This window comes from Ferrovibrio terrae, assembly GCF_943372915.1.
In the GTDB taxonomy this organism is placed as follows: domain Bacteria; phylum Pseudomonadota; class Alphaproteobacteria; order Ferrovibrionales; family Ferrovibrionaceae; genus Ferrovibrio; species Ferrovibrio terrae_A.
Genome location: NZ_CALSAN010000009.1, coordinates 54,692 through 112,362 on the forward strand (window position 1 = coordinate 54,692; position 57,671 = coordinate 112,362).

At 62.6% G+C, this 57,671-nt stretch carries 49 protein-coding genes (2 of these 49 running past the window's edge); 30 read left to right on the forward strand and 19 right to left on the reverse strand.

The genetic code is table 11. From position 1 onward, the window contains the following. A protein-coding gene (gene ubiA / locus AAG821_RS08390) for a 4-hydroxybenzoate octaprenyltransferase (RefSeq protein ID WP_341910891.1) crosses the window boundary here: on the reverse strand, positions 1-471 show its 5' portion. It extends 456 nt beyond the left edge of the window; only the first 471 of its 927 coding nucleotides appear in the window; its start codon is at positions 469-471; its stop codon lies beyond the left edge, outside the window. A gap of 40 nt (positions 472-511) precedes the next feature. On the opposite strand from ubiA, the gene AAG821_RS08395 reads away from it, so the two are divergent. Further along, complete coding sequence (locus tag AAG821_RS08395; RefSeq protein ID WP_341910893.1) at positions 512-1,237, forward strand: 16S rRNA (uracil(1498)-N(3))-methyltransferase; 726 nt, start codon at positions 512-514, stop codon at positions 1,235-1,237. Positions 1,238-1,393: 156 nt separating this feature from the next. Next, on the forward strand, positions 1,394-2,758 hold the full coding sequence (locus tag AAG821_RS08400; RefSeq protein WP_341910895.1) for a glutamate--cysteine ligase: 1,365 nt from the start codon (positions 1,394-1,396) through the stop codon (positions 2,756-2,758). Here the strand turns inward: AAG821_RS08400 and AAG821_RS08405 are convergent. The 4 genes from AAG821_RS08405 to AAG821_RS08420 form a co-directional block, all read right to left on the reverse strand. Then, a complete protein-coding gene (locus AAG821_RS08405; protein WP_341910897.1) occupies positions 2,739-3,677 on the reverse strand; it encodes a hypothetical protein in 939 nt (312 codons plus the stop codon). The genes AAG821_RS08400 and AAG821_RS08405 overlap by 20 nt on opposite strands. Positions 3,678-3,690: 13 nt before the next feature. Next, positions 3,691-4,518, reverse strand: coding sequence for a serine O-acetyltransferase (gene cysE / locus AAG821_RS08410; RefSeq protein WP_341910898.1), 828 nt, complete (start codon positions 4,516-4,518; stop codon positions 3,691-3,693). 35 nt (positions 4,519-4,553) lie between these two features. Beyond that, positions 4,554-5,993, reverse strand: coding sequence for a metalloprotease TldD (gene tldD, locus AAG821_RS08415; protein ID WP_341910900.1), 1,440 nt, complete (start codon positions 5,991-5,993; stop codon positions 4,554-4,556). Between the two features lie 136 nt (positions 5,994-6,129). Beyond that, positions 6,130-9,453 carry an EAL domain-containing protein gene (locus AAG821_RS08420; RefSeq protein WP_341910902.1) on the reverse strand — a complete coding sequence of 1,108 codons (3,324 nt, stop codon included), beginning with the start codon at positions 9,451-9,453 and terminating at the stop codon, positions 6,130-6,132. A gap of 230 nt (positions 9,454-9,683) precedes the next feature. Between AAG821_RS08420 and coxB the strand changes: the two genes are divergently transcribed. The 12 genes from coxB to AAG821_RS08480 all read left to right on the forward strand — a co-directional run bounded on the left by coxB (position 9,684) and on the right by AAG821_RS08480 (position 20,710). Continuing rightward, a complete protein-coding gene (gene coxB, locus AAG821_RS08425) occupies positions 9,684-10,589 on the forward strand; it encodes a cytochrome c oxidase subunit II (RefSeq protein ID WP_341910904.1) in 906 nt (301 codons plus the stop codon). A gap of 30 nt (positions 10,590-10,619) precedes the next feature. Next, the gene (gene ctaD / locus AAG821_RS08430; RefSeq protein ID WP_341910905.1) at positions 10,620-12,260 is read left to right on the forward strand and encodes a cytochrome c oxidase subunit I; all 1,641 of its coding nucleotides are present in this window, start codon (positions 10,620-10,622) and stop codon (positions 12,258-12,260) included. Positions 12,261-12,368: 108 nt separating this feature from the next. After that, positions 12,369-13,250 (forward strand): heme o synthase, encoded by an 882-nt coding sequence (locus AAG821_RS08435; RefSeq protein WP_341911131.1) that lies wholly within the window; start codon positions 12,369-12,371, stop codon positions 13,248-13,250. Further along, entirely contained in the window at positions 13,247-13,381 is a 135-nt protein-coding gene (locus tag AAG821_RS08440; RefSeq protein ID WP_341910907.1) for a hypothetical protein, read from the forward strand. Before AAG821_RS08435 ends, AAG821_RS08440 begins: the two co-directional genes overlap by 4 nt. Beyond that, a complete protein-coding gene (locus AAG821_RS08445; protein ID WP_341910908.1) occupies positions 13,378-13,974 on the forward strand; it encodes a cytochrome c oxidase assembly protein in 597 nt (198 codons plus the stop codon). The genes AAG821_RS08440 and AAG821_RS08445 overlap by 4 nt, the downstream gene beginning before the upstream one ends. A 23-nt stretch (positions 13,975-13,997) precedes the next feature. Continuing rightward, entirely contained in the window at positions 13,998-14,801 is an 804-nt protein-coding gene (locus AAG821_RS08450; protein WP_341910909.1) for a cytochrome c oxidase subunit 3, read from the forward strand. Positions 14,802-14,812: 11 nt separating this feature from the next. After that, positions 14,813-15,193: a DUF983 domain-containing protein gene (locus tag AAG821_RS08455; RefSeq protein WP_341910911.1), complete on the forward strand. Its 381-nt coding sequence runs from the start codon at positions 14,813-14,815 to the stop codon at positions 15,191-15,193. Between the two features lie 4 nt (positions 15,194-15,197). Further along, positions 15,198-15,923, forward strand: coding sequence for an SURF1 family protein (locus tag AAG821_RS08460; protein ID WP_341910912.1), 726 nt, complete (start codon positions 15,198-15,200; stop codon positions 15,921-15,923). Continuing rightward, the gene (locus tag AAG821_RS08465; RefSeq protein ID WP_341910914.1) at positions 15,920-17,413 is read left to right on the forward strand and encodes a carboxypeptidase M32; all 1,494 of its coding nucleotides are present in this window, start codon (positions 15,920-15,922) and stop codon (positions 17,411-17,413) included. The genes AAG821_RS08460 and AAG821_RS08465 overlap by 4 nt, the downstream gene beginning before the upstream one ends. 8 nt (positions 17,414-17,421) lie before the next feature. After that, a complete protein-coding gene (gene thrC / locus AAG821_RS08470; RefSeq protein ID WP_341910915.1) occupies positions 17,422-18,834 on the forward strand; it encodes a threonine synthase in 1,413 nt (470 codons plus the stop codon). Continuing rightward, positions 18,831-20,093 carry a pitrilysin family protein gene (locus AAG821_RS08475; protein ID WP_341910916.1) on the forward strand — a complete coding sequence of 421 codons (1,263 nt, stop codon included), beginning with the start codon at positions 18,831-18,833 and terminating at the stop codon, positions 20,091-20,093. The genes thrC and AAG821_RS08475 overlap by 4 nt, the downstream gene beginning before the upstream one ends. Before the next feature lie 26 nt (positions 20,094-20,119). Further along, complete coding sequence (locus tag AAG821_RS08480; RefSeq protein ID WP_341910918.1) at positions 20,120-20,710, forward strand: GNAT family protein; 591 nt, start codon at positions 20,120-20,122, stop codon at positions 20,708-20,710. Here AAG821_RS08480 and AAG821_RS08485 read toward each other — a convergent pair. After that, complete coding sequence (locus AAG821_RS08485; RefSeq protein WP_341910920.1) at positions 20,707-21,291, reverse strand: YqgE/AlgH family protein; 585 nt, start codon at positions 21,289-21,291, stop codon at positions 20,707-20,709. The two genes, AAG821_RS08480 and AAG821_RS08485, sit on opposite strands and share 4 nt — an antisense overlap. A 185-nt stretch (positions 21,292-21,476) precedes the next feature. Here AAG821_RS08485 and AAG821_RS08490 point away from each other — a divergent pair, with 185 nt between their 5' ends. Further along, complete coding sequence (locus AAG821_RS08490; protein ID WP_341910923.1) at positions 21,477-22,202, forward strand: protein-disulfide reductase DsbD domain-containing protein; 726 nt, start codon at positions 21,477-21,479, stop codon at positions 22,200-22,202. A gap of 91 nt (positions 22,203-22,293) precedes the next feature. After that, positions 22,294-22,776: a peroxiredoxin gene (locus AAG821_RS08495; RefSeq protein ID WP_341910924.1), complete on the forward strand. Its 483-nt coding sequence runs from the start codon at positions 22,294-22,296 to the stop codon at positions 22,774-22,776. A 33-nt stretch (positions 22,777-22,809) separates the two neighbouring features. Here the strand turns inward: AAG821_RS08495 and rnhA are convergent, their stop codons facing one another. The 3 genes from rnhA to ispH are packed head-to-tail and all read right to left on the reverse strand — an operon-like array spanning position 22,810 to position 25,267. Continuing rightward, positions 22,810-23,292 carry a ribonuclease HI gene (gene rnhA, locus AAG821_RS08500; RefSeq protein ID WP_341910926.1) on the reverse strand — a complete coding sequence of 161 codons (483 nt, stop codon included), beginning with the start codon at positions 23,290-23,292 and terminating at the stop codon, positions 22,810-22,812. A gap of 1 nt (position 23,293) precedes the next feature. After that, the gene (locus tag AAG821_RS08505; protein WP_341910928.1) at positions 23,294-24,283 is read right to left on the reverse strand and encodes a homoserine kinase; all 990 of its coding nucleotides are present in this window, start codon (positions 24,281-24,283) and stop codon (positions 23,294-23,296) included. 18 nt (positions 24,284-24,301) lie between these two features. Further along, positions 24,302-25,267, reverse strand: a complete 966-nt coding sequence (gene ispH, locus AAG821_RS08510) for a 4-hydroxy-3-methylbut-2-enyl diphosphate reductase (protein ID WP_341910930.1) — start codon at positions 25,265-25,267, stop codon at positions 24,302-24,304. 245 nt (positions 25,268-25,512) lie between these two features. Here ispH and AAG821_RS08515 point away from each other — a divergent pair, with 245 nt between their 5' ends. The 3 genes from AAG821_RS08515 to AAG821_RS08525 are packed head-to-tail and all read left to right on the forward strand — an operon-like array spanning position 25,513 to position 27,634. Continuing rightward, positions 25,513-26,061 carry a hypothetical protein gene (locus AAG821_RS08515; RefSeq protein ID WP_341910932.1) on the forward strand — a complete coding sequence of 183 codons (549 nt, stop codon included), beginning with the start codon at positions 25,513-25,515 and terminating at the stop codon, positions 26,059-26,061. Further along, entirely contained in the window at positions 26,061-26,621 is a 561-nt protein-coding gene (locus tag AAG821_RS08520) for a 2OG-Fe(II) oxygenase (RefSeq protein WP_341910933.1), read from the forward strand. The genes AAG821_RS08515 and AAG821_RS08520 overlap by 1 nt, the downstream gene beginning before the upstream one ends. 8 nt (positions 26,622-26,629) lie before the next feature. Next, positions 26,630-27,634, forward strand: a complete 1,005-nt coding sequence (locus tag AAG821_RS08525) for a putative sulfate exporter family transporter (protein ID WP_341910935.1) — start codon at positions 26,630-26,632, stop codon at positions 27,632-27,634. Here the strand turns inward: AAG821_RS08525 and AAG821_RS08530 are convergent. Continuing rightward, positions 27,617-27,958 (reverse strand): helix-turn-helix domain-containing protein, encoded by a 342-nt coding sequence (locus AAG821_RS08530; RefSeq protein WP_341910937.1) that lies wholly within the window; start codon positions 27,956-27,958, stop codon positions 27,617-27,619. The genes AAG821_RS08525 and AAG821_RS08530 overlap by 18 nt on opposite strands. Positions 27,959-28,035: 77 nt before the next feature. Here AAG821_RS08530 and AAG821_RS08535 point away from each other — a divergent pair, with 77 nt between their 5' ends. Continuing rightward, positions 28,036-28,563 carry a hypothetical protein gene (locus AAG821_RS08535; RefSeq protein ID WP_341910939.1) on the forward strand — a complete coding sequence of 176 codons (528 nt, stop codon included), beginning with the start codon at positions 28,036-28,038 and terminating at the stop codon, positions 28,561-28,563. Here the strand turns inward: AAG821_RS08535 and ggt are convergent. The 3 genes from ggt to AAG821_RS08550 all read right to left on the reverse strand — a co-directional run bounded on the left by ggt (position 28,560) and on the right by AAG821_RS08550 (position 33,275). Beyond that, positions 28,560-30,164: a gamma-glutamyltransferase gene (ggt, locus tag AAG821_RS08540; RefSeq protein WP_341910941.1), complete on the reverse strand. Its 1,605-nt coding sequence runs from the start codon at positions 30,162-30,164 to the stop codon at positions 28,560-28,562. The genes AAG821_RS08535 and ggt overlap by 4 nt on opposite strands. A gap of 73 nt (positions 30,165-30,237) precedes the next feature. Then, the gene (locus AAG821_RS08545) at positions 30,238-32,580 is read right to left on the reverse strand and encodes a bifunctional salicylyl-CoA 5-hydroxylase/oxidoreductase (protein WP_341910943.1); all 2,343 of its coding nucleotides are present in this window, start codon (positions 32,578-32,580) and stop codon (positions 30,238-30,240) included. Positions 32,581-32,690: 110 nt separating this feature from the next. Continuing rightward, positions 32,691-33,275 carry a hypothetical protein gene (locus AAG821_RS08550; RefSeq protein WP_341910945.1) on the reverse strand — a complete coding sequence of 195 codons (585 nt, stop codon included), beginning with the start codon at positions 33,273-33,275 and terminating at the stop codon, positions 32,691-32,693. Between the two features lie 188 nt (positions 33,276-33,463). Between AAG821_RS08550 and rpsT the strand changes: the two genes are divergently transcribed. The 7 genes from rpsT (at position 33,464) to AAG821_RS08585 (ending at position 41,731) form a co-directional block, all read left to right on the forward strand. Continuing rightward, the gene (rpsT, locus tag AAG821_RS08555) at positions 33,464-33,727 is read left to right on the forward strand and encodes a 30S ribosomal protein S20 (RefSeq protein WP_341895596.1); all 264 of its coding nucleotides are present in this window, start codon (positions 33,464-33,466) and stop codon (positions 33,725-33,727) included. Positions 33,728-34,166: 439 nt separating this feature from the next. Next, positions 34,167-34,628, forward strand: coding sequence for a rhodanese-like domain-containing protein (locus AAG821_RS08560; protein WP_341910946.1), 462 nt, complete (start codon positions 34,167-34,169; stop codon positions 34,626-34,628). 47 nt (positions 34,629-34,675) lie between these two features. Next, positions 34,676-36,160, forward strand: a complete 1,485-nt coding sequence (dnaA, locus tag AAG821_RS08565) for a chromosomal replication initiator protein DnaA (RefSeq protein ID WP_341910948.1) — start codon at positions 34,676-34,678, stop codon at positions 36,158-36,160. Between the two features lie 191 nt (positions 36,161-36,351). Further along, positions 36,352-37,470, forward strand: a complete 1,119-nt coding sequence (dnaN, locus tag AAG821_RS08570) for a DNA polymerase III subunit beta (protein WP_341910950.1) — start codon at positions 36,352-36,354, stop codon at positions 37,468-37,470. A 1-nt stretch (position 37,471) separates the two neighbouring features. Further along, positions 37,472-38,671 carry a DNA replication/repair protein RecF gene (gene recF, locus AAG821_RS08575; protein WP_341910951.1) on the forward strand — a complete coding sequence of 400 codons (1,200 nt, stop codon included), beginning with the start codon at positions 37,472-37,474 and terminating at the stop codon, positions 38,669-38,671. A gap of 23 nt (positions 38,672-38,694) precedes the next feature. Continuing rightward, a complete protein-coding gene (gyrB, locus tag AAG821_RS08580; RefSeq protein ID WP_341910953.1) occupies positions 38,695-41,124 on the forward strand; it encodes a DNA topoisomerase (ATP-hydrolyzing) subunit B in 2,430 nt (809 codons plus the stop codon). Between the two features lie 295 nt (positions 41,125-41,419). Continuing rightward, positions 41,420-41,731, forward strand: coding sequence for a hypothetical protein (locus tag AAG821_RS08585; RefSeq protein ID WP_341910954.1), 312 nt, complete (start codon positions 41,420-41,422; stop codon positions 41,729-41,731). A gap of 89 nt (positions 41,732-41,820) precedes the next feature. Here AAG821_RS08585 and AAG821_RS08590 read toward each other — a convergent pair whose 3' ends face one another. Together AAG821_RS08590 and AAG821_RS08595 are read right to left on the reverse strand one after the other, a co-directional pair. After that, entirely contained in the window at positions 41,821-42,852 is a 1,032-nt protein-coding gene (locus tag AAG821_RS08590; RefSeq protein ID WP_341910956.1) for a hypothetical protein, read from the reverse strand. A 13-nt stretch (positions 42,853-42,865) separates the two neighbouring features. Beyond that, entirely contained in the window at positions 42,866-46,582 is a 3,717-nt protein-coding gene (locus tag AAG821_RS08595) for a hypothetical protein (protein ID WP_341910957.1), read from the reverse strand. 235 nt (positions 46,583-46,817) lie between these two features. On the opposite strand from AAG821_RS08595, the gene AAG821_RS08600 reads away from it, so the two are divergent. Both AAG821_RS08600 and AAG821_RS08605 read left to right on the forward strand, forming a co-directional pair. After that, positions 46,818-49,097, forward strand: a complete 2,280-nt coding sequence (locus AAG821_RS08600; protein WP_341910959.1) for an AAA family ATPase — start codon at positions 46,818-46,820, stop codon at positions 49,095-49,097. After that, complete coding sequence (locus AAG821_RS08605) at positions 49,094-51,079, forward strand: UvrD-helicase domain-containing protein (protein WP_341910960.1); 1,986 nt, start codon at positions 49,094-49,096, stop codon at positions 51,077-51,079. The genes AAG821_RS08600 and AAG821_RS08605 overlap by 4 nt, the downstream gene beginning before the upstream one ends. Positions 51,080-51,315: 236 nt before the next feature. Here AAG821_RS08605 and AAG821_RS08610 read toward each other — a convergent pair whose 3' ends face one another. Further along, positions 51,316-52,080 (reverse strand): endonuclease, encoded by a 765-nt coding sequence (locus tag AAG821_RS08610; RefSeq protein WP_341910961.1) that lies wholly within the window; start codon positions 52,078-52,080, stop codon positions 51,316-51,318. Between the two features lie 237 nt (positions 52,081-52,317). Here AAG821_RS08610 and AAG821_RS08615 point away from each other — a divergent pair, with 237 nt between their 5' ends. Beyond that, on the forward strand, positions 52,318-53,235 hold the full coding sequence (locus tag AAG821_RS08615) for a hypothetical protein (RefSeq protein ID WP_341910963.1): 918 nt from the start codon (positions 52,318-52,320) through the stop codon (positions 53,233-53,235). Positions 53,236-53,252: 17 nt separating this feature from the next. Here AAG821_RS08615 and AAG821_RS08620 read toward each other — a convergent pair whose 3' ends face one another. The 3 genes in view from AAG821_RS08620 to AAG821_RS08630 are tightly spaced (each overlapping or abutting the next) and all read right to left on the reverse strand, a layout consistent with a single transcriptional unit that may run on beyond the window. Next, a complete protein-coding gene (locus AAG821_RS08620; RefSeq protein WP_341910964.1) occupies positions 53,253-53,555 on the reverse strand; it encodes a hypothetical protein in 303 nt (100 codons plus the stop codon). Continuing rightward, positions 53,555-56,803: an error-prone DNA polymerase gene (locus AAG821_RS08625; protein ID WP_341910965.1), complete on the reverse strand. Its 3,249-nt coding sequence runs from the start codon at positions 56,801-56,803 to the stop codon at positions 53,555-53,557. The genes AAG821_RS08620 and AAG821_RS08625 overlap by 1 nt, the downstream gene beginning before the upstream one ends. Beyond that, positions 56,803-57,671: the 3' portion of a DNA polymerase Y family protein gene (locus tag AAG821_RS08630; protein ID WP_341910967.1), read on the reverse strand. It continues 541 nt past the right edge of the window; only the last 869 of its 1,410 coding nucleotides appear in the window; the start codon falls outside the window, past its right edge — the gene reads right to left on this strand; the stop codon is at positions 56,803-56,805. The genes AAG821_RS08625 and AAG821_RS08630 overlap by 1 nt, the downstream gene beginning before the upstream one ends.

A 57,671-nucleotide genomic window follows, 5' to 3' on the forward strand; every position in this document is an offset into this window, starting at 1 on the left:
CATGAAGGGGTAGAGCGCGACCAGGCCGAGTGAGGCGACGCCAAGCCAGATCGCCAGCGTATTCATCTGGATCAGGATCAAAAACCCGACCAGGGCCTGCGCCAGCAGCCAGAGCCAGGCGCGGCTGACGCTGACCTGGCCGGACGGGATCGGGCGCAGCCGGGTGCGTTCGACCTGGCCGTCGAAATCGCGGTCGACGATATCGTTGAAGGTGCAACCGGCGCCGCGCATCACCAGTGCGCCGATGCCGAACAGCAGGATCAGCCCGTGGTCGAGCGGGGCGTTTTCCGGCCGCGCCAGCGCGATGGCCCACCAGCCGGGCAGCAGCAGCAGCCAGGTGCCGATCGGCCGGTCCAGCCGGGACAGCCGGGCATAGGGCCGCCAGCCGGCCGGCAGCCAGCGCTCGACCCAGTGGCCAGCCACGGCATCGGCAGGTGCCTGATCGGTGACTTCATCGCCCGGCTTTGTCATAACGCTGCTGTAGTCCAGCCAAAAGCGCCGCACAAGCGATATGACCGACGCGATCAAAGCCCGCCTTTATGTGACCGATGCGCTCAGCACCGGCGGCACGGTCGCGCTTGATGACGATCAGGCGCATTACCTGCGCCATGTGCTGCGGCTGGGACCGGGCGATGCCGTCGCGCTGTTCAACGGCCGCGACGGCGAATTCCGCGCCGTGATCGCCGAGGCAGGCAAGAAGGCCTGCCGGCTGACGGTTGAGGCTTTGCTGCGGCCCCAGGTGCCGGCGACCGATCTGTGGCTCTGCTTCGCGCCGATCAAGCAGGGCCGCATCGAGATGATCGTCGAGAAGGCCACCGAGCTGGGGGCCGGCCGCCTGCTGCCGGTCATCACCCGGCGGGTGCAGATGCAGAAGGTGAATGCGGAGCGGCTGTTTGCCCATGCGCGCGAGGCCGCCGAACAATGCGAGCGCCTAGATGTGCCCGCGGTGGCGGCAGCGGTTACGCTGGAGACACTACTGGCCGACTGGCCGGCCGATCGCCGGCTGTTTGTCTGCGTGGAACGTGCCGAGGCATTGTCTTTACTGGCGGCCGCCCAGGCCGTGACGGGGCCCTGCGCCCTGCTGATCGGCCCCGAAGGCGGCTTTGCACCGGAGGAACTGGCGCGGATCGCTGCCCTGCCGCAGGTGGTGCCGGTGTCGCTGGGGCCGCGTATCCTGCGGGCCGAGACAGCAGCGATTGCGGCCTTGGCTATTTTACAATCCGTGCGGCAGAATTAGACGAGCCATTCAAGACGTAGTTCAATTTCCCAGCGTCACTGAACCGCAGTATACCGGGGCTGGACAACGGCTTACATCTGCCCCATATGCCGAAAGCAGCCGTTCGGCCGCCTACCAGCGCACCACAAAACGATAATAAGAAGCACCGAGGTTTTCATGTCCGGACCGGCCCAGGCGCCTGAGACGCCGATTACATCCAAGGCGCAGCTCGTCGAGTATCTGGCGGAAGGGTCCAAGCCGGAAGCCGACTGGCGCATCGGTACCGAGCACGAGAAGTTTGCCTATAACACATCCGATTTCCGCCCGTTGCCCTATGACGGTCGCGCCAGCATCAAGGGCCTGCTGGTCGGGCTGCAGCGCTTTGGCTGGGAGGCGGTGAACGAAGGCGACAATGTCATCGCGCTGGTCAAGGACAAGCAGTCGATCACGCTGGAACCGGGCGGACAGTTCGAGCTGTCGGGCGCGCCGCTGGAAACCATCCACCAGACCTGCATCGAAGTCTCGACGCATCTGAAACAGGTGCGCGAGGTCGGCGACGAGACCGGCATCGCCATGATGGGGCTGGGCTTCAATCCGAAATGGCGGCGCGAAGACATCCCGGTGATGCCCAAGGGCCGCTACAACATCATGCGCGCCTATATGCCGAAGAAGGGCAATCTCGGCCTCGACATGATGCTGCGCACCTGTACCGTGCAGGTGAACCTGGATTATTCCTCCGAAGCCGACATGGTGAAAAAATTCCGCACCAGCCTGGCGCTGCAGCCGCTGGCGGTGGCGATGTTTGCCAATTCGCCGTTCACCGAGGGCAAGCCGAACGGATACTTGAGCTATCGCAGCCAGATCTGGACCGATACCGATCCGGATCGCACCGGCATGCTGGGCTTTGTGTTTGAGGATGGCATGAGCTTCGAGCGCTATGTCGATCACGCGCTCGATGTGCCGATGTATTTCTCGTATCGCGACGGCAAGTATATCGATGCCTCGGGCCAGAGCTTCCGCGACTTCATGGCCGGCAAGCTGCCGGCCCTGCCGGGCGCGATGCCGACCATGCGCGACTGGGCCGATCACATCACCACCCTGTTCCCCGAAGTGCGGCTGAAACGTTTCCTGGAAATGCGCGGTGCCGATGGCGGCCCGTGGTCGCGGCTCTGTGCCCTGCCGGCTTTGTGGGTCGGTCTGCTCTACGACAAGGGCGCGCTGGATGCGGCCTGGGACCTGTGTCGTGACTGGACCCTGGCCGAGCGCGAGCAGCTGCGGCTGGATGCGCCGAAATACGGCCTGCACACGCCGCTGCGTGGCCGGCCGCTGAAATATTACGCCGAGCAGATGGTGCAGATCGCCATGGGCGGCCTGAAGGCGCGCGCGCGCCTGTCACCGGCCGGCGAGGACGAGACGCATTTCCTCGAACCGCTGGTGCGCATCGTGGAAAGCGGTGAAACCCCGGCGGAAGGGCTGCTGAAGCTCTATAACGGCCGCTGGAACAAGTCGGTCGATCCGGCCTTCACCGAACTGGCTTACTGATCCAGGCCCTGAGTTTTTCGGGATTGTAGAGCGCGCGCGGCAGATCGGCCGCCAGCGCCGGCGGCGGCGCGGCAACGGCCTGGCGCAAGGCTTTCAGGGCCTCGCGCGCCTGCGGCCAGTGTCCGGCCTCGGCCTGATCGGCAATCGCCGCCAGCCGTCGCGACCATTCCTCCAGCGCGCCGCGGCTGCCGCGCATGTCTGCTTCGGCGAAACGTTCGTGGATGAAGCCGATCTGGCCGCGGATCATCACCGTGATGCGCGCGGCCAGCGCCGGCTCTTCCTCGGCCAGCGGCACGCGTAGCGCATCGAGATAGCGCAGCAGGTCGGCCAGATCCTGCTGCAGGGTCACCGGCACGGTGGTTTCGGCGGCCGGCTGCAGCTTTTCCTGATAGGCCACCAGCGCATCCAGCAATAACGCATCGGGCTTGCTGCCGGCAAATTCGGTGACGATCACCCGGCGGGTGAATTCGCGCAGCGAGGCCATGCGCCTGTCCTGGCCGAAGCGTTCCTTGGTCTTCACGCCGCGCAGGCTGGGAATCTCCACCGGATTGGCAATGCCGTCCTCGCCACGCAGATTCCAGAAGGCGTGGCTGACATCGATGGTTCCCGGCTTGTCTGATAATCCGGGGATGAAGAAGGCTTTGGTGGCGAAGCCGTTGGCATGGCAGGCCTGGCAGGACAGCCCAGCCTTGCGTGCGGTGCCGCCCAGGATATCCGGGCTGCGAAAGGCCAGCCGGCCGAATTCGACATAGAAGCTCTGCTGCTCATCGCCTTCGAGCTGTTCCTGCGGATGCCGGGTCAGGCTTTCGACCGACAGGCTGCCGGGCGGCAGCCATTCCAGCGCGCCGGTCAACGACTGCGCCTGTATCGAGACAAGCGGCAGCGCGGCCAGAAGCAGACCGAAGACAAGCCGGTGCATCACCGTGCGCCGGTCAGTCGCGATGATAGGGCAGGCCGTGATTCATCTCGCGCGACGGCTGCTCGCATTCGCAGTCGCCGACGATCTTGGCCGGCACGCCGGCCGCCGTGCAATGTGGTGGCACCGGGATCAGCACCACGCTGCCGGCACCGATCTTGGCGCCTTCGCCGATCTCGACATTGCCGAGAATCTTGGCGCCGGCGCCGATCAGCACGCCGCGGCGGATCTTGGGGTGGCGGTCGCCGGTTTCCTTGCCGGTGCCGCCAAGCGTGACATGCTGCAGCATCGACACGTCATCGTCGACCACGGCGGTTTCGCCGATCACCACGCCGGTGCCGTGGTCGATCAGGATGCCGCGGCCGAACCTGGCAGCCGGGTTGATGTCGACCGCAAAGGTCTCCGAACTGCGGCTCTGCAGCAGGAAGGCCATGGTCTCGCGCTTCTGGTGCCACAGCCAGTGAGCCACGCGATGGGTCTGCAGCGCCTGGAAGCCCTTGAAGAACAGCAAAGGCTTCAGGAAGCTGCGGCAGGCCGGATCGCGCTCGTTGACCGCGACCAGATCGGCGCGCACCGCATGGCCGATATCGGGATCGGCATCGAAGGCTTCCTCGATCACCTCGCGCAGGCCGAGCGCCGGCAGTTCGGCGCTGCCCAGCTTCTGCGCCAGGATGTAGCTCAGCGCATCTTCCAGCCGCTCATGATGCAGCACGGCGGAATGGGCCATGCTGCCGAGGACCGGCTCCTGGGTGGCGACGACAGCGGCTTCCTCGCGGATGCGCTGCCAGACCGGATCGTGCTTGAGCAGATCCGGGCTGCTGATCTTGTTTAGGCTGGCTGGCATGGGACTTCCCCTCGCATACCCTTCAATCTTGATGTTCAGGCGGCTTTGGCTGTGCCGCCCACGGTCAATCCTTCGATCAGCAGGGTCGGCTGGCCGACGCCGACCGGTACGCCCTGGCCGGCCTTGCCGCAGGTGCCGATGCCGGTGTCGAGCTGCAGGTCGTTACCCACCGCCTTCACCTGCTTCAACACTTCGGCGCCGGCGCCGATCAGCGTGGCGCCCTTGATCGGCGCGGCAACCTTGCCGTTCTCGATCATGTAGGCCTCGGTGCAGGAGAACACGAACTTGCCCGAGGTGATGTCGACCTGGCCGCCGCCGAAATTGACCGCGTAGATGCCCTTTTTCACACTGCTGAGAATCTCGCCCGGGTCACGGTCGCCAGCCAGCATGAAGGTGTTGGTCATGCGCGGCATCGGGTTGTGGGCAAAGGACTGGCGCCGGCCGTTACCGGTCGACTTCACGCCCATCAGGCGGGCATTCATGCGGTCATACATCAGACCCTTGAGGATGCCATCCTCGATCAGCATGGTGTTTTCGGTCGGCGTGCCTTCGTCGTCGATGGTGAGCGAGCCGCGGCGCTTGTCCATGGTGCCGTCATCGACAATGGTGACGCCCGGCGCGGCGACGCGCTGGCCCATCAGGCCGGCGAAGACGGAGGTCTTCTTGCGGTTGAAGTCGCCTTCCAGGCCATGGCCGACCGCTTCATGCAGCAGCACGCCGGGCCAGCCGGGGCCGAGCACGACGGGCATCTCGCCGGCCGGGGCCGGCACCGAGTCCAGATTGACCAGCGCCTGGCGCAGCGCATCATCCACTTCGGCCTGCCAGTGGGACGGATCGAAGAACTGCTTGTAGCCGACGCGGCCGCCGGCGCCGCGGCTGCCGCTTTCCATGCGGTCGCCCTGGCCGGCCACAACCGAAACATTCAAACGGACCAATGGGCGGATGTCTTCCACCAGCTTGCCGTCGGCGCGCAGGATGGCGACTGCCTGCCAGCTGCCGGCCAGCGAGACCGATACCTGTTTCACGCGCGGGTCTTTCGCGCGGGCATAGGCATCGATCGCCTGCAGCAGCGCCACCTTCTGCTCGAAGGGAATTTCGTTCAGCGGATTGTCGTCGCCATAGAGATGACGGTTGGTGGCGGCCGGGCCGACGCTCATCTCGCCGCCATGGCCGGCGCGCACGGCACGCACCGTGGTGGCGGCGCGCTTGATGGCGGCCTCGGACAGCTCGGAGGCATGGGCATAACCGGTCTGCTCGCCCGACACGGCGCGCAGGCCGAAGCCCTGGGTGGTGTCATAGGCCGCGGCCTTAAGGCGGCCGTCATCGAAGGTCAGGCCTTCCGACTGGCTGTATTCCAGGAACAACTCGCCGTCATCGGCGCCATGCAGCGAGTCGCCGACAATCGACTGCAGCCGCGACCGGTCGAGCCCGGCGCGGGTGAAAAACAGATCCTGGGCAGTCGAAGCACCGGTCATGACGAACCTCGTAACAAGCCTGAAAAGACTGGGAAAATCGGGAAACGACCCGCGACTGCAGATTATATGGCGCCGCGGTTAAGAAAAATACAGCCCCCTGCAGAGAGGCGACGGCTCAAATCGGCGTGGGCGGCCGTCAATTCCGACGACGGCGGTCACTCTGGCGCAGCAGTTCGGCCATGTCCTCGGGCGGTACCGGCCGGCTGATCAGGTAGCCCTGCAGCTCGCTGCAGCCCACGCCACGCAGGAAGTCGCGCTGGGCGGCGGTTTCCACGCCCTCGGCCACCACCGGCAGGTCGAGACCGTTGGCCATACCGATCATGGCGCGGACCAGGGCGATGTCGCGGTCGTTGCCGGGCAGGTCGGCGATGAAGGCACGGTCGAGCTTGATCTTGCGGATCGGCAGCCGCTGGATGTAGCTCAAGGACGAATAGCCGGTGCCGAAATCGTCCAGCGCGGCGTCGACGCCGATCTCGGCCAGGTCGCGAATCGCCTGCACGGTGGCTTCCATATTCTGGATCGCCGCCTGTTCGGTGATCTCGATGCCGATGAAGGACACCATGTCGGGCTCCTCCTTCGCCATCTTGCGGAAATAGGAGGGCAGGTCGTCGCGGATGAACTGCTGGCCCGAGACATTGACGAAGACGCGGCGCGGCTCGATGCCCTGGCGGCGCCAGTCGCGGATCTGTTCGGTGACGGTGGCAAACACCCAGCGTGTGATCGCGATGATGGCGCCGGTTTCCTCGGCCAGCGGGATGAACTCCGCCGGCGAGATGGCGCCGAGATCGGGATGCTTCCAGCGCAGCAGCGCCTCGATGGCGCAGATCGCGCCGGTCGCGGTTTCCACCACCGGCTGGTAGACGACATGGAATTCGCCATTGTCGATGGCGGCATCCAGATTCATGGTCAGCCGCAGGCGGCGCTCGGCGGCGCGCGTCATTTCCGGGCTGTAGAAGCGCGTCGAATCGCCGCCGGCGGCACGCACCAGCTTCATCGCCAGCTCGGCCTTGGCCAAGGCATCGCCGATCTTTTCCGACGGATCGTCGACGATGGCGGCGCCCATGCTGACCTTCAGTGGCACCAGCCGGCCTTCCGCGGTGATCGGCTTGGTCAGATGCGCGTGCACCGCCTGGGCCAGGTTGAGCGCGTTGTTGAGGTCGTGGACGCCGGCAAGGGCGGCGAACTGGTCGGCAGCGATACGGCCGACCAGCGCCTCGCGCGGCAGCACCTCACCCATGCGCTCGGCGGTGCCTTTCAGCACGCTGTCGCCGATATGGTAGCCGAAGCCCTCGTTGATATCGCGGAAGCCGTCCATGTCGAGGTTGAACAGCACCCACAGGCCGCCATCCAGGCGATGCTGGGCGCCCAGCATGCGCTCGGTCTCGGCGATGAAGCTGGAGCGGTTGAGAATGCCGGTCAGCGGGTCGTTGCGGCTGGCGAATTCGGCGCGCAGCTCGACATCGCGGCGGTCGGAAATATCGCGTACCAGGCCGATGAAGGCCGGGCCGTCCTCGCCGGCATATTCGCCGACGCTGATATGGATGGGGAAAATCTCACCCGACTTCTTGCGGCCGAGCGTGTCGCGGCCCAGGCCGAGAATCTTCGCCCGCTTGGTGGTCATGTAGTTGCGGATGTAGGAATCGTGGCCCGAGCGGAACGGCTCCGGCATCAGGATTTTGACATTCTGGCCGTCCAACTCGCCCGGCGGGTAGCCAAAGATCGTGGCGCAGGTGTCGCTGACGCTGGCGATGTTGCCCTGGGCATCGATGGTGAGGACGCCCTCGTTCATGGTGGCGACCAGTTCGCGCAGGGTTTCGGCCAGATCGCCCTGGCCGGCCGGCGATGGCGGCGGCTCGGGCTTGCGCAGGCTGGCGGCCGGCGGGCTGGGCGGGGGTGCCGGCGCTTCGGCCAGCGGCATCGGCGGCGTCCATTCCTGGTCGGCATCCGACAGCAGGCGCCAGCTCGGGAAGGTCATCTGCGCCTGCGTGCCGCTGCCCACGGTGCTGCTGAGGCCGAGCGAACCGCCATGCAGTTCCATCAGCCGCTTGCTGATCGACAGGCCGAGGCCGGTGCCGCCGTGCTGGCGTGCCACTTCGGCCTTGGCGAGCTGGAACGGCTCGAAGATATGTTCCAGCCGTTCGGTGGTGATGCCGATGCCGGTGTCGATCACGGTCAGCGACGGCGTACCGTCGGGCAGCTGGCGGAACACCACGTCGATGGTGCCGCCGGCCGGGGTGAACTTCACCGCATTGCCGAGCAGGTTGATCAGCACCTGCTTGACCACGCGCTCATCGGCGCGCAGCTGCGGCAGCGTATCGGGCGACAGGTTGCGCAGCGTGATGCCGCCGCGCTCGGCCTGCGGCCGCACCATGGTCAGCGCCGACTGGATCACGGCAGAAAGGTCGACGGCCTTTTCATCCAGCGCGTAATAGCCGGCCTCGATGCGCGACATGTCGAGAATGTCGCCGATCAGCGCGAGCAGATGGGTGCCCGAGCCGTTGATGTCGCGCGCGTAATCGACATAGCGCGGCACGCCGACCGAGCCGAACATCTGGTCGCGGATGATTTCCGAGAAGCCGATGATGGCGTTGAGCGGCGTGCGCAGCTCATGGCTCATATTGGCGAGGAACTGGCTCTTGGCGCGGCTGGCCTCCTCGGCTTGGCGCAAGGCGGCCTCGATGCGGCGCTGCTGGCGATATTGCTCGGTGATGTCGCGGCCCGAGCCGCGATAGCCCATGAAGCGGCCATTGGCATCGAAGACCGGCTTGCCGTTGATCTCGATCCACAGCTCGCTGTCGCCCGACAGCGAGCAGTAGCGGAAGCCGCGGAATGCCTCATGGCGGTCGAGCTGGCGCTTGTGCTCGTCCCAGAACAGCGTGTCGGCCTCGGAATCGCCCTGCACGGCGACCTCCCAGCGGCAGCGGCCGAGGAACAGCGTGCGCAGTGCCATGGTGTGGCTGGAGGAAGAGTCGGAAATCCAGGTAAAGCGATGATCCGCATCGGTTTCCCAGAACCAGTCGGATGCCAGTTCGGCGAAGTCGCGCAGCTTGTACTCGGCGACCTGCAGCGCCACCTGGTGCATCTTTTCCGGCGTGCTGGCCTCGGCGATCACCATCAGGCCGGTGATGCGGCCGTTATTGTCGTTGAGCGGGGCGACCGTGAGGCCCTGGCAGAGCCAGCCGTTGGCCCAGCGAATCAGGGTGTTGCCGATCTGCCGGCGATTTTCGCGGCGGGTCATGTCGAGCAGGTCGCGCACCTTGGCGACCTCGCCCAGCGCAAAGCCGGCCGACAGGCCCTGGCCGGCCAGGGCCTCGGCATTCATCTCGGTCAGCGCGGCATAGGCGGTGTTGCACGACACGTAGCGGTAATCATCGCCAGGGCCATATTCAACCGTAAATGCCGGCCGGTCGAGCCAGTCCAGTATGTCCTGCGTCAGTTTCCGCTGGTTCGGATCGAGCATGCCTTGAGCCCCCGGGAACGGGCAGCTTAGGGGGCCGACCCGGGCGGCGCAAGCACAAGCCAAATCAATGCTTAAGGGGTCGAAATCGGGGGGCGCGGGAGTGCAGCGACAAATCGTCGCACAAGGGCTGCAGACGACGTCCGGCAGACTGGGCGGGCGGCATGTGCCGGTGTATGGTCCGCCCTCGAAAGAGTTTAGACTCCCAAGTCATTAAACGAGGGTATTGAACGATGGGGTGGACTTCGTTTGCGGCCGTCCGCTGGGCCGCACGCCGTGTTACGGCTTTGACCACGGCTCTGGCCGTTCCCGGGCTGGCTCTTGCCGCCCTGATCTCCAGTGTCGCCCCAGCGGCCGCACAGGCTGGCGGGACGCCCGGCCTGCCGACGCCCTGGCATCTGGGCATGCAGCCCACGGTGAGCCCGGTGGCCCGGGAGATGCAGCATTTCCACGATCTGCTGCTCTGGATCATCATCCTCATCTCGGTCTTCGTGCTGGCGCTGCTGATCTACGTGATGGTGCGCTTCCGCGCCTCCGCCAACCCGGTGCCCTCGCAGACCTCGCATAACACCCTGATCGAGGTGCTGTGGACCGTGGTGCCGATCCTGATCCTGATCGTGATCGCGGTGCCCTCCTTCAAGCTGCTGTATTTCGCCGACAAGACCGCCAAGCCGGAACTGACCGTCAAGGCGATCGGCAAGCAGTGGTACTGGTCCTACGAATATCCCGACAACGGCAACTTCACCTTCGACGCCACCATCGTGCCGGCGAACGAGATCAAGCCGGGCCAGCAGCGCCTGCTGGAGACCGACAATGTCGTGGTCGTGCCGGTGGACACCAACGTGCGTCTGCTGATCACCGCCGCCGATGTGATCCATGCCTGGGCCATGCCGGCCTTCGGCGTGAAGAAGGATGCCGTGCCGGGCCGCATCAACGAGACCTGGTTCCGCGCCGAGCGCGAAGGCGTGTATTACGGCCAGTGCTCGGAAATCTGCGGCGCCTATCACGGCTATATGCCGATCAAGGTGGAAGTGGTTTCCAAGGAGGCCTTCACCAAGTGGGCCGCCGAAGCCAAGACCAAATTCGCCACTGTCGACGGTCCGTCGCCGCGTCTCGCCGACGCGCGCGCCGCCCAGTAACCGCATCAGATTCGAGGAGTAGGGAACGCCATGGCTCAGCCTCATGCCCACGCGGCCCATGACCACGCCCACGCGGGTCACGACCACCACGACGATCATCACACGCCGACCGGCTGGCGTCGGTGGATGTATTCCACCAACCACAAGGACATCGGCACGCTCTATCTGATCTTCGCCGTGATCGCCGGCCTGATCGGCGGCCTGTTCTCGGTGCTGATGCGCGCCGAACTGATGAACCCGGGCGACGGCATCCTGGGCGGCAACCATCACCTGTTCAACGTGCTGGTCACCGGCCACGGCCTGATCATGATCTTCTTCATGGTCATGCCCGCCATGATCGGCGGCTTCGGCAACTGGTTCGTGCCGCTGATGATCGGTGCGCCGGACATGGCCTTCCCGCGCATGAACAACATTTCCTTCTGGCTGCTGATCCCCTCGTTCGGCTGCCTGCTGATCTCCACCATGGTGGAAGGCCCGGCCGGCGGTCTCGGCATGGGTGGCGGCTGGACCATCTACCCGCCGCTGTCGTCCGACGTTGGCCATCCCGGCCCGGCGGTCGGCTTCGCCATCCTCAGCCTGCATATTGCCGGTGCCTCGTCGATCCTGGGCGCCATCAACTTCATCACCACCATCTTTAACATGCGCGCGCCGGGCATGACCCTGCACAAGATGCCGCTGTTTGTGTGGTCGGTGCTGATCACCGCCTTCCTGCTGCTGCTGTCGCTGCCGGTTCTGGCCGGTGGCATCACCATGCTGCTGACCGACCGCTACTTCGGTACCGCCTTCTTCAAGCCTGAGGGCGGCGGCGACCCGATCCTGTTCCAGCATCTGTTCTGGTTCTTCGGCCATCCCGAAGTGTACATCCTGATCCTGCCGGGCTTCGGCATCATCAGCCAGATCATCTCGACCTTCTCCAAGAAGCCGGTGTTCGGCTATCTCGGCATGGCCTATGCCATGGTCGCCATCGGCGTGGTCGGCTTCGTGGTCTGGGCGCATCACATGTACACGGTGGGCCTGGATGTCGACACCCGCGCCTATTTCACCGCGGCCACCATGGTGATCGCAGTGCCGACCGGCGTGAAGATCTTCTCCTGGATCGCCACCATGTGGGGCGGTTCGATCCGCTTCACCGTGCCGATGCTGTTCGCCATCGGCTTCATCTTCCTGTTCACGGTGGGTGGCGTCACCGGCGTGGTGCTGGCCAATGCCGGCGTCGATACCTATCTGCACGACACCTATTACGTGGTGGCGCATTTCCACTACGTGCTCAGCCTGGGCGCCGTGTTCGCCATCTTTGCCGGCTTCTACTACTGGTTCGGCAAGATGTCGGGTTACGAGCTGAGCGAGACGGCCGGCCAGATTCACTTCTGGACCACCTTCGTCGGCGTCAACCTGCTGTTCTTCCCGATGCACTTCCTCGGCCTGCAGGGCATGCCGCGGCGTATTCCGGATTACCCGGATGCCTTCGCCGGCTGGAACTACGTCGCCTCGATCGGCGCCTATATCTCGTTTGCCTCGACGCTGTTCTTCGTCGGCTCGGTCCTCTACGCCTTCATGAAGAAGAAGAAGGTGGCCGACAATCCGTGGGGCGAGGGCGCCACGACGCTGGAATGGACCCTGTCGTCGCCGCCGCCGTTCCATCAGTACGAGAAGCTTCCGGTCATCAAGTAAGACCGGAACTCCAGCCCCAGGAGTCCCAGTTTGTCCGACGCCAGTTTCATTGGACAGGGTAACGAGGCCGGCAATGCCGGCCTCGATGCCGCTTACGGCCAGCACGGTCTGACCGGGGCCGGCGATGCCCGGCCGGCCGACTATTTCGCGCTGCTCAAGCCGCGCGTGATGTCGCTGGTCGTGTTCACTGGCCTGGTCGGCATGGTGCTGGCGCCTGGTCAACTGCATCCCGTGCTGGCGCTCACAGCGCTGCTGTGCATCGCTATCGGTGCCGGAGCATCGGGTGCGATCAACATGTGGTACGACGCCGATATCGACGCGGTGATGAGCCGCACGCAGGGCCGCCCGATCCCGCAGGGCAGGATCAGCCGTGACGAGGCGCTCGGCTTCGGCTGCGTGTTGTCGGTCGGTTCGGTGCTGGTGATGGGCCTGGGCGTCAACTGGGTGGCGGCTGCCATCCTGGCGCTGACCATCGGTTTCTACGTTTTCATTTACACCATGTGGCTGAAGCGCCGCACGCCGCAGAATATCGTGATCGGCGGTGCCGCCGGCGCCTTCCCGCCGATGATCGGCTGGGCCGCCGTCACCGGCGATCTCAGCCTGCTGCCGCTGCTGCTGTTTGCCATTATCTTCATGTGGACGCCGCCGCATTTCTGGGCCCTGGCGCTGTATCGTTCGGATGACTATGCCCGCGCCGGAGTGCCGATGCTGCCGGTCGTGGCCGGCGAGCGCGAAACCCGCCGCCAGATCCTGATATACAGCCTGCTGCTGGTGCCGATCACACTGAGCCCCTGGATGCTGGGTCTCGCCGGCCCGCTCTATGGCGGTGCGACGGCTGTGCTCGGCGCGATTTTCCTCGGCCTCGCCGTGCGCATCTGGCGCGGCACCGGCGACCGCGCCGCCAAGCATATGTTCGCCTATTCGATCCTCTACCTGTTCCTGCTGTTCGCCCTGCTGCTGGCTGAGCGCGGGCTTGGCTGGGGGGCATGAGCGCGATGCCGAGGCAGGACGACCACAAGCGCCGCCGGGCGCGCAACATTGCTCTGGCCGTGGCGCTGTTTGCGCTGGTCGTGCTGTTCTACTCCATCACCATCGTGCGCATGGGCGGAGGTGTGCCGTGAGCGCGCGCCGCGACAGCCTGCAGGCCAGGAATCGCCGCATCGCGCTGTATTGCGTGTCTACGGTTGCGGTGATGATCGCCGGCGCCTTCGCCTCGGCGCCGCTCTATGACATGTTCTGCCGCGTCACCGGTTTTGCCGGCACCCCGCTGCGCGCCACCGCGGCGCCGGGCGTGACCGATCCGAACGAGACGCTGGTGACTGTGCGTTTCAATTCGGATGTGGCGCCGGGCATGCCGTGGAAGTTCCAGCCGGTGCAGCGTGAAATGAAGGTGCGGCCGGGCGAGGAAACCCTGGCATTTTACCGCGCCATCAACCCGACCGCACGGCCGGTGATGGGCACGGCGAGCTTCAATGTCACGCCCGAGAAGGCCGGCCAGTATTTCAACAAGATTGCCTGCTTCTGCTTTACCGAACAGCTGCTCGGCCCCGGCGAGAGCGTCGACATGCCGGTGTCCTTCTTCGTCGATCCGGAGATTCTCAAGGATCCGAAGACCCGCGACGTGCTCGACATCACGCTGAGCTACACCTTCTTCCGCAAGGAAGATCCCACCCGTGTCTCCGACCGCGGCGGTGCCGCGCGGCCGGTCAACTAGAGTCTGTAAAAGGGGGTATCACCATGGCCAGTAGCGCCCGTAATCACGATTACCATCTCGTCGACCCCAGCCCGTGGCCGTTCATCGGTTCGATGGGTGCTTTCGCGCTTGCGATCGGCTCGGTCTACGCTTTCCATGGCCACAGCTATCTGTGGGTCCTGCCCGGCCTGGCAGTGGTGCTGTACACCATGGCTGCCTGGTGGCGTGACGTGATCCGCGAAGCCGAGCATGAGGGCCATCATACCCCGGTGGTGCAGCTGCATCTGCGTTACGGCATGGTGATGTTCATCGCTTCCGAAGTGATGTTCTTCGTCGCCTGGTTCTGGGCCTATTTCGGCGCCGCGCTGTATCCCACCGATGCGATCGGCCACCAGTGGCCGCCGGCGACCATCGAGACCTTCAATCCCTGGGAACTGCCCTTCGTCAACACGCTGATCCTGCTGCTGTCGGGCACCACGGTGACCTGGGCGCATCACGCGCTGCTGCATGACGACCGCAAGAGTCTGGTGCAGGGCCTGACGCTGACCGTCATCCTGGGCGTGCTGTTCACCGCCTGCCAGGCGTTTGAATACAGCCATGCCGCCTTCGGTTTCACCGATGGCATTTATGCCTCGACCTTCTACATGGCGACCGGTTTCCACGGCTTCCATGTCATCGTCGGCACCATCTTCCTGCTGGTCTGCCTGCTGCGCGCGATGAAGGGGCACTTCAAGTCCGACCATCATTTCGGCTTCGAGGCGGCTGCCTGGTACTGGCATTTCGTCGACGTGGTCTGGCTGTTCCTGTTCGCCGCCGTGTATTGGTGGGGTGCAGGCCCGGCCCACTAAGGCCATAGACGATGGCGGCCTCGTTTTATCCGCCGCTGTCGCCAGTTTCGACGGGGCTTCGCTGCAGGTGTCCCCGCTGCGGCGAAGCCCCGTTGTTTGACGGGCTGCTGACGATCAAGTCGCGCTGCCCGTCCTGCGATCTGGATTATGCCAAGATCGATGCCGGCGACGGGCCGGCAGTGTTTGTCATCCTCATCCTCGGATTCATTGTCGTCGGCCTGGCGTTGTGGGTCGAATTGCGCTTCGGTCCGCCGCTGTGGTTGCATCTGGTGCTGTGGACCCCACTTATTCTGGGCGGGTCGATTGGCATGCTGCGGCCGTTCAAGGGCGTGCTGATCGCCCTGCAGTTCCGCCACAAGGCGTCGTCCGACATCGAATTAATGCGCGAGTAATCCATTGAAAATCCTTGGTTTCCGGCCCGCCCTGGTGCCGACGCTGATCACCGTTCCGGCCCTTGTCCTGCTGCTGGCGCTTGGCACATGGCAGGTGCAGCGGCTGCTGTGGAAGCTCGACCTGATCGCCAGTGTCGAGGAGGGTATGAAAGCCGCGCCGGTGATGTTGCCGGCGGGCCCGCTGGATGCCGATGCCTGGCATTTCCGCCGCGTGGTGGTGAAGGGCAGCTTCGACCACAGTCGTGAATTCCATCTGCTAGCGCATTCCGAACGCGGCAATTTCGGCTACCACGTCATCACCCCGCTCAAGCGCAGCGATGCGCCCGGCTGGGTGCTGGTCAGCCGCGGCTGGGTGCCGGTCGAGGACAAGGCCCCGGCGCGGCGCGCCCAGGGCCAGGTCGAGGGCGAGGTCACCATCACCGGCGTGGCCCATGCGCCCTGGGGCAAGGGCTGGTTCACGCCCGACAACGACCATGCGCGCAATCTCTGGTACTACGGCAACGCCGCCGAAATGCTGGCCCAGGCCGGCATCACGGAGGCCCCGGTGCTGTTCGTTGATGCCGATGCCGAGGTGACGGTGCCCGGCGGCTGGCCGCGTGCCGGCCATACCCGGCTCACCTTCACCAACAACCACCTGGCCTATGCGTTCACCTGGTACAGCGGTGCCGTGGTCCTGGCCGTCATTTATGTGCTATGGCATCGGCGGCGGGCGCGCGAAAAGGCCGAATGATGAAAAGCTACAAGGCTCTGGAGAAGCAGTTCCACCGCATCGGCGCCATCAACGGCGCCCTTGCCATGCTGGGCTGGGACCAGGCGACCATGATGCCCGATGGCGGCGCCCGGGCGCGTTCGGAGCAGATGGCCACGCTGAATGTGCTGCGCCATGAATGGATCGCCGATCCGAAGCTGGCCGATCTGCTGGGCGAGGCCGAGGCCCAGAAGGCAACGCTGAATGACTGGCAGCGCGCCAATCTGCGCGAGATGCAGCGTCAGTGGCGCCATGCCACGGCGCTGACGCCGAAGCTGGTGGCGCTGCGTTCCAGGACCACTATGGCCTGCGAGATGGTGTGGCGCAAAGCCCGCCGCGACGACGATTTCAAATCCTTCGCCAAGGCCTTCAAGCCGGTGCTGGAGATGGTGCGCGAGGTGGCGGCGGCCAAGTCGGCGGCCTTTGGCGTCGGTGCCTATGACGCGCTGCTGGACGAGTATGAGCCCGGCGGCAAGTCGGCCACCATCGACAAGCTGTTCGCCGATCTGGGCAGCTTCCTGCCCGATTTCATCGACCGGGCGCTGGTGAAGCAGGACAAGCGCAAACCGCCGCTGCCGCTGCAGGGCCCGTTCGCCACCGAGACGCAGCGTGCGGTCGGGCTCAAGCTGATGAAGGCGCTCGGCTTCGACTTCAACCATGGCCGCCTCGATGTCAGCCTGCATCCCTTCACCGGCGGCATCCCGGACGACGTGCGCATCACCACGCGGTATTCGGAAGACGATTTCACCAAGGCGCTGATGGGCGTGCTGCACGAAACCGGCCATGCGCTCTACGAACTCGGCCTGCCGAAAGCCTGGCGCGACCAGCCGGTGGGTGAGTCGCGCGGCATGGTGCTGCATGAAAGCCAGAGCCTGCTGGTCGAGATGCAGGTCTGCCGCGGCGCCGAATTCCTCACCTATGCCGCACCGCTGCTGCGCAAGGCCTTCAAGGGCGAGGGCGAGGCCTGGTCGGAGGAAAACCTGCTGCGCATCTATGCGCGCGTGAAGCCTGACCTGATCCGCGTCGATGCCGATGAGGTGACCTATCCCGCCCATGTGATCCTGCGCTACCGGCTGGAGCAGGCGATGCTGCATGGCGACCTGTCGGTCAACGACCTGCCGCATGCCTGGCATGACGGCATGCAGACCCTGTTGGGCGTGGAAGTGCCCAACGATGCCCAGGGCTGCATGCAGGATATCCACTGGCCGTCGGGGGCGATCGGCTATTTCCCCACCTATACCCTGGGCGCGATGGCGGCGGCGCAGCTGTTTGCCGCGGCCAAGGCGCAGGACGCGGCGATCCAGCCCGGCATTGCCAAGGGCGACTTCAAGCCGCTGCTGCGCTGGCTGCGCGCCAATGTGCATGGTAAGGGTTCGCTGCTCACCACCGACGAGCTGCTGCGCCAGGCCACCGGCAAGCCGCTGGGCACCGCGGCCTTCAAGGCGCATCTCAAGACGCGCTATCTGAGCTGAGAAAACCGATGCGTTACGTTTCGACCCGCGGCCAGGCGCCGGACCTCGATTTCGAAGGCGTATTGCTGGCCGGCCTGGCCAGCGATGGCGGCCTTTATGTGCCGCAGAGCTGGCCGCAGTTCTCAGCAAGCGATTGGCGTGCCATGCGGGGCATGAGCTATGCCGAGGTCGCCTTCCGCGTCATCAAGCCGTTCATCGGCGGCAGTATCCCGGATGCCGAGCTGCAGCGCATGATCGCCGAGGCCTATGCCACCTTCGGCCACAGGGCCGTGGTGCCGCTGCGCCAGAGCGATGCCAATGACTGGGTGCTCGAGCTGTTCCATGGCCCGACGCTGGCCTTCAAGGACGTGGCGCTGCAGCTGCTCGGCCGGCTGTTCGACTGGGCGCTGGCCCGCTCGGGCAAGCGCGCCACCATCGTTGGCGCCACCTCGGGCGATACCGGCTCGGCCGCCATCGAAGGCTGCCGCGGCCGCGCCAATCTCGACATCTTCATCCTGTTCCCGGAGGGCCGCGTCTCGGATGTGCAGCGCCGGCAGATGACCACCATCGCCGACGCCAATGTGCATGCCATCGCGCTGGAGGGCACCTTCGACGATGCCCAGGCGATGGTGAAGGCGCTGTTCAACGACGCACCGTTCCGTGATTCAGTCGGCCTGACGGCGGTGAATTCGATCAACTGGGCCCGCGTGATGGCGCAGATCGTCTATTACGTGACGGCGTCGCTCAGTCTCGGCGGCCCGGAGCGGGCGCCGGCCTTCTGCGTGCCGAGCGGCAATTTCGGCGACATCTTTGCCGGCTATGCCGCTGCGAAGATGGGCCTGCCGATCGCTAAGCTGATCGTCGCCACCAACCGCAACGACATCCTGGCGCGCTTCTTCGCCACCGGCGACTACCGCAAGAACGGTGTCGAGCCGACCATCAGCCCGAGCATGGACATCCAGGTGGCGAGCAATTTCGAGCGCCTGCTGTTTGACATGCATGGCCGCGATGGCGCCCAGATCCGTCAGCTGATGGCTGAACTCGACAAGAATGGCGGCTTCACCGTGTCGTCCAATGCGCTGGCCGAAACAAAGCAGCTGTTCGCGGCTGGCAAGGCCGACGAGGCCGCCACCAAGGCCATGCTGAAGACGGCCTTTGAGGCCGGCAACGGCCTGCTGGTCGATCCGCATACGGCCGTAGGGCTGGTGGTGGCGGCGCAGCAGCGCAGTAGCAAGGCCCTGCCGGCCGACACCGCCCTGGTGACGCTGGCGACCGCCGATGCCGCCAAATTCCCGGCTGCCGTCGAGGCCGCCACCGGCCGCCATCCGGCCCTGCCGCCGCGCCTGGCCGACCTGTTCGAGCGCCCGGAGCGCCAGACCGTGCTGAAGAATGACTACGGCACGGTGCGTGCCTTCATCGAAACGCGTAGAGTAAAAGCATGACAGTCAGGATCGGTACGCTTTCCAACGGCATGCGCGTGGTCTCCGAGACCATGCCGCAGGTCAAAACGGTTTCAGTCGGTGTCTGGGTCGATGCGGGTGCGCGCGACGAGACGCCGGAGATCAACGGCGTTGCCCATATGCTGGAGCATATGGCCTTCAAGGGCACCGAGCGGCGCTCGGCGCTGGCGATTGCCGAGGAGATCGAGGCGGTCGGCGGCCATCTCAATGCCTTCACCTCGCGCGAGCAGACCGCCTATTACGCGCGGGTGATGGCCGCGGATACCGGGCTGGCGCTGGATATCCTGGCCGATATCCTGCAGCACTCGGTCTTCGATGCCGATGAGATGGAGCGCGAGCGCGAAGTCATCATCCAGGAGATCGGCCAGTCGGAAGACACGCCGGACGACATCATTTTCGATCATCTGCAGGAGACCGCCTTCCCGGCGCAGTCGCTCGGCCGCTCGATCCTCGGCACCGTGGATCGCGTCACCGGCATGCAGCGCGGCGACCTGCAGGGCTTTCTGGACCGCTTCTACCATGGCCCCAGCCTGGTGCTGGTGGCCGCGGGCGCAGTCGAGCATGAACGGCTGATGGCCGAGGCGGAAAAGCTGTTCGGGGCCTTAAGCCGCACGCCGCGCCCGGCGCAGCAGACCGCGCTGTATGGCGGCGGTGGCGAGCGCCGCGCCGTGCGCGAGCTGGAGCAGGCCCATGTAGCCATCGCCCTGCCGGGCCTAGCCTTCGATGACCCCGACTACTATGCCATGCAGGTCTATTCCACGGTGCTGGGCGGCGGCATGTCCTCGCGCCTGTTCCAGGAAGTGCGCGAAAAGCGCGGCCTGGCCTATTCGGTTTATGCCTATCCGTCGTCCTATCGTGACGGTGGCCTGATGACGATCTATGCCGGCACCGGCGGCGAAAAGCTGCCGGAACTGATGCCCGTGCTGGCCGACGAACTGGGCAAGCTGTGCGGTCGCGTCGATGACGACGAACTGCAGCGTGCCCGTGCCCAGCTGAAGGTCGGCCTGGTCATGTCGCTGGAAAGCTCCGGCGCGCGCATCGAGCAGCTGGGTCGCCAGATGCTGCTGTTTGGCCGCCCGCTCGATATCGATGAAGTGCTGGCGTCAGTCGACCAGGTCGATGGCGCCGCCGTGCGCAAGGTGGCCGAGCGGGTGATGCGGTCGGCGCCGCCGACCGTGGCGGCCCTGGGTCCGGTCGACCGGCTGGAAAGCTACAGCCGCTTCGCCGCCAGATTCGGCTGATCGGATCGGCGGGGCAGGGGGAAAGCATGCTGTTCGGCCGCTTCCTTCCCCCCGCTGCGCCCATCCTGCATGGCGAGAAAGTTTATCTTCGCGCGCCTGATCTCAATGATTACGAGGCCTGGGCGACCCTACGGGCGATCAGCCGCGAGCATCTGCAGCCCTGGGAGCCCAGCTGGGCGGAAGACTCGCTGACCCGCGAAGGCTATCGCCGCCGGCTCGCCTGGTTCGAACGTCTGCGCCGCCAGGAACACGGCGAAGCCTATTTCATCTATCTGCGCCGCAATGACGCACTGCTCGGCGGCATCACGCTGTCGAATATCCGGCGCGGTGCCTCGCAATGCGGCGAGCTGGGCTATTGGATCGGTAAGCCCTATGCCGGCCAGGGCCATATGACCGGTGCGCTCGCGGTCATGCTGGGGCATTGCTTCGAGATGCTGAAGCTGCATCGCATCGAGGCGGCCTGCCTGCCGGAAAACACGCCGAGCCGGCAGCTGCTGGATCGCGCCGGGTTCCGCAGCGAGGGAATCTTACGCGAATACCTGAAAATCGACGGGGTCTGGCGCGATCACCAGCTATACGCCCGTCTGGCCAGCGACCCGGTATCGGTCAACGCCTAGGCGTGGCCGGAAACGCTCGACAGTTTGGCCACATCGATGCCGATCTTGCGCACAGCGCGGTCCCACAGGCTGTCGAGATGCGAGTGGAACACCAGATCGAAATCCGCCGGCACGGCCAGCCAGGCATTCTCCTGAATTTCGGTATCGAGCTGGCCCGCGCTCCAGCCGGCATAGCCCAGCGCAAACAGGCTGTGCTGCGGTCCGGTGCCGGTGGCAATCGCGCGCAGCACATCCAGCGTCGCGGTGAGGCCGATGCCGATGGATTCATCGATCTTGACGCTGCCCTGCCGCATGTAGTCGGTCGAATGCAGCACGAAGCCGCGGCCGGTTTCGACCGGGCCGCCGAGCCGCACGACGATGTCGTTCTCGGCGGTGGATTCAATGCCGAGCTGGGTTAGCAGATTGGGGAAGGTGAGGCCCGGATAGGGCTTGTTGATGACCAGACCCATCGCACCCTCGGCATTGTGCGAGCACATATAGATGACCGTGCGCGAAAACCGCGGGTCACCCATGCTGGGCATGGCAATCAGAAGCTGCCGTTCAAGATAGCCGGATATCGCCTTGTCGCTGGTGTCGGTCATCGCCACACTCCGGTTTCACCCGAATGTTACTCCACCCGGTCGGCTTGTCCATACGGCCGACCCCAGACAAGCCTTGCAATTGGCAGGCCAAAAGCCAGAGTCGGGGCATGAGACAGGCCCCTCGCAGCTTCGCCCCGCTGGCCGGGATTTTTATGGCTGTAATTCTGATGATTTGCCCCCTGAGCATGGCCAGGGCGCAGGGGCTGCAGCTGCCGCATGTGCCGATCAAACTTGCCCTGATTCAAGGCAGTGGCGATGAAGCCGGCCTGCTGATTCAGCTCGGCCCGGGCTGGAAATTCTACTGGCGGACTCCCGGCGAGGGCGGGGTGCCGGCGCAGTTTGACTGGAGCGGTTCACGGAATGTCGCGCGAGTCGATGTGGCCTGGCCGGCGCCGCAGCGCATCCCGCTCGGCAAGTCGGATATCTACGGCTATGCCGATGAAGTGGTGCTGCCGATCCGTGTCGAGCGCCAGCAGGCGGACAAGGGCTACGGCCTCAGCCTCACGATGGAATACGGCGTCTGCAAGGATATCTGCATCCTGCGCAACGACAGACTGATGCTGACCAGCCGTGACAATCCCGCGACCACCGATCTTGTCATGCTGGCAAAGTGGCGGGCCAAGGTGCCGCAACCGGCCGCGCAGGCCGGGGTGCAACTGGTGTCGCATCGCCTGAAACCCGACCGCCTGATCGTGATCCTGCAGAGCCAGGTTCCGTTGCAGCGGCCTGACCTGTTTGTGGAAGGCAGCCCGGACAGCTGGTTCGGCCGGCCCGAGATCACCCTGGCTGCGGATGGTCGCGACGTGCGGTTCGATCTGACGGCGACATACCCGCCCGGCAAGGCGGACCAGCCGCTGCGGCTCACCCTGGTCGATCCGGCGCTGAAAGCGGAGCTGGTGCTGCCGCCATGACCCTTGTGTCTCGCAGCGGAGCGGATCATTTTAGCCCCGCCGTATCCGCGGCTTTGTAACGGCCAAGATCCCAAACCAAGACGAGGAAACCATGACCATCAAGGTTGGCGACCGCATTCCCGATGCCACGCTGTATGTGATGTCCGATCAGGGCCCGCAGGCCGTGAAAGCAGCCGAGTTTTTCAAGGGTAAGAAAGTTGCCCTGTTCGCCCTGCCGGGCGCCTTCACGCCGACCTGCTCGGCCAAGCATCTGCCCGGCTTCATCGAGAAATATGACGACCTGAAGAAGAAAGGCGTGGAAACCATTGCCTGCCTGTCGGTCAATGACGCCTTCGTGATGGGCAACTGGGGCAAGGCCCAGAATGTCGGCGACAAGGTGGTGATGCTGGCCGATGGTTCAGGCGAGCTGACCAAGGCGATCGGCATGGAATTCGACCTCACCGCGCGCGGCATGGGCGTGCGCTCGCAGCGCTACTCGATGCTGGTCGATGATGGTGTCGTCAAGCAGCTGAATCTGGAAAAGCCCGGCGCCTTCGAGGTGTCGGACGCGAATACGCTGCTCGGCCAGATCTAAGCCTGCAGGACTAAATGCAAAGCCGGTCCGGTTTTACCGGGCCGGCTTTTTCTTTTTCGGCTTGATGGTATCGCCGGCGATTTCAGTGGCGGCATTGCGCGCCAGCACATCGACGCGCTCATTCTCGACATGGCCGTCATGGCCGCGCACCCAGTTCCAGCTTATTGTGTGCGGCGCCACCGCCAGTTCGAAGCGCTGCCACAGATCGACATTCTTCACCGGCTTGCGGTCGGCGGTTTTCCAGCCGCGCGCCTTCCACGACCTCAGCCAGCCGGTGGCGCCGTCGATGACATAGCGGCTGTCGGAATACAGCGCGACATTGCAGGGCTTTTTCAGCGCTTCCAGCGCCATGATCGCCGCCAGCAGTTCCATGCGGTTGTTGGTGGTCTGCGGATCGCCACCGCTCAGTTCTTTCTCGGTCTCGCCATAGCGCAGCAGGGCGGCCCAGCCGCCGGGGCCGGGATTGCCGAGGCAGGCGCCATCGGTGAAGACTTCAACGCTCAGCGGGTCGGGCATCTCAGCGTTCGATGCCATAGGCCGATGCACCCAGAACCTGGCGGTGGAATTTCAGCTTCTGCCAGTATTCCAGCGGATCCTTCGGCTTCACCATCGCGCCGGGCACCTGGTTGAGCCAGTCATACAGCCGGGTCAGCAGGAAGCGCAGGGCCGAGCCGCGGGCGAACAGCGGCAGGGTATGCACCTCGCCATCGGTCAGCGGCCGCACCGACTGATAGCCGGTCAGCAGGGCGCGCGCCTTGGTCACGTTGAAGGCGCCATCGGCCTCGAAGCACCAGGCATTCAGGCAGATCGCCAGGTCATAGGCGAAATAGTCGTTACAGGCGAAATAGAAGTCGATCAGTCCGCTGAACTGCTCGTCGAGGAAAAAGACGTTGTCCGGAAATAGATCCGCATGGATCACGCCATGGGGCAGGGGTCGGTCGCCGGCGCGGCCTGGCGTATCGGGCCATGCGGCCTTCAGGCCATCGTATTCGCGCACGATTTCACGCGCCAGGCCCGGTTGCACGCTGTCGGCGCGGGCCTCGCAATCACTCACCAGCTTGGCCCAGCCATCCACGCTCAAAGCGTTGACGCGCTGCATCGGGAAGTCGCGGCCGGCCAGATGCAGCCGCGCTGTGGCGGCGCCCAGCTGCTGGCAATGGCGGGCATTGGGTTTGCGCGGCCACACGCCCTTGAGGAAACTGATGATGGCGCAGGGGCGGCCGGCCACTTCGTTCAGGGTATTGCCGTCGCGGTCATGCAGTGCGGTCGGGCAGGCCAGACCCTTGTCGGCCAGATGGTTCATCAGGCCGAGGAAATAGGGCAGGTCGCCGCGATTCACCCGGCGCTCATACAGCGTCAGGATATAGGTGCCGGTTTCGGTCACCAGCAGATAGTTGGAATTCTCCACGCCCTCGGCGATGCCCTTGCAGGACACGGCGCGGCCGATCTCGTAGCGGGCCAGCAAGGCGGCCAGCTGGTCGTCGTCGATTTCAGTGTAGACGGCCATGGGGTCAGTCCGGGCAGGTCAGGCGGCAGAGGCGTCAAGCGCAACCGGCAGCTTGAACTGCACGGATTCGGTGGCGGTTTCGATTTCACGCACCGTGACACTGTAGCGTTCGCGGAAAGCGGCGATCACTTCTTCGACCAGCAGCTCGGGCGCGCTGGCACCGGCGGTGATGCCGACGGATTTCACGCCGTCCAGCGCGGCCCAGTCGATATCGACAGCGCGCTGCACCAGCTGGGCGATCCGGCAGCCTTCGCGCTTGGCCACCTCAACCAGCCGCAGCGAGTTGGACGAATTCGGCGCGCCGATCACCAGCACGGCATCGCTGTGGGCGGCAATCGCCTTCACCGCCACCTGGCGGTTGGTGGTGGCATAGCAGATGTCTTCCTTCTTCGGCCCCTCGATCTGGGCGAAGCGCTGTTTCAGCGCCGCGATGATATGGGCGGTATCATCGACTGACAGCGTGGTCTGGGTGATATAGGCCAGCGGCTCATCGTCGCGTGCGAGCTGCAGGCCGGCGACATCGGCCACCGTCTCAATCAGCACCACGGCGCCGGGCGGCAGCTGGCCCATGGTGCCGATCACTTCGGGGTGGCCGGCATGGCCGATCAGCACGATGCGGCGGCCTTCGCGGTGATGCCGTTCGGCCTCGCGATGCACCTTGCTGACCAGCGGGCAGGTGGCGTCCAGATAGGACAGCTTGCGGGCCTCGGCATCGGCGGGCACCGACTTGGGCACGCCATGGGCGGAAAACACCACATGGGCGCCGGCCGGCACTTCATCCAGCTCGTCGACGAAGATGGCGCCCTTCGCGGCCAGGCTGTCGACGACGAAACGGTTATGCACGATTTCATGGCGCACATAGACCGGCGCGCCGAATCGCTCCAGCGCCCGCTCCACGATCTGGATGGCGCGGTCGACGCCGGCGCAGAAGCCGCGCGGGGCAGCCAGCACCAGGGCAATCGAAGGGCGGTCGGCGGGGTTCATCGTGTGACTGTCTTTACCGGCGTCTGGGGTAGCGGTTGAGGCTGCAGAATCAGCCATTTCGGATCAACGGGTTGCAGGCCTGTCGCTTGTCTCGGCCAAGCCCCTCTTCTATACAGAATGGGGCCCGGAAAACTGCCGGGCAAGCTAATACACTCGCCGTGCGAAGGAAAGGCCGCCATGACCAAACCGGTGCCGCTCCGCTCGCCCAGCCGTCCTCGATCCGTCGCACCGGTAAGCGTTCTGCCATGACCAGCCTGCGCCTCTCCCGTTTTCCGTTTTTCACCGTTCTGGCCGTTGTCCTGCTGGCCGGCATCCTGTCGGCCTGCGGCGGCAACAAGCGCAATACGCCACCCTGCCCGCGGGTCGGCATTCTGGGGGATGCACAGAAGGCGACCCAGTATCGCGACGGCCCCGGCCGTGATCTGACTGACGTAACCTTCCAGACCGAGCTGCTGGACTATAACGGCACCTGCAAGTTCCAGGACAAGCAGGCCACCGTGGTGATCAGCTTCATCCTGCAGATCGGCGCAGCCCGCGGCCCCGCCGCGTCCGGCACCGAGGCGCTGGTGCCCTATTTCGTCGCCCTGGTGGATACCCAGCAGAATGTGATCTCGCGCGAGCGCTTTGTGGCCCGCATCCCGTTCAAGGACGCGCAGCGCCGCGTCGTGGTCGGCGATGAGTTCGAGCAGGTGCTGCCGCTGAACGGTCGCCGCACCACCGAATTTGAAATCCTGGTCGGTCTTGAACTGCCGGCTGACCAGCTGGACAAGGTGCGCCAGCAGCGCGGCTTCTGATGCGCCGCCTGCCGCTGTTCGGTTTTCTCGGTCCGGTGCTGACCGGGGAAGACTGCGACCGGGCCATCGCCCTGACCGAAGCCGCCGCCCTGCGCCCCGGCACGATCGATGGCACCGTGACGACCGATGCGGCCCAGCGCAATTCCTCGATCACCTTCATCCCGCGCGGCGGTGATGCCGCCTGGCTGTATGACAAGATGATCGCCACGGCCTTGCAGGCCAACCGCGACTTCTGGAATTTCCAGCTGGATGGCGCCGAGCAGATCCAGATCGCCCGCTACGAGGTGGGCCAGCACTACATCGGCCATATCGATATGGGCATCGAGGAGCCGTATTCCCTGCGCAAGCTGAGCGTGGTGGTGCAGCTGACCGACCCCGAGGAATACGAGGGCGGTGAGCTGGTCTTCCACAAGAGCAGCGAGAGCCTGGTGGCGGCGCCGCGCGAACGCGGCGAGATGATCGTGTTTCCCAGCTATGCGCTGCACCAGGTCAAGCCGGTCACCCGCGGGCGGCGCTATTCGCTGGCCCACTGGATCATCGGCCGCGAACCGTTCCGCTGAGACAGGCCATGCCAGCATCCATTGCCATCATGGAGCGAGTGCGCAGCCTGCTGCCGGGCCTGACCGTTGCCGGCACCGTGGCGCTGGCGGTCGGATTCATTTCCGAACATTATGGCGGGCCGCCCTTCCTGCTCGCGCTGCTGCTCGGCATGGCGTTCAATTTCCTCAGTGCCGATGCACGCGTGCGGCCAGGCATCGATCTCTCGGCCCGCACCATCCTGCGGCTCGGTGTGGCACTGCTCGGCATCCGCATCACCGTGGACCGCATTGCCGATCTCGGCCCCGTTCCGGTGCTGCTGGCTGTCTGCGGCGTGGGCGTCGCGATCGGCAGCGGCCTGCTGCTGGCCCGGCTGGCTGGCCGCGGCCGCGAGGAAGGCCTGCTCTCGGGCGGTGCCGTCGGCATCTGCGGTGCATCCGCTGCGATGGCGATCTCGGCAGCCCTGCCGCGCTCGCCGCAGGCCGAACGGCTGACACTGCTCACCGTCATCGGCGTCACTGCGCTGTCCACCGTGGCGATGATCATTTACCCGCTGCTGGCCAAGACGCTCGGCCTCGACGAGACCGCCTCGGGCGTACTGTTCGGCGCCACCATCCATGACGTGGCCCAGGTGCTGGGCGCCGGCCTCACGGTGTCGCCGCAGGCCGGCGATGTCGCCACCTTCGTCAAGCTGGTGCGCGTGGCCTGCCTGCTGCCGGTGGTGATCGGCATCGGCCTCGTCTATCGCACCCGGCACAGTGCCGCCAACACGCAGACCCAGCCGCTGCTGCCGCATTTCCTGATCGGGTTCGTCGCCCTGGTGATCCTGGGCAGCGTGGTGCAGCTGCCGGCCATGGTGGTGGGCGCGGTGTCGGAGATCTCGCGCTGGTGCCTGCTGGTGGCGATTGCCGCGCTCGGCGTGAAGACCTCGTTTGCCGAACTGTTTGCGCTGGGCTGGAAGCCGCTGCTGCTGATCCTGGCCGAGACGGTGATCCTGCTCGGCTTTGTCCTGATCGGGCTAGTGTTCTTCCTCTGAGGCCCAGGTCTCGGCCCAGTCGTTCAGGGCCAGCAGGGTGGGCAGCAGGCGGCGGGCCGTGGCGCTCAGGCCATAGCCCTGTCCGGCATCATGGCTGATCAGCCGGGCGGCCCGCAGCTCCTTCAGGCGCTGCTGCAGCACCGTGGGCGAAACCGCGTCGCAGGCGCCCTGCAGGGCCCGGAAGGTCAGCGGCTCGTCCCGCAGCTCCCACAGGATCCGCAGGCTCCAGCGCCGCCCCAGCAGGTCCAGAATGGCCATGATCGGCCGTCCGGTGGTCGAACCGCGGACCGGGTGATGGGGCAGGGGCGGTTTCGGGCTGGCCATGCAGGCTCCTTGCGCTATCAATTTAGTAGCGATATTCTGTGCTACATATTTAGTAGCACAAAAGGAACCGCCCTGCCATGCCCCGTCTCGCACCCCTGGCCAAACCCTATCCGCCCGAGGCTGCCGCCGAACTGGCGCAGATGCCGGCCGATATCGGCCTGTTCCGCACCGTGGCGCATAACCCGCGCGTGCTGTCGCGCTGGCGGGGCGGCGGGCTGCTGGACCGGGGCTCGATCACGCTGCGCCAGCGCGAGCTGCTGATCCTGCGCACCACGGCGCGGCTGAAGGCGGAATATGAATGGGGCGTGCATGTCGGCTTTTTCGGTGCCAAAGCGAAATTCAGCGAAGCCGAGATCGCCGCCACCGTGCATGGCGGTGCATCGGACTGGAAACCTGAAGAGGCTGTGCTGGTCGAAATCGCCGATGCGCTGGTCGACAGCGGCACGGTGGATGACGCGCTGTGGCAGCGGGCAGCCGCGCATTACAAAGCCGACCAGCTGATCGAGATCATCGCGCTGGTCGGCTTTTATCATCTGGTGTCGTTCACGGTGAACGCCACCGGTGTGGCGCTGGAACCCGGCGCGCCGCGCTTCCCTGCAGCTTAGTAGGCCAGTGCGCAACCGTCCTTGCGCGGATCCGAGCCGGCCTGCAGCACGCCGTTGACGCGGTCGATCAGGATGGCCTGGCCGCCGCCATGGGGCATCTCGGCCCGCTTGATCTCATGGCCCAGATTGGCCAGCCCCTGCAGCACATCCTCGCGGATGCCGCGTTCGGCCTCGAACTTGCCGGCGACGTGGAAGCCGCGCGCGCAGTCGATGGCTTCCTGCACATTCATGCCGAAGTCGACCATGTTGGTCAGCACATGGCTCTGGCCGACCGGCTGGAAGCCGCCGCCCATCACGCCGAAGGACAGCCAGGGCTGGCCATCCTTCAGCGCCATGGCCGGGATGATGGTGTGCAGCGGCCGTTTCCACGGCTCGACGCAGTTCAGATGACCGGGCTGCACCTTGAAGCCGCAGCCGCGGTTCTGAAGCAGCACGCCGGTTTTCGGGCTGGTGAGCGCCGAACCGTAAGGCCAGAACAGCGAGTTGATGAAGGAGCAGGCATTGCCCTCGGCATCCACCACGCTGATATAGACCGTATCGCGATAGGCTTGGCCGCCCACGGGACCCGGCGCCGCCATCGCCTTTTTCAGGTCGATGCGGCCGCGCAGCTCGTCGGCAAAAGCCGGCGACAGCAGTTTCTCGACCGGCACATCGGCAAAGGCCGGATCGGCCACGTAAAGATCGCGGGCCTGGAAGGCCAGCCGCGTGGCCTCAGCTTCGATATGGAACCGCTCGACGCCGACCGGATCGTATTTGCTCAGGTCGAAGCCGCTCAGGATGTTCAACATCAGCAGGGTGATGATGCCCACGCCATTCGGCGGAATCTCCAGGATCTCGACATCCTTGTAACGCGTGGCGATCGGATCGACCCAGAAGGCTTCCTGGGTGGCGAAGTCTTCCAGACTATGCGTGGCACCGAGGTCATTCAGGTATTTGACGATGTCTTCGGCCACCCAGCCGGTATAGAAGCCGTCGCGGCCCTTGTCGGCGATCTCGCGCAGCACTTTCGCATGTTCCGGTTCGCGGAAGATCTCGCCGGCCCTGGGCGGCCGGCCATCCTTCAGCCACATGCGGGCCGTGTTGGCATCAGCCTTCAGCTTGGCCTCGTTGCGGCCCCAATCGGTGGCGACGCGCTCGGTGATCGGGAAGCCTTCTTCGGCAAAGCGGATCGCCGGCTGCAGCAATTCGCCGAGCGGCAGCTTGCCGAACCGCTTGTTCAGCTTGCTCCAGCTGTCGACGGCACCGGGAATGGTGACCGCATGCGGTGAGGTGAGCGGGATTTCCTTGATATCCTGCTTCAGCAGCAGATCAGCGGTCAGGCCCTTGGGTGCACGGCCCGAGCCGTTCAGGCCATAGACCTTGCCGCCCTTGCGCGTATCGGTACCGGCCGGCGCATAGAGCACGAAATTGTCGCCGCCGATGCCGGTCGAGCCGGGCTCGACCACGCCCTGCACGGCGCAGGCGGCAATCGCCGCGTCGGTGGCGTTGCCGCCGCGCTTGAGGATGTCGAGCGCGGTGATGGTGGCAAGGCTGTGCGAGGTGGCGGCAGCGCCGTGGCGGCCCATGGCCACCGAACGGCCGGGCAGATGCAGGTCACGCATGGCTGATCGGAACTCCGGAGAAGGCTGATGGGATCAGCCTACACCAGAGCAATCCGGATGCGACAGGGCCGCCTCAGATTTCGTCGCGTCTGGCGCGCTGCTTTGCGAAAGAATCCGCCGCCTGGGCCTCTTCACGTTCGCGCATGCGCAATTGGTACAATTGGTCCCGCCCGGCTTCGTACTGTTTCGGCCAGGCTATACCACGCCAGTCGTAATCGGCGGCGGCATGCAGGGTGAAATAGGGATCGGCCAGATGCGGCCGGGCCAGCGCACAGAGATCGGCGCGGCCCGAGGCGACGATGGTGTTGACCTGATCGGCCGTGGTGATGGCGCCGACGGCGATGGTGGCGATGCCGGCTTCCTGGCGGATCGCATCGGCGAATGGCGTCTGGAACATGCGGCCGTATTGCGGTTTCGCCTCGGTGGTGGTCTGGCCGGCCGAGACATCGACCAGGTCGCAGCCATGGGCCTTCAGCAATTTTGCAATTGCGATGGAGTCTTCGATGCTGAGGCCGCGTTCGGGCACCCAGTCCACCGCCGAGAGCCGCACCGACATCGGGCGGTCCGCCGGCCAGACCGCGCGCATGGCGTCAAAGACTTCGAGCGGGAAGCGCAGGCGGTTTTCCAGGCTGCCGCCATACTCGTCGGTGCGCTGGTTGGTCAGCGGCGAAATGAAGGTCGAGAGCAGGTAGCCATGGGCAAAATGCACTTCGATCATGTCGAAGCCCGCCGTTATCGCGAGCTTCGTGGCGGCAACGAAATCATCGCGCACCGCATTCATGTCGGCCCGCGTCATGGCGCGCGGCGTCTGGCTTTCAGGGAAATAGGGCAGGGGCGACGGCGCCAGGATTTCCCAGGCCTCGGCCGGCGGCAGCGGTTTGTCATAACCACCGGCCCAGGGCAGCGTGGTGGCGCCCTTGCGGCCGGCATGGCCGAGCTGCACGGCGATCTTGGCCGTGCTGTTGCCATGCACGAAATCGGTGATCCGGCGCCAGGCCCTGGCCTGCTCCTCATTCCACAGGCCGGTGCAGCCCCGGGTGATACGGGCCTCGGCGGCGATATTGGTCATTTCCGTGATGATCAGGCCGGCGCCGCCAATGGCGCGGCTGCCCAGATGCACCAGGGTCCAGTCATTCGGCAGTCCGTCCTCGACCGAATACTGGCACATCGGTGAGACCACCACGCGGTTGGCCACCGTCATATTGCGCAGGCGGAAGGGCGTGAACATCGGCGGCGGCGGATTGCCGGCCTTCGCCAGCATGGCGCCCTGTTCCTTGGCAGTCTTTTCGGCGAACCAGCGGTCGATCTGGCCGATGAAGGCCGGATCGCGCAGGCGCAGGTTTTCATAGGTGATGCGCTTGGAGCGCGACAGCAGGCTGAGCGCCAGCTGGATCGGCTCGAAGTTGCGGTAGCGGTCGGTATGTTCGAACCATTCCAGCGACACCTGGGCGGCATGCTGCAGGATCGAAACTTCCGTCTGCCGGGCATCCTCAAAGGCCTTGAGGGCGGCCTGTACCGTGGGATGGCCGGCATTCAGTGCGCGGTTGAGCGCAATGGCGTCTTCCATGGCCAGCTTGGTGCCCGAGCCGATCGAGAAATGCGCGGTATGCACGGCATCGCCGATCAGTACGACATTGTCATGCACCCAGCGTTCGCATTTGATCGTCGGGAAGGTGCGCCAGATCGAGCGGTTGGTGAGCAGCTTGTGCCCTTTGAGATGCTTGGCAAACAGCGTCTCGCAATAGGCGATGGTATCGGCCTCGGTGGCCTGATCCAGGCCGGCGCGCTTCCAGGTCTCTTCCGTGGTCTCGACAATGAAGGTCGAAAGGCCGTCTTCGAAACGATAGGCATGCACCTGGAACAGGCCGTGCTGGTTGGCTTCGAAGATAAAGGTGAAGGTGTCGAGCGGCAGGCTGGTGCCGAGCCAGACGAACTTGTTGCGGCGCCAGTCCATGCTTGGCCTGAAGGTCTGTTTCCAGGTTTCGCGCACCAGGCTGTTGATGCCATCGGCACCCACCAGCAGGTCGCAGTCATGGCGCAGACTTTCGAAGTCCTGCTGCTCGCTGTGAAACTTGAGCACGACGCCTTCTGCGGCGCAGCGGGCCTGCAGGATCTGCAGCAGCTTCTTGCGTGCCAGACCGCAGAAGCCATGACCGCCAGAGCGGATGGTCTCGCCGCCGGCGACCACATCGATTTCCTGCCAGTAGGCGAAGTTGTCCCGGATCGCCTGGGCCGTCTCGGCATCTTCGGCCAGGAACTGGTTCAGTGTCTCGTCAGAGAAGACAACGCCGAAGCCGAAGGTGTCGTCAGGCTGATTGCGCTCGTAAACAGTAATCTGATGTCCGGCATCCGCCTTTTTCATCAGCAGCGCCAGATACAGGCCGGCCGGACCGGCCCCGACAATCGATACACGCATGGCAATCCCCGTCTCTGCGGCCAAGATCCGGCTCGCCAATATATTTTATATTTAAAATAAATTCCGGCAAGCGGCTCTTTTCATCGCCGGCCTGCCGCAGTGTCGCAGGCTCAGCGGGCGCGCGATGCGGTCAGTCCGAAAGCAGCAAGGGCGACGCCGAAGCAGATGCGCGACAGGCTGGCGGGCGGTATCGGCACGAAACCGAGATAGCGATAGCGCGCCAGTTCCGCGAGTGCGGCCGCCAGCACGCCAATCAGCAGCCAACGGGCCGGTACGGGGCGATGTCGCAGCCCGATCAGCACAGCCAGAAGCAGAATGCCGAGCAGGATCAATGGCAGGGGCAGGGCGCCAATCGGCAGTCGGTCAGCGGCCACGGCGATGGCGATGGCGATGCCAATGCCGGTGAACAGGGTAAGGCGTTTGGACCCTGGCGGGATGATCAGGCTGAAGACGGCACCCAGCGCCAGGCCGGCAAAACCGAGGCCGGCGGCCAGGTAGCGCAGGTCCGCCTCAAGACCGGCCAGACCCGACCAGCCGATCAGGGCGGCCAGTTCCGCAGCGGCCACAGCCACATGCAGCACCGCGCCAATGCCCCAGAAGAGTGCGGCAGGAACCGGGCTGCGGGCCACCAGAAACAGGCAGAAGGCACCGCCAAGCAGATAAACCGTTTGTGCGATCAAGGCGATGTCAGGCATGTCTGCACTATGCCGACCGGCCTGAGTCGCCGCAAGTCTGCGCCAAGACACGGCAAAGGCTGTGAAAAATGCCAAAACTCCGCTTGGAATGCCTCTCTTGGCAGGGTTGACGCCTGCCGGGGGCGGGGCTATAACCCCGGCCTCGATTTGGCCGCAAGGCAACCTACAACTATCGGAAATCGCAAGCTATGGCTCAGCATAAGTCCGCGGAGAAGCGCGCCCGCCAGACCAAGAAGCGCACGGCCGTCAATCGTGCCCGTCGCACCAAGGTCCGCACAGCGGTGAAGTCCCTCGAAGCCGCTATCGCCAGTGGCGACAAGGCTGCCGCAACGGCCGCCCTGAAGAAGGCGCAGCCTGCCCTCGACAAGAGTGTGGGCAAGGCCGTGGTGAAGAAGCGGACTGCTTCGCGCAAGCTGTCGCGTCTGAACGCCCGCGTCAAAGCTATGGCTTGATTTACCGGCCGCGCCTGCGCGGCCGAGGTCAACTAAACACGACATAAACATCGCCCGTCTGTTTTTGCAGCGGGCGATGTTTTTTTATGCGACTGCGAAGGTAAGCATCGCACGTCTGCCGTGTTCACAGACGTTTTATTGGTGAGGGGATTAGTCCGTGCGCTATGCGCCCAAGGCGCAAATCGCACCAGCAAGTTCTAATTCTGCAACAGGGAAAAATTTTTTTCGGTGAGTCTTCATCTGTCCGCTTGCGTGGCCTGTGTGATTTCCCTTTAATGCCCCGGCTGCCGCTTGTTGAAGAGCTTTCGAGGCCGCCTTGTGAAGCGCAAAAAAGAACGCTTCCGTTTGGTAAATGGCCTGACTGTCTGACGACGCTCTGACTGACGCTCTGAACCGCCGGCTGCACGCGTGACGAAAACATAGATTTTGAAACAAGAACGTGGCGCGAGGTTCGGGGATGTTGGCTTCGGTAATGGCGGGGGATGAAGATTATGCTGGCGATATCTCGACGACCGAAGCCTGGAACCAGCTGGCGACCGATCCCGACGCGCTGCTGATCGACGTTCGTACCCAACCTGAATGGAGCTTCGTCGGTTCGCCGGATCTCGGCAAACTCGGCAAGCGTCCCTTATTCGTATCGTGGCAAGTGTATCCTGAGATGAGTGTTAACCCCCGTTTTGCTGACGAACTGCGCGGCCAGGGCATCAAGCCCGGCCAGGCGCTGTATTTCATCTGCCGTTCGGGTGCCCGCTCGCGTGCCGCCGCCAAGGCGATGACGGCCGCTGGTCTGGGGCCCTGTTATAATGTCGCTGGCGGCTTCGAGGGTGACCTCGATGCCGAAAAGCACCGTGGACGATTGAGCGGCTGGAAGTCTGCCGGTCTCGCCTGGATTCAGAGCTGAGGTCGGATATGGTCAAGTCGTCGCAACCGCAGCCGCAATCTGTCTCCATGTCCGAATTGTCGGACAATCAACCGGCCGGCATTCCGGGTGAACCGCTGGACGTGCAATGGCAGCGCGTCCGTGCCCGCCTGCGCGTGTCGTTTGGCGATGCCGCCTTCAATTCCTGGCTCAAGCCTCTGGCTTTGGCCGATGAGGGCCTGGCCAAGGATGGCGATGTTCATCTGGCCGTGCCGACCCGTTTCATGCGCGACTGGGTCGCCAATCATTACAGCGAACGCCTGCGTGAAATCTGGCGCCTGGAAAATGCCGATGTCCGCCGGGTCATCATCCATGTCCGCCCGACCGGCGCCACCCAGCCGCCGCAGGCGAGCAAGGCGATGGCCGCATCTGCTCCGTCGGCCGATCATGGCGCGCCGTCGCCGCTGACCGGTCGTCCGGTTTCGATCAATGCGACGCCGGCCCGTCCGGCCCTGCAGGTGCGCGACATGGACGATGTCGAGCGCGAACTCTCCGCGCCGCTCGATCCGCGCTTCACCTTCGACAGCTTCATCACCGGCAAATCCAACGAGCTGGCCCGTGCCGCCGCGCTGCGCGTGGCCGAAAGCCCGACGGTGACCTACAACCCGCTGTTCCTCTATGGCGGCGTCGGTCTGGGCAAGACCCATCTGATGCATGCGATCGGCTGGCATATCCGCCAGCGCTTCCCGGAGCGCCGGGTGGTGTATCTCTCGGCCGAGAAGTTCATGTACCAGTTCATCCGTGCCCTGCGTTTCAAGGACACGATGGCCTTCAAGGAGCAGTTCCGCTCGGTCGACGTGCTGATGATCGACGACATCCAGTTCATCGCCGGCAAGGAAAGCACCCAGGAAGAGTTCTTCCACACCTTCAACGCGCTGTGCGACCAGAACCGCCAGATCATCGTCTCTGGCGATCGCTCGCCGTCGGATCTGGAAGGCATCGAGGAGCGCATGCGCTCGCGCCTGGGCTGGGGCCTGGTCGCCGATATCCATCCGACCGACTTCGAGCTGCGGCTTTCGATCCTGCAGGCCAAGGCCGAGAAGAATGGCCTGACCAACATTCCGCAGGATGTGCTGGAATTCCTCGCCCGTCGCATCACGTCGAATGTGCGTGAGCTGGAAGGCGCCCTGAACCGCATCTCTGCCTATGCCAGCCTGGTCGGCAAGCCGGTCACCGTCACCTCGGCGCAGGAAGTGCTGCAGGATCTGCTGCGCGCCAACGACCGCAAGGTGACGATCGAGGAAATCCAGAAGCGCGTGGCCGAGCATTACTCGATCCGCTTCGCCGACATGCATTCGCCGCGCCGGGCGCGAGCCGTGGCGCGTCCGCGCCAGGTGGCGATGTATCTCGCCAAGCAGCTGACGTCGCGCTCCTTGCCGGAAATCGGCCGCAAATTCGGCGGTCGCGACCACACCACGGTGATGCACGCCGTGCGCAAGATCGAGGAGCTGCGCGAGATCGATGCCGCCTTCGCGGAAGACATCGATTTGCTGCGCCGCAAACTGGAAAGTTGAGTTTTAAAAAAAACTCAATAAAATCATATAGTTAAAATTAACGAGGGCTCGCCACAAGGCGGGCCCTTCGCATATGCAAAAACGACCCCGGAAGGGGGCAAATCCCTCGCGTACAAAAGGGGGCTTTGATATACTTAACGGACTCGGCAGCTCCTGCCGCAAACCAACAAAAACATGACCGGTTTCCAACCATGAAACTCACCATCGAGCGTGCCGTTCTGCTGACCGCCCTGAGCCATGTCCAGAGCGTGGTGGAGCGTCGCAACACGATCCCGATCCTGTCGAACGTGCTGCTGGAAGCCGATGGCGACAAGCTGGCATTGACCGCCACCGACCTCGACATCGCGGTGGTCGAGAAGCTGCCGGCCAAGGTGTCGAAGCCCGGCGCCACCACGGTGGCCGCGCATACCTTCTACGACATCGTGCGCAAGCTGCCCGAGGGTGCCGAGGTGGAACTCACCTTCACGGCGGCCGAACAGCGCCTCGATCTGCGCGCCGGCCGCTCCAGCTTCAAGCTGAGCTGCCTGCCGAAGGAAGATTTCCCGGTGATGGCCGCCGGCGAGCTGCCGCACAGCTTCACGCTGCCGGCCGACCAGCTGCGCCGCCTGATCGACAAGACGCGCTTTGCCATCTCGACCGAAGAGACCCGCTACTATCTCAACGGCATCTATGTGCATGCGGCCTCCAGTGCCGGCGTGCCGATGCTGCGTGCGGTCGCCACCGATGGCCATCGTCTGGCCCGCGTGGAATCGCCGCTGCCGGCCGGTGCTGCCGGCATGCCCGGCGTGATCGTGCCGCGCAAGACCGTGGGCGAGCTGCGCAAGCTGCTGGAAGGCGGCTCGAGCGAGGCCCGCATCGAGCTGAGCGATACCAAGATCCGTTTCGCGATTGGCGATCTGGTGCTGGTGTCGAAGCTGATCGATGGTGCCTTCCCCGAATACGAGCGCGTGATTCCGCGCGACAATGACAAGGTGATGGAAGTCGACAGCAAGGCCTTTGCCGCCGCCGTCGACCGCGTCGCCACCATCTCGACCGAGAAGAGCCGCGCGGTGAAGATGTCGCTGAAGCCCGAGGGTATCGAGCTGTCGGCCACCAGCCCCGACCAGGGCTCGGCATCCGAACAGCTGACGGCGGCCTACAGCTCGGCACCGATCGAAGTGGGCTACAATTCGCGCTACCTGCTCGACATTGCCGGGCAGATCGAAGGCGAGAATGCCCGCTTCCTGCTGGCTGATGCACTGGCTCCCACCGTTGTGCGCGACCCGAGCGACGACGGTGCGCTCTATGTGCTGATGCCGATGCGAGTCTGAGTTGCTGCGCAGCGCGGCGCGGGTTGCGGAACAGTCGTATGAGGGCACGACAGCAGGCGGCACCGCCGTCCTGTCGCTCAATTTGCGCGACTTTCGCAATTACGCCGAGCTGCATCTGCGCCTGACTGGCGGGCCGGTGGTGCTGACCGGGCCCAACGGGGCCGGCAAGACCAATATCCTGGAGGCGCTGTCCTTCCTCAGCCCCGGCCGCGGCCTGCGCCGCGCGAAGCTTTCCGATGTCAGCCGCAGCGATTGCGGCAGCGCGGGCTGGGTGGCACAGGCGGAACTCGCCAGCATGGTGGGCCCGGTGGCGATTGGCACCGGCTTGGCCGAAGGCGGCGAAGACGATGGTTCGGAACGTCGCGTCGTGCGCATCAATGGCGAGGCGGCGCCCAGCGCCAACGGGCTGGTCGAGTATCTGGATGTGGTGTGGCTGACGCCGCAGATGGACCGTCTGTTCGTCGAGGGTCTGTCCACGCGGCGGCGCTTCATGGACCGGCTGGTCTATGGCCTGGATGGCGGTCATGCCCGCCAGGTGGCGGCCTATGAGAAGGCGATGCGCGAACGCAACCGCCTGCTGAAATTTGGCGGTGCCGACCCGGCCTGGCTGGCGGCGCTGGAAAGCCAGATGGCCGAGCATGGCGTGGCCGTGGCGGCCGCGCGGCGCGACGGCCTTGCCCGCATCGAGGCCGGCATGGCGCTGGCCACCGGCCCGTTTCCGCGGGCAAGGCTGGCGGCGCAGGGGCCGGTCGAAACCTGGCTGGCCGATATGCCGGCGCTGGCGGCGGAAGAGAAACTGCGGACGCTGCTGGCCGACCGGCGCGGCATCGACCGCGACGCGGGGGCGGCCACCGAAGGCCCGCATCGCAGCGACATGGCGGTGTGGCATGCCGACAAGGACCAGCCGGCCGCACAGTGTTCGACCGGCGAGCAGAAGGCGCTGCTGATTGCCATCACGCTGGCGAATGCACGCCTGATCCGCGCCCGTCGCGCCATGGCGCCGCTGATGCTGCTGGACGAAGTGTCGGCGCATCTGGATGGCCGCCGCCGCGCGGCCTTGTATGAGGAGCTGCTCAGCATAGGCGGGCAGGTCTGGTTGACCGGTACGGATGAAGACCTGTTTGAAGGTCTGTCCGGCCGGGCGGAATTTTTCACGGTGACCGATGGCGTGGTGACGCCGCGGGCCGCCGTATCATGCTGATTGGCAGTTGAGGTTACAGGACGATGAGCGAAGCAGTGAATCCGCAGGGCAATGAAGGCAACGGCGAGAATTACGATTCCTCCGCCATCAAGGTGCTGAAGGGCCTGGATGCGGTGCGCAAGCGCCCGGGCATGTATATCGGCGACACCGATGACGGCACCGGCCTGCATCACATGGTTTACGAAGTGGTCGACAACGCCATCGACGAGGCGCTGGCCGGCTATTGCGACGAGGCCTATGTCGGCCTCAATCCCGATGGTTCGGTTACGGTGCGCGACAACGGCCGCGGCATTCCGGTCGATATCCATCCGGAAGAAGGCGTGTCGGCGGCCGAGGTCATCATGACCCAGCTGCATGCCGGCGGTAAGTTCGACCAGAATTCCTACAAGGTGTCGGGCGGCCTGCACGGTGTCGGCGTCTCGGTGGTCAACGCGCTGTCGGTGACGCTCGACCTGCGCATCTGGCGTGGCGGCAAGGCCTATCACATGCGGTTTGCCCATGGCGAACCGGTGGCGCCGCTGGCCGAGGTCGGCCCCGCCGATGGCAAGCGCGGCACGGAAGTGACCTTCCTGCCGTCGTCGGAAACCTTCACCAAGACCGAGTTCGATTTCGCCACGCTGGAGCATCGCCTGCGCGAGCTGGCCTTCCTCAACAACGGCGTGAAGATCGTGCTGGAAGACATGCGCGGCGTCGAGCCCAAGCGGGTCGAACTGCGCTACGAGGGCGGCGTCGAGGCTTTCGTCGCCTACCTGGATCGCAACAAGACGCCGCTGCACAAGCCGCCGATCGCCATCCGTGGCGAGCGCGAGGGCATCAGCATCGAAGTGGCGCTGGAATGGAACGACGGCTATCACGAGACGATGCTGTGTTTCACCAACAACATCCCGCAGCGCGATGGCGGCACGCATCTGGCGGGCTTCCGTGGCGCGCTGACCCGCTGCATCAACAACTACGCCACCGAAACCGGCGTGTTGAAGAAGGAAAAGGTCTCGATCACCGGCGAAGACGCGCGCGAAGGCCTGACCTGCGTGCTGTCGGTGAAGGTGCCGGATCCGAAATTCTCGTCACAGACCAAGGACAAGCTGGTGTCCTCGGAAGTGCGGCCGGTGGTGGAGGGCATGGTCACCGACCTGCTGGCCAACTGGCTGGAGGAGCATCCATCCGATGCGCGCCAGATCATCGGCAAGGTGGTGGAGGCCGCCGCCGCCCGCGAAGCCGCGCGCAAGGCGCGCGAACTGACGCGGCGCAAGGGCGCGCTGGATATCTCCTCGCTGCCGGGCAAGCTGGCGGATTGCCAGGAACGCGATCCGGCCAAGGCTGAACTCTTCCTCGTCGAGGGTGACTCGGCGGGTGGCTCGGCCAAGCAGGGGCGCAACCGCGCCAACCAGGCGGTACTGCCGCTGCGCGGCAAAATTCTGAATGTCGAGCGTGCGCGGTTTGACAAGATGCTGTCGTCGCAGGAAATCGGCACGCTGATCACCGCGCTGGGCACCGGCATCGGCCATGACGATTTCGACCTGGCCAAGCTGCGCTACCACAAGATCATCATCATGACCGACGCGGATGTGGACGGCGCTCATATCCGCACGCTGCTGCTCACCTTCTTCTTCCGCCAGATGAAGCCGCTGATCGATGCCGGCCATCTCTATATCGCCCAGCCGCCGCTCTACAAGATCAAGCGCGGCCAGTCGGAGCGCTACTTGAAGGACGAGGCGGCACTCGAAGATTTCCTCATCAATGAAGGCATGGAGGGCGCCGTGCTGCAGTTGCATGACGGCAGCCAGCGTGCCGGCGACGATCTCAAGATCCTGCTCGATCATGCCCGTATGGCTCGCTCGCTGCTGACCGCGATCGGCAAGCGCTATAATCCGTGGATTGTCGAACAGGCGGCCATCCTGGGCATGCTGCAGGCCGATATCGTTACCGACCCGGCCAAGGCGGAGGCACTCGCCAACCGGCTGAACCAGATGACGCCGGACCTGGAGCGCGGCTGGGTGGCCGAAGCCGCCGGGGACGGCACTTTGGTGGTCAAACGCGCGCTACGCGGCTATACCGAAAGCTATGTGCTGGACGGCCAGCTGTTCCGTTCGGCCGAGGCGCGCAAGCTGAACGAGATGGCCGGCGAGTTGCAGGCCACCTACATGCAGGCGGCCGAACTGCGCCGCAAGGATGAAAAACATCCGCTGCGCGGCCCGATTGATCTGCTGGAGCGTGTACAGGCCACCGGCAAGCGCGGCATCACCATGCAGCGCTACAAGGGTCTGGGCGAGATGAATCCCGAGCAGCTGTGGGAGACCACGCTGGACACCGAGGCACGCAGCCTGCTGCAGGTCAAGGTCGACCATGCCGAGGATGCCGACAACGTGTTTGAGACCCTGATGGGGGATGTCGTCGAGCCGCGCCGTGATTTCATTCAGGGCAATGCGCTGAACGTGGTGAATCTCGATATCTGATTTTTGTGCTAAGTGCCACGATAGTTGTCCGGTTTTGTCAGTAGCTGTCCGATTTTTTCGGCGGTTTACTGGAAAAAAAGGTATCTTGGCTATCCTGGCGTCAAAAATCGGTACTTTGGCGCACATTTCCGTCTAGCCATTTTTCCGTATTAGACGCGCATCCTTGCATTCGCCCTCCCCCCATCCTTGGGAACACTCCCCCCAAGGACACCGCCCATGGTACCAAGCTGAACACTATCTACTCCTCGCCAGCCCGGAGACCCCTGGTGTGCCTATAGAGTGCCTTCGGCTGCCCATGGCTGAGGGTGAAATCCAGGACGCCCTGGATGCAGTCATAGACGCCTGTGAGGCGGAGGCTGGATGGTCGGGCATCCTGGTTCTGGGCGCGGTGGTCCCGGTGGTCTCCGACGGCCGACCTGAGCCAAAGCTGGTTGCCGCTATCGGCTGGCTGGCTACCCAGGGCCGGTACCGCCCAATCGAGATGTTCGATTACGGCAGAACGACGGATCTAGGACCCATTGTCGAGATGCTGACCGGCTTCCAGGCGATGTTGCCGGACGCTGAAGCTCCCAGCGGCTATACGGGCGGCTTTAAGCTGCGGCATTGACCCGTACCGGAGTGCTGTCTGGTTTGGCCGCGACTCGCCCGGCGGCATGTAGCTGGAATAAGGCGGACTGAACTTGTGAGGCGGCTGCTTCAATCAGTCTTTCTGCGGAGCTTGTAGTCCTTTTCCACAATTCCGATGGCGCTGTTCGCGTTCACCATTGCCGGTCGTATCCAGATAGTCCGGGTCTCCAAGCGCCTCAGATGCCCGCGCCGAAGATGCATCCGTGGCGCTGCATGAGTGCCTCCAAAATTGCTGTCATCGCCCCCGAACCTCTTTTCCGAAAGCTGAAGGACTTTGTAGGAAAAGAATGGCTGCAAACCTTTGGCAACTCGTTTCTTGTTGAGTGCTATAGGCGCTTCGATTTCACCAGTTTCGATATTCGCACAGTTCAGGACACTGCAAGCTTGGATAAGCATCATCGTTTCGTCGCGTGTCTCCATCAGGATATCGGCGAATGCTCGGTCGCTTGAGCCGTAGGCCTGGACTGAGCGCTCGAACACTTCAGGAAGTAGGAAAAACGGTTCAGATCTGTATTGCTTTGCCCCCTTTTCCTGCGCCAATCCTGATTTTATGACCGCTTCATTCGCTATTCGGCTTGCTGGAAGCGCATTCTCCAAATCCAGCTTAATCACTTTGTTGTCGTACGGTACGAAGCACCCCCCAACGGACGGAACCCAGCGATTGAAGCTTGGCACCCAAAATATCGAATAGACGAATATTCCTCCTTTAGGGAATGACTTATGAATCTTGTCCAATCTGGGAAGCGGTTCATAGTCGGAAGTTGATTCCCAGCAAAGTGCAATTCTCTTCGTAGCTGGCACCTGCTTCACGTCCCCGACTGAAATGATGTCCCCTTCACCGTGCCATGGGGCTTCGAAAATTGTGCAAGGGAATGGAAGTTTGATGAGGTCTAGGTGCGTCTGACCAAGCTCGGTGGGGTCGAGCAACTCACATTTGTTCGGCAGCAAAAACTTAACGCCGTCTTGAAGCATCCCGATTACGTTGTGCAATGCTTGATAGCTGGCGGGAGCCCAGGACGACAGATCGTCCGCAAATTGCTTTAGTCCCTCGATTGCGTGCGCGGAATAATTTACGGGCTCCACAGTGATTCCCCATTCCAAATTGCATTAGTTTTCATGTGCCGAACTTATCCTGCAGCTGACTGTAGTCGGCCACAACATCGACCATGCCCAAAGCAGCCTGAGAGAACTGCATCGGAACCAGAATATCGGTGACGAGAACAGATTTCAGGGCCAGCTTGTCGGCTGGAATGCCGGTAACCCGCGCGACGGCTGGTCTGGCGCCATTGAGAAAATCCATCCTATCGATGTGCTTCTGGATGGGGGTGCGTTTTTTGCCGGTTCCGCCAGTTGTGGAGAACTCCTCAAGGCGCTCGCCAATTTCGCCAGGCGTGCGGGCAAAGGCCAGGCGCTTGCACTCGATGATGAGGACGCCTGTGCTACCGGGCCGCCACGCCAGCACGTCGATGTTGCCCTGTTCAGCAGTACCGCCTATCTCGGTCATTTCGACCTCCCGGGCCTGGTAGCCGAGTTCCTTGAGTCGATCGGCAACCTGGACTTCGAAGGCATGTCCTTCGCGGTCGACTGCGCGGCCGATTAGCGCCTTCATAGCTTCTGAATCGAAGAGCGTATTGGGCAGGTTGCCTCCGACGACCTCCAGTAGGAAGCGACCAGTGAGGCCGAGCAATGTGGGCATGGCGAGAATGAGCGGGTCTTCAGCGGTATCGACCTGCACCATTGGACGGCGGGTGATGGACAGGCGGCGATTGTAGCGCCACGGATACCAGTCCCGCGGCATGGCATTCTGCGGGACCTTCTCATCCCAGGCTGTGCGCGGAAGAAGCGTCAGGGAGGAGAAGGCTTTTCCAGGGTCGCTTGCACCTGCATTGCGCAGCATCTCCACGACAGCAGAGCGCTTCAGGAAGGCCTGCGAACTCTGGGCTTCGACGCATCGATTGAAGACTTCTCCGGTGAAAGCGCCAAGTGCGCCGATTGTCAGGCCGAATTCTGCTGTAAATGCGTCATCAAGCTCGGTGCCAGGGGGCTCCGAAGGCTCATCCGCCCGGACTTCATAGGCTTTCGCATAGGCAGTAGCAGCAGATACGAATTGGCGGGTGCCGTGCGCTTCCATGTATGGAGCCTGGAGCTTCAACATCACCGAAGTGTCAAAGCCGAAGGTACCGTTAGGATGAACAACCAAAGGGTCAGTCGATAAGCCGTATCGCAGGCTGTCACCATGGCCTGCGCATTCAATCAGTACTGCGATATCGGCGATCAGGGTGTCAAGGTCAATGCCGGTCAGTGGGAGGCCACCGTTCGCCGGACATTCGCAAACTGCCATTTCGGCAAGGACTCGGCTGGCGAGGCCCGCAAGGGACCGGCGGCCTTCACGGTTAATGGCATAGGTCAAAACTACATCGCGTGGCTCGTACAAGGACAGTGTCGCTGCGGCAGTTGTCTTGCCGAAGGAGCGATCTCGCTCGATGGATTCGTAGTTGGCGAGAGCTTTGGCGATTGTGCTGGAGCGATTGAACTTCTGCAGCTTTGCCTTAATGCGCTGCCACAAGCCATCGACGGTCCGGTGCAGCACGCCGGACGTCTGGTCGGCTGGCACGATGCCTGGGCCTCCGATCCAGCCAGCGGCTTCGGGTAGCCCGTAATATGCCCAAGATAGGTCTTCTGCTTCGATGAGCCGAAGGTGCGGCAGGTCAAATCCTTGGAAAATGTGGTCTTGGATGGAGTTGGCAGGTCGTGCGTGGATGAAGCGCGCGTGACTGTCTGGGATGACAGCGGCGACCACGGCGGCTACCTGGGCTTCATCAATAGGGGTATTGGCAAGGCCAAAGGCGGCACGGACCATCGCGGCGACCATCATGCGATCGCCGTCGTTCTCGGGAAGGCGGAAGGAGGTGACGAACTCTGGCGAGCAGCTGATAGTGGCTAGGTTCCCTTCAACGGCTACGGTGGGTGCGACCACGGGGTCGGCCACTGGCAACTGGGACAGATCATGGTCCGACAGCGCAGGTGCCTTCACGACAATGGCGAGAGCACCGAGGGGGAGGTTGGGGAGAATTGCTTCGACTTCGGTGGCCACGCGGGTCATCCAGCACAGCGACAGGTCCCACAGGGCGAAGGCGAACGGGGTATAGTCGTTATTCTCTCCCTGATGCATTTCGACCCACCAGACACGGCGGTCGGTTTCCCGGCAGCCCGCCATCAGGCCACCGCCGCGCAGGTTTGGGCTGTAGTACATCGGCAGAGGTTCGACTCCGCTCATGTAAGAGCTGGGGATGAATCGCTGGACACCGGTGAAGGCGTGGACCCGTGGCAAAGGTACGACGTGGGCGTCTGCCATCGTCCGAAGGTGGTGGCGCAGCGGCGCTTCAAAGGTAGCGTCGAGCGTTAGCATGCCCTGTCCCATTTCTCTGGGCAGCAAGCTAAAATCCTGTTTCCGGGCAAAGGAATACAGACCCATAAAACCGCTGAGGTTCATGATGGTGACGCCGCGCTGGCGGAGGAGATCCTCCTGTTCCAGTAGCTTCCAGGCCCGCATGGCACTCGTCTCGGGGTCACCCGCCATTCGGACAAAATCGCCACACCGCAATCCGAGCATGTTCCAGTCGTCGGGCAGCTTTTTGGGATTAAATTTGAACATCCCGCCAACGCCGCCAAACACGACAATAAGAAGGCCGCGACGATAATCCGGACGTGCTGTCAGTTGTGCAGCCCGCTGTTCTACTAGCGTCTCAGTGGGCGTGGCGTCAGTTTCGCCGTTCATCAGGCCTTTATCGACAATTGAACCGAGGTCGCCGGGTAGATAGACAACATGGACATAGCCGCCATCGTCGAACCGACCAACAAGCTCATCCGGTCCAGGCTGGAAGCCTAACTCGTCGGCATCCATTTGCCGGATGCGCCATCCGTGTCTTCCGTGGAAGCGCATATCCTGGCACTGGACTGTTGCGATTGCTTTTGCGAACTGGCCCAGGCCGCCCGCCACCTGCACACGGTCCAGGATGAACTGCCGGGCCGCCGGGCTTGCTGCCGGTGGCAGTGCGAAGCAGATAAAGTCGTTGGTCAGGATGAGTGGTTTTCTGTTCAGTATCGATGAGCCAAGTTCGCCTTGGAGCATGATGTCCAGATCGGCATGCTGCAGTGTGAACGGCACTAGGTCGGCAATGGCTTGATCTGAGAAATACCGCTTCGGAATCATTACGCGGAAGCTCAAGTCCTTCATGAGCTTTGTCGTGACCAAAAGTGGCTGTCTGGGGACGACTTCGAGCCAGGTGTTTCGCTTCAGTTCTGAGGTGACGCCTATGTATTCAGCACAGCGCAGAAACGCCGACACCGACCTGATTGTGCTTTCCTTCCAGGGCGCTTCTGGCAATAAGGTGAGCGCAAGAAGGCAGGATTCCAAGGAATAGTCGTTGTCGTTCCAATTGCTTTCAAACAGGCGAACATTGCCCTGGTAGCCGCCAACATTCGTGACGAAGACGTCAGATGACGGGTCTTCGGCCATGGCGATGGAAGAATTCGATATGGTGTCGTTAATGATTGCACGGATCTGAGCGGACGTCGGAATCTCGCGTCCGCGGCAATGGGTCAGGACAAGATGCTGCAGGAGTTCGAGCCTAGGCCAGGCCGGGTGGTTCTCGGGCCTTGTCATCAGGCCACTGACGATGGCGGCCGTACCAATCATTCCGAACTTTGCGAGCCGAGTGGCCAGCTTCGGCATCTCTGCTGAGAGCCGGGCAAACTGAGGTGTGCCCTGGTCATCGGTGAGACCAGACAGCATCTCCATCATCTTTTCGAAATCGTCTGTATCCGCCATGTGTGGCCTGTCCGCGCGACTCGGAAGAGATTATCAGGCCATTCCTGATTCGTGGCAAAGGCAATGCCTACCTATGTATGCGATGCGCCATTGGCTCGATTGAGATAGGCGAAAGTCAAAGCAACTTGGTAAAATCCAGCCGGGGTTTTTGGGCAGGCATTTGGCGGGACCGCGGATAGCGGCGCCCGACCACTTGCCTGTGGCAAACCGGGCAGGTTGAGAGCGGGTCGGCAGAATGAAAATCGCATTTGTAGAAATTTCCAATTTCCGGAAGCTGCTGTCTGTGCGGCTGGACTTCGCGGACGAAACGACCTTGCTGGTTGGCGCCAATAACAGTGGTAAGACGTCAGCGATGCTGGCGCTCCGGCGGTTCCTCGTTGACGGCGGAAAGCACATTAGGACGCACGACCTGACGCTCTCCCACTGGTCAGCAATCAATGCCATTGGTGACGCCTGGGTGGCGGCCAACAAAGAGGGCCGGACGCTAGAGGTGTCTGGCGACGATTGGGTGGGGGTTATGCCCGTTCTTGACGTCTGGCTGACCATTGAGGACGGCGAGCTCCATCATGTCGGAAACATGCTGCCGACACTCGATTGGCCTGGTGGGCGATTGGGTATTCGGCTGCGAATGGAGCCGAAGAAGGCTGAGGACCTTTTCAAACAGTATGTGGAAGCAGTCAAAAGTGCCGAGGATGTAAAGGCGGCTGTCGCGCAAGCGGCTGGAGACCAACCACCACCCAAGCTGACGCTTTGGCCTGCTGATATGATCGATTTCTTGAACCGGCATATTGGGGACCATTTCGTCCTCAGGGCATATCCGCTGGACCCTGCTCGCGTGGCTTCACCCGTGAATGGCCACGCCAAGCCTCAGCCGCTGCCGGAATCTTCAGTCGCGTTCGAGGGGAATCCGCTTTCCCAGCTCATTCGTGTCAACGAAATCAATGCCCAGCGTGGGTTCGGCCAGTCTGACGATTCCTCGTCTGATGAAGGGGCTCCGAGCAGGGAAAGCCGCCGCCTGTCCGATCAGCTGCGCCTATACTATACGAAGCACCTGGACCCATCTCAGCGGCCCGGGCCTGCGGATATTGGTGCTCTCCAGGCCATAGAGGCTGCGCAGGACGCTTTTGACGAGAGATTGAAGGAAAGCTTCGAGAAGGCGCTGCGTGAAGTTGAGGGTCTTGGCTATCCTGGTGTGACCGACCCCAAGCTAAAGGTCTCGACAAGGCTCCGGGCGGTAGACGCCTTGGACCACGACGCAGCCGTGTCATATGAAATCGAGATGGCTGCCGCGAATGGTGTGCCGAGGGCCATTCTCAGGCTGCCCGAGGACCAGAATGGGCTTGGCTACCAGAACCTAATCTCGATGGTATTCAGGCTCATGAGCTTCCGTGACGCCTGGATGCGTGTCGGAAAGGCCGATCGGGACGCAGGAGGTGATAGCCCGCGGGAGCCGTTGCATCTGGTGCTGGTAGAGGAGCCAGAAGCCCACCTCCATGCGCAAGTCCAGCAGGTATTCATTAAGAAAGCCTACAAGGTACTCAGGGATCACGTAGACCTGGGACGGAACGGGTCACTTCGCACCCAGCTCATCGTCAGTACCCATTCCAGTCATGTCGCCCACGAAACGCCTTTTTCGTGCCTGCGTTATTTCAGGCGCCTTCCCGCCGGTGTGGTCTCTGAAGTCCCGGTCTCCATTGTCGTCAATATGACCGAAGTGTTCGGTCCGGGCGATGAGACTAAGGAATTTGTGACCCGCTACTTACGCGCACAGCACGCTGACCTGTTCTTTGCCGATGCTGCAATTCTGGTCGAGGGACCGGCTGAACGTATGCTGGTTCCTCATTTCATCTTGAGGCATCACCAGTTCCTCAACCAATGCTACATAACCCTGCTTGAGATCGGTGGAAGCCATGCACACCAGCTAAAGCCACTTATCAAGCACATCGGACTTCTGACGCTGGTGGTCTCCGACCTCGATGCCACCGGTGCTGATGGAAAGGCAGTGCCGGTTATGCCTGGCGCAGGCCAGATTTCCGGCAACGAGACGATCAAGACTTGGGCGCCGGGCAAGGAGCCAGTCGATGAACTTCTGACCACGGACGATAGGGAAAAGGTCGTCGATAACAGCACGCTGTCAGCTGTTCGTGTAGCATACCAGACCGCGATACAGGTCACGTTGAGGGAGGGAGTCGAGGGACCGGCCTATCCGTACACGTTCGAGGATGCGCTGGTGTGGTCGAATGTCGAGTGCTTCAAAGACATGGATGGAAATGGCTTGGTTCGGAAATTTAGAGAGGCGTTGGCAGAGGCAACGATTTCCGAGGCAAGTGAGAAAATGTTCAACGCGCTGAGGAAGGGTAAGAAGGCCGAGTTCGCACTGGACGTCATTGCTTTGGACGATTTCGAGAGCCTGACGGTTCCGGCGTATATTGCAGACGGCCTGAAATGGCTCGAAGAAAAGCTTCAGGCACGTCAGGTCGAAGTGCTTCCGCCTATCGTCGGTGACGCACCATGAGCGCGGAGAATTCTGACAACCTTGACGCTGGTGTAGATGATGAAATCTTCAGCTTTCTGAATCCAGATGCGCCGCGAAGTTTCTTCCTCTATGCAGGTGCCGGATCTGGTAAGACGCGGTCCTTAGTGACCGCAATTGATCGGTTCCGCAAGGAGCACAGGAAGCGATTTGCATTGGGTGGCCGTCGTATCGGTGTAATCACTTATACAAATGCTGCATGCGATGAAATTAAACAGCGCCTCGATTTTGACGCACTTGTCGAGGTGTCTACTATCCACGCTTTTGCATGGAAGCTCATTGGCAACTACCATTCCGACATCAAGGTTTGGCTAAGGGCGGATATAACTGAAAATCTTGAAAAGCTGCAGGCAGCGCAGGCCAAAGGCCGAGCGAATTCGCAAGCAGCTCGTAAGCGGCAGCAGGATATTCAGCGCAGCCAGCGGCGTCTAGCCGACCTGCCAAATATCAAGAAGTTCATCTATAGCCCGACCGGCGATAACCGAACCCGTGATTCGCTGAACCACGCCGAGGTCATCAAGATTGCTGCGGATTTCCTGACTGCCAAGCCAGCCCTGCAGAAGATTCTGATTAATGGCTATCCAATTTTATTCATTGACGAAAGCCAAGACACCCTCAAAGCCCTTATGGAGGCATTTCTCGTTGTCCAGGCGACGCATCGTCAGTCGTTCTGCCTGGGCCTCTTCGGGGATACCATGCAGCGCATCTATGCTGACGGGAAAGTAGGCCTGGGGGAGGAACTGCCGCCGGATTGGGCGAAACCAGTGAAGCGCATGAACTGGCGGTGCCCGGAGCGCGTGATCCGACTGATTAACAAGATTCGATCTGCCGTCGATGACCAAACGCAGGTCGGGAAGAAGGACAATCCGGAAGGTACAGTGCGCTTGTTCATTGTTCCCCAAAGCGTCAGGGACAAATCGGCTGTCGAAGCCAAAGTCAGCGCACGAATGGCTGAGCTTTCACAAGACGCTGGTTGGAATGAGGAGGATGGCGTCAAGGCGCTAATTCTTGAACATCATATGGCGGCCATCCGTATGGGCTTCGACGTAATGTTTGAGGCACTCCGCAAGGTGCCTTCCTACGATACCGGTCTGCTCGATGGTTCGCTTCCTGGATTGCGCTTCTTCGCCGAAACTGTACTGCCGATGGTGAACGCTCTAAAGCAGGGAAATCGGTTCGCCGTTGCAGCGATTGCGCGTGAGAAGTCTCCGGCCTTAGACAAGAAACATCTGTTGAAACTGCTCAAAGGCGAGCTGCCGGACGTGCAGGTACGTGAAGCGCCTACGATTGAGGAGCAGAAACGCGCACTGCTTGATGTGCAGCTCAGGCAGTTGGCGGCAGTTAAAGAAGCAACAGAGTCTTTGTTGTTGCTCTGGGTCGGAGAGCGGGAGCCAACCTTTGGCGAGGTGCTTCAGGAAGTGGCGCGAACAAACCTGTTCGAAGTGCCAGATTCTTTGCGTTTTGCGGTAGTGGGTGCAGAGGTCACTGCGCAAGTAGGTGAAGAGGAAAGCGCCGATAGTGAGGAAGAAGACGCCGGAGAAACGGAGAGTCAGAAGGAACGACGGATTGCCTGGCTAGCGGTTCTCGAATCGAATTTTTCTCAAATTGAAGGTTACTCCGCATATGTTCAGCAGAAGGCAAGATTTGGAACGCACCAAGGGGTGAAGGGCCTGGAATTCCCGAGGGTAATGGTAATCGTGGACGATGAGGCTGCGCGCGGCTTCATGTTTAGCTATGACAAGCTCTTCGGGGTCAAAGAGAAGTCCGATACCGATATCAAGAACGAGCAGGCTGGCAATGAGACGAGCGCTGACCGTACTAGGCGGCTGTTCTACGTAACGTGTAGTCGGTCTGAATCTAGTTTGGCGATCGTGGCGTATGCGAATGACCCGGCTAGGGTGAAGGCCAACGCTATGTCTGAAGGATGGTTCGATGAGGGGGAGATAGAGGTTCTCTCAGGTTAGAAAGGCCGCATCAATAAGCGGCATTGGCCATTCTCTGCCGCATTAATGCATCATTCCCCTCCATTGGCTCATCCAAGTTGAAATCAATCTTCTCAATCGGGCCGATCACAATTTCGATGCGGGCCTTTAGCTCTGGTATAACTTGCACCGGGAGGACCGGATGCAAGGGTCAGTGCCAAACGCAGGCCATCGGCGTCCATTGCCTACTGAAGGAGCCAGTGCCACATAGCCAGCTCCTAATGCCCGGTCACGAACGGATTGCTGTTGCCTTGTGCGGCCCTTACGCGTTTGTCCCGCAGCCGTTCCCAGTCGTCGACGGGGTCGTCTTCTGACCACTTTTCAAGGGTAGCGATGGTGTCTACGTCGATTTTTATGTTGTAAGCATCCGACATGTAGAACCATATGCGAGCTACGTCCCCTTTGATGTTTGCTGGGGGCTCGGTAACTTTCGGTTTGCCACCAATCTCGAAATCACACTGGCCATATTGCCGGGGTTCCCCCCGGACATTTCCGTAAGGTTTGTCGCTACGGTCGCCGTTCAGCTCACCTACGGATGGCACCAGGTTGTGCAGGTCTGCTTCCATCTTTTTGAAGGTAGAGTCCGCTGCATTGCAACAGGACCGGCCTTTGATGCCTCTTTCTTGGCATTTCGCAGGTTCACCCCGCCAGCAAGCCCGTTCACCTGCGAAGATTTTCGCAGGCATGACGTGCTCCCATTCCAGACGTTTCCCGCGTTCAGGGTTGGCGCGGGCTCTGTAAGTGCAAGTCGATAGCTTCATTTGGCCACCGGAGTCGGAGGCTTTTCCAGTGGGCCGATACTCGCAGCCGCAGTAGTAATCGATTGGCCTGTCCGCAAATATAGAATTGCGCGCAATTTTTTTCGCGGCCGTGAATGTCTCGATTGGTTCTGGCGGCGGCTCGGCTGCAGAAGTTCCCGTCAAGCAGACCAAGAGCGTTAGCGCGGACAAAAGCTGTCCGGCATGCTTCAGATGCGCTGTCATATTTTCCCCAATGAATGTAGCCGTACCTCTTGGGTATTGCCTACCTGCCCCAACGCTATCAGGAGGCGGCACGTGCGCAATAAAAATCACTAAAGTGAAAGTGCGCGACACTGAAGAACATCGGAAAGTGACGGGTGGTGCATACTCTTTTATACTTCCGACTGATATGCGCTCGCGTATTTTAGAGAACTGAAGTTAATATCGGAACAAAGAGGCTATTCATGGCGGTTGGTGGTGATGGTCAATACGCTTTCGTCAGGGGACCTAGAGCCATTTGATCGCGTCTACAAAACCGTGACGCAACAAATTATTCATTATGCGAACAAGAGGCTTTTAGGCCGCGAGCAATCGTGGCTTCTTCGGTTGGTCGCGACATTCCAGCTAGAACGCGACAAATGGAATACTGAGCCGAGTCTTGATGCATATCGTGGGGAATGGCAGAGGCTTCAGCCTCGCATGTTTAAGCTTGTGGCGGGCGCGTATCTTCACATCAGTTATGATCTGCCTAGGGCAATCGCAAATGATTGGCCGGGCACGGGAGCATGGGATCCGTGCCCATCGGAGTTTGAAGGCGAAAAGATTTTTTTTGTAATGCGGCCCATGTTCCCTAGGAGCATGAGGATTGCTTTATCTGATCAAGGCGCTGTCGGGCGAGCACGTTTTTTCCTCGGGTTTTTACCGGCTTCGGCGCGTCGTCAGTTGGGGTTTTGGGTAAAGGAATTGCGTCGTGCAGCGTGGGATCACGCTCGAATCTTGGCGACACAGCCGAACCGCCAAAGGAGAGAAGCGGCAATGGTTGTGGCTATGACTGTAGCGCTGAAAGAAGCCTCCGCGCTTGATCCATTGTCCGGTTTGCTAGAACCGCCGGACAGTGCAATTTATAGGGTATCTTGGGAGATAGTTCTCTTGATTATCGTTGCACCGCTGGTGTATGGCGCGGTTATCGGCTGGGTGTTGTTGCTCCTCAGGAGTTATATTGACTACTTGTGGCGCTTGGATCGGCGCGAATATAATTTCATACAGGGATTCGGCGTAAGGTTGCTTATCCAGATGGACCGCGCAGGTCGAGAACCGGAGCGGTATCTTTCGGAGACGCGCGAGAAGTATCCAGATATCGTTGCGCTTGCAGAAGGCCGGGAGGGCGGGCTTAGCTGAGAAGAGTGTCTTTTGCATCAGTACCCACGCTTCCCCAACCTGTTCGTCACCTGCCTATCCGTCAGCTTCAGTATCATCTCAGCATTCGCCCTGAATGCCGCTGCCGTCACCTCGTCACGGAATCCCCATACAGCAATGTCCTGCTGCTCTCGTCTGGTGCCCCAACGCCCATAGTCGCCGGTCTCCGAGTAGTCCGTCAGCCATTGCTCCATGAGCACTAAGCGGTGCCGGAAGCCCATGGGCGGTAATGGTATCTCGACGACAAACGGATACCTTTTCCGTAACAGCGCAGGCGTCAGCAGGTCTTTGTAGCGCACCATTATCGGAAATCACGGCTGTCAGGTAATGCCACCAGGACTTCCTTGGGCTGGCGCGGCGGCGACTTCATTTCGTCAGCTTTTGAGAGGATGTTGAAGTCGGCGTCGATATCGATGTCGCCCAACTCGCCCAGGTATTCGTTGCCGTTTTCTATGCTGTCCGCGATGACATGGATAGTCGCTACTTTCTTCTGCTCGGCCCCATCCATCACGACGACCCGCTTCTGGACCTTGCCCTCGATAATCATGAGCTTGCTGCCCAGTGTCTCGCGCCGGTATTTGTCGAAGATGGTCGGCCAGATAATGGCATTGCTGTCGCCGGTTTCATCCTGGAGGGTCGCGAAGATGACACCGCTGGCAGTGCCAGGACGCTGGCGCACCTGCACCAGACCAGCGATGAGGACCCGGGTGCCATTCTCGATGCTCACTAGGTCGCGGGCCGACACGATGCCTCGGTTGTGTAGACGAGGGCGTAAAAGCTGGAGGGGGTGCGGCCGGTTTGAGTGGCCTTTGTAGCGGAAGTCGTGGACTACGTTCTCACCCATCGGCATCTTTGGAAGAATGATTTCCTCCTCAATGACATCGTCAATTGGCTGATTGCCATTCGCGACCACGGTTTCTGCAAAATCGAACAGCGGCATTTCTTTGTCTGAGAGTGGCCGGATGCGCCAGTCGGCAGTGCGCCTGTCCAAACCTAAGGAACCGAACGCGTCAGCCTTGGCCAACAGTGATAACGCAGCCTTGTTCAGCTTGGCTCGGCGCCAAATATCCCGGACGGCCGAGTAGCCACCATCACGGGCTTCCACCAGACGGTCGGCATCTTCCTGTTTGAAACCGCGTATCTCGCGAAAGCCCAGGCGCAGGGCGTGGCCGTGTTTCCCAGGTGTCGGCTCCAGCGCGGTGTCCCAGTGGCTGTAATTGACGTCGATATCCCTGACCTCGACCCCGTGGTCCTTGGCGTCGATGATGAGCCTGGATGTCGAATAGAAACCCATCGGCTGGCTGTTGAGTAGCGCCGCCGTGAAGGCCGCAGGGTAATGGCATTTCAGCCAGCTCGATGCATAGGCCAGCAGGGCGAAGCTGGCGGCATGCGATTCTGGGAAGCCATACGAGCCAAAGCCGCGGATCTGCTTGAAGATGTTCTCGGCGAATTCCTGCTTGTAGCCGCGGTTTACCATGCCGGTTATAAAGCGTTCCTCGAAGGTATGTATGGTGCCGACATTCCGGAAGGTCGCCATCGCGCGCCTCAATTGGTCGGATTCACCTGGCGTGAAACCGGCGGCCACAACGGCCAGCTTCATGGCCTGTTCCTGGAACAGCAGCACGCCCATCGTTTTGCCCAAAACACCCTTCAGCTCTTCGCTGGGATAGGTGACCTTTTCCAGGCCCTGGCGGCGTCGCAGATACGGGTGAACCATGCCGCCGGTAATTGGGCCGGGCCGGATAATGGCCACCTCGACCACGAGGTCGTAATAGTTGCGCGGCCGCATGACCGGCAGCGTCGACATCTGGGCACGGGACTCGATCTGGAACACACCAATCGTGTCGGCAGCGCAAATCATGTCGTAGGTGGCGACATCATCCTGAGGGATGTTGGCCAGGTCATAGGCCCTGCCGTAGTGCTGCTGAACGAGCTGGAATGCTTTATCCAGACAGGTCAGCATGCCAAGGCCCAGGATATCGACCTTGAGCAGGCCGAGCTGGTCGAGGTCATCCTTGTCCCATTGTACGATCGTCCTGTTCGCCATCCGGGCATTCTCGACTGGCACCAGGTCAGCCAGTGGCCCATTGGTGATGACGAAACCGCCAGGATGCTGGCTGAGGTGGCGCGGGAAGCCGACCAGTTGGTTGGCCAGCTCCACGACCGTGCGGACGAGCGGTGAATCCGGGTTGATACCGGCATCACGCAGTGACGCTTCCGAGTAGCGTTCCTTCGACCACCAGTGGATGGTCTTCGCGATACTGGCGATGGTGTCCAGCGACATGCCCATGGCGCGGCCGACCGTGCGTATCGCCAGCTTGGTCCTGAAGCTGATGGTGACGGCAGCCAGACCAGCACGCTGACGGCCATACCGAGTATAGATGTACTGAATGACCTCTTCGCGTCTGGAATGCCCAAAGTCGATATCGATATCTGGCGGCTCGTTGCGTTCAGCGCTGATAAAGCGCTCGAACAGCACGTCCTGGCAGGCCGGGTCGACGGATGTGACGCCCAGCGCATAGCAGACGGCGCTGTTCGCCGCTGAGCCGCGTCCCTGGCACAGGATGCCTTTTGACCGGGCGAACTTGACGATGTCCTGAACGGTCAGGAAGTAGCTGGGGTAGTCTAGCTGTGCGATGAGCTTCAGCTCATGAAGAATCTGGTCGCGCACCTTGTCTGGCACGCCATTTGGATATCGCCCGCGCGCACCCCTCCAGGTTAGCCGTTCCAACTCCTGCATCGGCGTATCGCTCTGCCCGCGGCTTTCCTCGGGGTAGACGTATTTGATTTCCGACAGCGAGAATTTGCAGCGGTTGGCGATTTCGACGGTTCGGGCAATCGCTTCCGGATAGTCGCGAAACAGCTTGGCCATCTGCTCCGGCGACTTGATGTAGCGCTCGCTGTTCGGTTCAGCCTGGACGCCCAGCTCTTCCACCGTGCATTTATGGCGGGTGGCGACCAGCACGTCTTGCAGGCGTGAACGCGATGGATGGTGGTAGAGCACGCTGTTGATGGCGACGAGCGCGACACCTGCTTCCCTAGCCGCTCCGGCCCAGACTGCTATCCGCTGCCTGTCCCGTCCGCGCATCAGGTTGGAAACGCCTAGCGACAGATTGTCGCCTATCAGGTCGCGCAGCGCCGTCATCCGCTCGATGAAGGCCGCCTCCGGCTTCCTGGGCGCCAGCAGGATAATTTGCTGGCCTTCAATGCGTTCGACCAGGTCAGCCCAGTAGATTTCGCACTGGCCTTTCGGCGCACGACGCCTGCCCAACGAAATGAGCTGGCTCAGTCTAGAATAGGCCGACAGATCTGTCGGCAGGCAGACGAGGCTGGGTGCGTCCTGGAAATCGAGCTGGGCGCCGACGATGTACTGGATGTCGGCATTCTTGGCGGCCGAGTACCCGCGGACGACACCTGCCAGGGTGTTGCGGTCGGTCACCGTAATGGCCTTCAGGCCTTGGGCAGCGGCCTGTAGAACCAGTTCCTCGCCATGGCTGGCGCCTTCCAGGAAGCTGAAGTTCGACAGGCAGTGGAGCTCAGCATATTCCATCAGAATATCCCGTGCATGAACCAGTCGCCCGCAGAGCTGCGGAACAGCCAGTAACGGCGACCGACCTCGTCTTCGACCTGGAAGTAGTCGCGTCCGGCGATATCCATGCCGCCGTTCTTCCATTCGCCGTGCAGCCGCTCCGGGCCAGCTGTCATGGCAATGCGGCGGCGGATGCGGCGCCAGGTGAAGGCGTCGCCGGTGGTTTCCATCTCGACAGGTTCCGGCGATATCAGCCGGGTCGGCCGCGGGTCGTAGTCCGGCATCTCGCGATTGGATCGGGCCATTGGTGGCAAGCGAGCGAAAGCATTCTCCGGCGTGTGTCTGCCCAGCGGTTCGAAGCGGAAGACATTGCGGGCGCCCAGGCGGCCTTGCAGGCGGTCGATGAGTTCGGCGAAGCGACTATCGTCCTGCTGGGTGGCTTCCAGGGATGCCTGGTCGGCGCTGAACGGGTCGGCTGTCAGAGCTTCCAGGGTGAAGCTTTCGATACCGAAGCCGGGTGCGATGGAATCCAGCGGGTCGCGGAACAGCCGCTTCAGGTGCTTCGGACTGCGGCTCGGATATGACGTGCCGACACGGATGGTCTGGATGTCGCCATCGACCCTGAAGGCCGTCAACGCGAGTTGACGGGCGCCCAGATGCTCATCGGCCAGCAGCTTGCACAGGGCATCCAGCAGATAGTCCAGCACGGTATCGATGGCATCCCTAGTGGATACCGGCTCTACCAGGTTGGCGCGGGACCGCCATGGCGCCTGGGGTACACGGGGCGTTATCGGCTCCGGCTGGCGTGCCATCAGCATGTCGATGCGTGCCAGTAGTCCCTGGCCGAACCGCTTGGCCAGCGGCCCTCTTGCCATGTTCGCGATCGAGC

Excerpts from the sequence above, each read along its gene's own strand:
- gyrB (WP_341910953.1), top strand. The coding sequence starts at position 38,695 with ATGAGCGAAGCAGTGAATCCGCAGGGCAATGAAGGCAACGGCGAGAAT.
- AAG821_RS08450 (WP_341910909.1), top strand. The coding sequence starts at position 13,998 with ATGGCCAGTAGCGCCCGTAATCACGATTACCATCTCGTCGACCCCAGC.
- rnhA (WP_341910926.1), bottom strand. The coding sequence starts at position 23,292 with ATGCCCGACCCGCTGAGCGTTGAAGTCTTCACCGATGGCGCCTGCCTC.
- dnaN (WP_341910950.1), top strand. The coding sequence starts at position 36,352 with ATGAAACTCACCATCGAGCGTGCCGTTCTGCTGACCGCCCTGAGCCAT.
- AAG821_RS08535 (WP_341910939.1), top strand. The coding sequence starts at position 28,036 with ATGCCCCGTCTCGCACCCCTGGCCAAACCCTATCCGCCCGAGGCTGCC.
- AAG821_RS08525 (WP_341910935.1), top strand. The coding sequence starts at position 26,630 with ATGCCAGCATCCATTGCCATCATGGAGCGAGTGCGCAGCCTGCTGCCG.
- AAG821_RS08465 (WP_341910914.1), top strand. The coding sequence starts at position 15,920 with ATGATGAAAAGCTACAAGGCTCTGGAGAAGCAGTTCCACCGCATCGGC.
- AAG821_RS08495 (WP_341910924.1), top strand. The coding sequence starts at position 22,294 with ATGACCATCAAGGTTGGCGACCGCATTCCCGATGCCACGCTGTATGTG.
- AAG821_RS08530 (WP_341910937.1), bottom strand. The coding sequence starts at position 27,958 with ATGGCCAGCCCGAAACCGCCCCTGCCCCATCACCCGGTCCGCGGTTCG.
- AAG821_RS08550 (WP_341910945.1), bottom strand. The coding sequence starts at position 33,275 with ATGCCTGACATCGCCTTGATCGCACAAACGGTTTATCTGCTTGGCGGT.
- AAG821_RS08485 (WP_341910920.1), bottom strand. The coding sequence starts at position 21,291 with ATGACCGACACCAGCGACAAGGCGATATCCGGCTATCTTGAACGGCAG.
- AAG821_RS08625 (WP_341910965.1), bottom strand. The coding sequence starts at position 56,803 with ATGGAATATGCTGAGCTCCACTGCCTGTCGAACTTCAGCTTCCTGGAA.
- tldD (WP_341910900.1), bottom strand. The coding sequence starts at position 5,993 with ATGACCGGTGCTTCGACTGCCCAGGATCTGTTTTTCACCCGCGCCGGG.
- AAG821_RS08505 (WP_341910928.1), bottom strand. The coding sequence starts at position 24,283 with ATGGCCGTCTACACTGAAATCGACGACGACCAGCTGGCCGCCTTGCTG.
- AAG821_RS08595 (WP_341910957.1), bottom strand. The coding sequence starts at position 46,582 with ATGGCGGATACAGACGATTTCGAAAAGATGATGGAGATGCTGTCTGGT.
- rpsT (WP_341895596.1), top strand. The coding sequence starts at position 33,464 with ATGGCTCAGCATAAGTCCGCGGAGAAGCGCGCCCGCCAGACCAAGAAG.
- AAG821_RS08455 (WP_341910911.1), top strand. The coding sequence starts at position 14,813 with ATGGCGGCCTCGTTTTATCCGCCGCTGTCGCCAGTTTCGACGGGGCTT.
- AAG821_RS08395 (WP_341910893.1), top strand. The coding sequence starts at position 512 with ATGACCGACGCGATCAAAGCCCGCCTTTATGTGACCGATGCGCTCAGC.
- AAG821_RS08585 (WP_341910954.1), top strand. The coding sequence starts at position 41,420 with ATGGCTGAGGGTGAAATCCAGGACGCCCTGGATGCAGTCATAGACGCC.
- AAG821_RS08405 (WP_341910897.1), bottom strand. The coding sequence starts at position 3,677 with ATGCACCGGCTTGTCTTCGGTCTGCTTCTGGCCGCGCTGCCGCTTGTC.
- AAG821_RS08420 (WP_341910902.1), bottom strand. The coding sequence starts at position 9,453 with ATGCTCGATCCGAACCAGCGGAAACTGACGCAGGACATACTGGACTGG.
- coxB (WP_341910904.1), top strand. The coding sequence starts at position 9,684 with ATGGGGTGGACTTCGTTTGCGGCCGTCCGCTGGGCCGCACGCCGTGTT.
- AAG821_RS08605 (WP_341910960.1), top strand. The coding sequence starts at position 49,094 with ATGAGCGCGGAGAATTCTGACAACCTTGACGCTGGTGTAGATGATGAA.
- AAG821_RS08400 (WP_341910895.1), top strand. The coding sequence starts at position 1,394 with ATGTCCGGACCGGCCCAGGCGCCTGAGACGCCGATTACATCCAAGGCG.
- ggt (WP_341910941.1), bottom strand. The coding sequence starts at position 30,164 with ATGCGTGACCTGCATCTGCCCGGCCGTTCGGTGGCCATGGGCCGCCAC.
- AAG821_RS08490 (WP_341910923.1), top strand. The coding sequence starts at position 21,477 with ATGGCCAGGGCGCAGGGGCTGCAGCTGCCGCATGTGCCGATCAAACTT.
- AAG821_RS08480 (WP_341910918.1), top strand. The coding sequence starts at position 20,120 with ATGCTGTTCGGCCGCTTCCTTCCCCCCGCTGCGCCCATCCTGCATGGC.
- cysE (WP_341910898.1), bottom strand. The coding sequence starts at position 4,518 with ATGCCAGCCAGCCTAAACAAGATCAGCAGCCCGGATCTGCTCAAGCAC.
- ctaD (WP_341910905.1), top strand. The coding sequence starts at position 10,620 with ATGGCTCAGCCTCATGCCCACGCGGCCCATGACCACGCCCACGCGGGT.
- AAG821_RS08620 (WP_341910964.1), bottom strand. The coding sequence starts at position 53,555 with ATGGTGCGCTACAAAGACCTGCTGACGCCTGCGCTGTTACGGAAAAGG.
- AAG821_RS08515 (WP_341910932.1), top strand. The coding sequence starts at position 25,513 with ATGACCAGCCTGCGCCTCTCCCGTTTTCCGTTTTTCACCGTTCTGGCC.
- AAG821_RS08545 (WP_341910943.1), bottom strand. The coding sequence starts at position 32,580 with ATGCGTGTATCGATTGTCGGGGCCGGTCCGGCCGGCCTGTATCTGGCG.
- AAG821_RS08475 (WP_341910916.1), top strand. The coding sequence starts at position 18,831 with ATGACAGTCAGGATCGGTACGCTTTCCAACGGCATGCGCGTGGTCTCC.
- AAG821_RS08440 (WP_341910907.1), top strand. The coding sequence starts at position 13,247 with ATGAGCGCGATGCCGAGGCAGGACGACCACAAGCGCCGCCGGGCGCGC.
- AAG821_RS08520 (WP_341910933.1), top strand. The coding sequence starts at position 26,061 with ATGCGCCGCCTGCCGCTGTTCGGTTTTCTCGGTCCGGTGCTGACCGGG.
- AAG821_RS08610 (WP_341910961.1), bottom strand. The coding sequence starts at position 52,080 with ATGACAGCGCATCTGAAGCATGCCGGACAGCTTTTGTCCGCGCTAACG.
- AAG821_RS08600 (WP_341910959.1), top strand. The coding sequence starts at position 46,818 with ATGAAAATCGCATTTGTAGAAATTTCCAATTTCCGGAAGCTGCTGTCT.
- dnaA (WP_341910948.1), top strand. The coding sequence starts at position 34,676 with ATGTCCGAATTGTCGGACAATCAACCGGCCGGCATTCCGGGTGAACCG.
- ispH (WP_341910930.1), bottom strand. The coding sequence starts at position 25,267 with ATGAACCCCGCCGACCGCCCTTCGATTGCCCTGGTGCTGGCTGCCCCG.
- thrC (WP_341910915.1), top strand. The coding sequence starts at position 17,422 with ATGCGTTACGTTTCGACCCGCGGCCAGGCGCCGGACCTCGATTTCGAA.
- AAG821_RS08615 (WP_341910963.1), top strand. The coding sequence starts at position 52,318 with ATGGTCAATACGCTTTCGTCAGGGGACCTAGAGCCATTTGATCGCGTC.